The 57,671-nt window shown below is 60.8% G+C and carries 49 protein-coding genes and 3 pseudogenes (1 of these 52 running past the window's edge); 26 read left to right on the plus strand and 26 right to left on the minus strand.

Annotated elements, in window-relative coordinates; translation table 11 throughout:
- The 3 genes and pseudogenes from A6U98_RS37020 to A6U98_RS34115 all read right to left on the minus strand — a co-directional run.
- Positions 1-99, minus strand: a pseudogene (locus A6U98_RS37020) (electron transfer flavoprotein subunit beta/FixA family protein); the annotation flags it as partial.
- 34 nt (positions 100-133) lie between these two features.
- Complete coding sequence (locus A6U98_RS34110; RefSeq protein ID WP_064655636.1) at positions 134-739, minus strand: dimethylsulfoniopropionate lyase; 606 nt, start codon at positions 737-739, stop codon at positions 134-136.
- A gap of 113 nt (positions 740-852) precedes the next feature.
- Positions 853-2,889, minus strand: coding sequence for an NADH:flavin oxidoreductase (locus A6U98_RS34115; RefSeq protein WP_064655637.1), 2,037 nt, complete (start codon positions 2,887-2,889; stop codon positions 853-855).
- 147 nt (positions 2,890-3,036) lie between these two features.
- Here A6U98_RS34115 and A6U98_RS34120 point away from each other — a divergent pair, with 147 nt between their 5' ends.
- The 6 genes from A6U98_RS34120 to A6U98_RS34145 all read left to right on the plus strand — a co-directional run bounded on the left by A6U98_RS34120 (position 3,037) and on the right by A6U98_RS34145 (position 10,028).
- On the plus strand, positions 3,037-3,666 hold the full coding sequence (locus tag A6U98_RS34120; RefSeq protein WP_027686670.1) for a TetR/AcrR family transcriptional regulator: 630 nt from the start codon (positions 3,037-3,039) through the stop codon (positions 3,664-3,666).
- A gap of 11 nt (positions 3,667-3,677) precedes the next feature.
- Positions 3,678-4,472 (plus strand): pyrroline-5-carboxylate reductase dimerization domain-containing protein, encoded by a 795-nt coding sequence (locus A6U98_RS34125; protein WP_064655638.1) that lies wholly within the window; start codon positions 3,678-3,680, stop codon positions 4,470-4,472.
- 67 nt (positions 4,473-4,539) lie between these two features.
- Entirely contained in the window at positions 4,540-5,541 is a 1,002-nt protein-coding gene (locus tag A6U98_RS34130) for an ABC transporter substrate-binding protein (protein WP_064655639.1), read from the plus strand.
- A 182-nt stretch (positions 5,542-5,723) separates the two neighbouring features.
- Positions 5,724-6,611 carry a proline/glycine betaine ABC transporter permease gene (locus tag A6U98_RS34135; protein ID WP_025397051.1) on the plus strand — a complete coding sequence of 296 codons (888 nt, stop codon included), beginning with the start codon at positions 5,724-5,726 and terminating at the stop codon, positions 6,609-6,611.
- Positions 6,604-7,683, plus strand: a complete 1,080-nt coding sequence (locus tag A6U98_RS34140; protein WP_064655640.1) for a glycine betaine/L-proline ABC transporter ATP-binding protein — start codon at positions 6,604-6,606, stop codon at positions 7,681-7,683. Before A6U98_RS34135 ends, A6U98_RS34140 begins: the two co-directional genes overlap by 8 nt.
- A 1,346-nt stretch (positions 7,684-9,029) precedes the next feature.
- Entirely contained in the window at positions 9,030-10,028 is a 999-nt protein-coding gene (locus A6U98_RS34145; RefSeq protein WP_064655641.1) for a helix-turn-helix domain-containing protein, read from the plus strand.
- 52 nt (positions 10,029-10,080) lie between these two features.
- On the opposite strand, the gene A6U98_RS34150 is transcribed toward A6U98_RS34145, so the two are convergent.
- From A6U98_RS34150 to A6U98_RS34175, 5 genes are all read right to left on the minus strand, one after another.
- Positions 10,081-10,356, minus strand: a complete 276-nt coding sequence (locus tag A6U98_RS34150) for a hypothetical protein (protein WP_064655642.1) — start codon at positions 10,354-10,356, stop codon at positions 10,081-10,083.
- On the minus strand, positions 10,353-12,647 hold the full coding sequence (locus A6U98_RS34155) for an FdhF/YdeP family oxidoreductase (protein ID WP_064655643.1): 2,295 nt from the start codon (positions 12,645-12,647) through the stop codon (positions 10,353-10,355). Before A6U98_RS34155 ends, A6U98_RS34150 begins: the two co-directional genes overlap by 4 nt.
- Before the next feature lie 186 nt (positions 12,648-12,833).
- Complete coding sequence (locus tag A6U98_RS34160) at positions 12,834-14,759, minus strand: diguanylate cyclase (RefSeq protein WP_064655644.1); 1,926 nt, start codon at positions 14,757-14,759, stop codon at positions 12,834-12,836.
- 360 nt (positions 14,760-15,119) lie between these two features.
- Positions 15,120-15,596: an NUDIX domain-containing protein gene (locus A6U98_RS34170; protein WP_064655646.1), complete on the minus strand. Its 477-nt coding sequence runs from the start codon at positions 15,594-15,596 to the stop codon at positions 15,120-15,122.
- Between the two features lie 248 nt (positions 15,597-15,844).
- The gene (locus tag A6U98_RS34175) at positions 15,845-16,651 is read right to left on the minus strand and encodes a methyltransferase domain-containing protein (protein ID WP_064655647.1); all 807 of its coding nucleotides are present in this window, start codon (positions 16,649-16,651) and stop codon (positions 15,845-15,847) included.
- A 652-nt stretch (positions 16,652-17,303) separates the two neighbouring features.
- Between A6U98_RS34175 and A6U98_RS34180 the strand changes: the two genes are divergently transcribed.
- Complete coding sequence (locus A6U98_RS34180; RefSeq protein WP_064655648.1) at positions 17,304-18,413, plus strand: sulfite oxidase; 1,110 nt, start codon at positions 17,304-17,306, stop codon at positions 18,411-18,413.
- Positions 18,414-18,630: 217 nt separating this feature from the next.
- Here the strand turns inward: A6U98_RS34180 and A6U98_RS34185 are convergent, their stop codons facing one another.
- The gene (locus A6U98_RS34185; RefSeq protein ID WP_064655649.1) at positions 18,631-19,788 is read right to left on the minus strand and encodes an acyl-CoA dehydrogenase family protein; all 1,158 of its coding nucleotides are present in this window, start codon (positions 19,786-19,788) and stop codon (positions 18,631-18,633) included.
- Positions 19,789-19,939: 151 nt separating this feature from the next.
- On the opposite strand from A6U98_RS34185, the gene A6U98_RS34190 reads away from it, so the two are divergent.
- Together A6U98_RS34190 and A6U98_RS34195 are read left to right on the plus strand one after the other, a co-directional pair.
- On the plus strand, positions 19,940-20,632 hold the full coding sequence (locus A6U98_RS34190) for a helix-turn-helix domain-containing protein (protein WP_064655650.1): 693 nt from the start codon (positions 19,940-19,942) through the stop codon (positions 20,630-20,632).
- Positions 20,633-20,975: 343 nt separating this feature from the next.
- A complete protein-coding gene (locus A6U98_RS34195; protein ID WP_064655651.1) occupies positions 20,976-22,382 on the plus strand; it encodes an adenylate/guanylate cyclase domain-containing protein in 1,407 nt (468 codons plus the stop codon).
- A 441-nt stretch (positions 22,383-22,823) separates the two neighbouring features.
- Here the strand turns inward: A6U98_RS34195 and A6U98_RS34200 are convergent, their stop codons facing one another.
- Positions 22,824-24,530 (minus strand): adenylate/guanylate cyclase domain-containing protein, encoded by a 1,707-nt coding sequence (locus tag A6U98_RS34200; RefSeq protein WP_064655652.1) that lies wholly within the window; start codon positions 24,528-24,530, stop codon positions 22,824-22,826.
- Between the two features lie 239 nt (positions 24,531-24,769).
- Complete coding sequence (locus A6U98_RS34205; protein ID WP_064655653.1) at positions 24,770-25,669, minus strand: AraC family transcriptional regulator; 900 nt, start codon at positions 25,667-25,669, stop codon at positions 24,770-24,772.
- Between the two features lie 217 nt (positions 25,670-25,886).
- Between A6U98_RS34205 and A6U98_RS34210 the strand changes: the two genes are divergently transcribed.
- The 8 genes from A6U98_RS34210 to A6U98_RS34245 all read left to right on the plus strand — a co-directional run bounded on the left by A6U98_RS34210 (position 25,887) and on the right by A6U98_RS34245 (position 34,479).
- Positions 25,887-27,371: an aldehyde dehydrogenase gene (locus A6U98_RS34210; RefSeq protein ID WP_197496476.1), complete on the plus strand. Its 1,485-nt coding sequence runs from the start codon at positions 25,887-25,889 to the stop codon at positions 27,369-27,371.
- A 69-nt stretch (positions 27,372-27,440) separates the two neighbouring features.
- The gene (locus A6U98_RS34215) at positions 27,441-28,760 is read left to right on the plus strand and encodes an ABC transporter substrate-binding protein (protein WP_064655655.1); all 1,320 of its coding nucleotides are present in this window, start codon (positions 27,441-27,443) and stop codon (positions 28,758-28,760) included.
- A 4-nt stretch (positions 28,761-28,764) separates the two neighbouring features.
- Positions 28,765-29,520, plus strand: coding sequence for an ABC transporter ATP-binding protein (locus A6U98_RS34220; protein WP_197496477.1), 756 nt, complete (start codon positions 28,765-28,767; stop codon positions 29,518-29,520).
- Positions 29,517-30,245, plus strand: a complete 729-nt coding sequence (locus tag A6U98_RS34225; protein WP_064655657.1) for an ABC transporter ATP-binding protein — start codon at positions 29,517-29,519, stop codon at positions 30,243-30,245. Before A6U98_RS34220 ends, A6U98_RS34225 begins: the two co-directional genes overlap by 4 nt.
- Positions 30,242-31,150, plus strand: a complete 909-nt coding sequence (locus A6U98_RS34230) for a branched-chain amino acid ABC transporter permease (RefSeq protein ID WP_064655658.1) — start codon at positions 30,242-30,244, stop codon at positions 31,148-31,150. The genes A6U98_RS34225 and A6U98_RS34230 overlap by 4 nt, the downstream gene beginning before the upstream one ends.
- Entirely contained in the window at positions 31,147-32,184 is a 1,038-nt protein-coding gene (locus A6U98_RS34235) for a branched-chain amino acid ABC transporter permease (protein ID WP_064655659.1), read from the plus strand. The genes A6U98_RS34230 and A6U98_RS34235 overlap by 4 nt, the downstream gene beginning before the upstream one ends.
- 40 nt (positions 32,185-32,224) lie before the next feature.
- A complete protein-coding gene (locus tag A6U98_RS34240; protein ID WP_064655660.1) occupies positions 32,225-33,010 on the plus strand; it encodes a coniferyl-alcohol dehydrogenase in 786 nt (261 codons plus the stop codon).
- A 23-nt stretch (positions 33,011-33,033) separates the two neighbouring features.
- Positions 33,034-34,479, plus strand: a complete 1,446-nt coding sequence (locus tag A6U98_RS34245; protein ID WP_064655661.1) for an aldehyde dehydrogenase — start codon at positions 33,034-33,036, stop codon at positions 34,477-34,479.
- A gap of 191 nt (positions 34,480-34,670) precedes the next feature.
- On the opposite strand, the gene A6U98_RS34250 is transcribed toward A6U98_RS34245, so the two are convergent.
- On the minus strand, positions 34,671-34,925 hold the full coding sequence (locus A6U98_RS34250) for a GAD-like domain-containing protein (protein WP_064655662.1): 255 nt from the start codon (positions 34,923-34,925) through the stop codon (positions 34,671-34,673).
- Between the two features lie 75 nt (positions 34,926-35,000).
- Positions 35,001-36,050, minus strand: a complete 1,050-nt coding sequence (locus A6U98_RS34255) for a hypothetical protein (protein WP_156667927.1) — start codon at positions 36,048-36,050, stop codon at positions 35,001-35,003.
- A gap of 104 nt (positions 36,051-36,154) precedes the next feature.
- On the opposite strand from A6U98_RS34255, the gene A6U98_RS34260 reads away from it, so the two are divergent.
- Together A6U98_RS34260 and A6U98_RS34265 are read left to right on the plus strand one after the other, a co-directional pair.
- Positions 36,155-36,613, plus strand: a complete 459-nt coding sequence (locus A6U98_RS34260) for an EF-hand domain-containing protein (protein ID WP_064655664.1) — start codon at positions 36,155-36,157, stop codon at positions 36,611-36,613.
- A 53-nt stretch (positions 36,614-36,666) separates the two neighbouring features.
- Positions 36,667-37,055, plus strand: a pseudogene (locus A6U98_RS34265) (DUF302 domain-containing protein).
- A 132-nt stretch (positions 37,056-37,187) separates the two neighbouring features.
- On the opposite strand, the gene A6U98_RS34270 reads toward A6U98_RS34265, so the two are convergent.
- Positions 37,188-37,883 carry a VIT family protein gene (locus A6U98_RS34270; RefSeq protein ID WP_064655665.1) on the minus strand — a complete coding sequence of 232 codons (696 nt, stop codon included), beginning with the start codon at positions 37,881-37,883 and terminating at the stop codon, positions 37,188-37,190.
- A 45-nt stretch (positions 37,884-37,928) separates the two neighbouring features.
- Positions 37,929-39,176 (minus strand): amino acid permease, encoded by a 1,248-nt coding sequence (locus tag A6U98_RS34275; RefSeq protein WP_245304603.1) that lies wholly within the window; start codon positions 39,174-39,176, stop codon positions 37,929-37,931.
- A gap of 240 nt (positions 39,177-39,416) precedes the next feature.
- Here A6U98_RS34275 and A6U98_RS34280 point away from each other — a divergent pair, with 240 nt between their 5' ends.
- Positions 39,417-40,301, plus strand: a complete 885-nt coding sequence (locus tag A6U98_RS34280; RefSeq protein WP_064655839.1) for a universal stress protein — start codon at positions 39,417-39,419, stop codon at positions 40,299-40,301.
- A gap of 1,066 nt (positions 40,302-41,367) precedes the next feature.
- Here A6U98_RS34280 and A6U98_RS36565 read toward each other — a convergent pair.
- Positions 41,368-42,195, minus strand: a complete 828-nt coding sequence (locus A6U98_RS36565) for a TylF/MycF/NovP-related O-methyltransferase (RefSeq protein WP_082934051.1) — start codon at positions 42,193-42,195, stop codon at positions 41,368-41,370.
- Between the two features lie 519 nt (positions 42,196-42,714).
- Here A6U98_RS36565 and A6U98_RS38175 point away from each other — a divergent pair.
- On the plus strand, positions 42,715-42,849 hold the full coding sequence (locus tag A6U98_RS38175) for a hypothetical protein (RefSeq protein WP_312887430.1): 135 nt from the start codon (positions 42,715-42,717) through the stop codon (positions 42,847-42,849).
- A 625-nt stretch (positions 42,850-43,474) separates the two neighbouring features.
- On the opposite strand, the gene A6U98_RS36575 is transcribed toward A6U98_RS38175, so the two are convergent.
- Entirely contained in the window at positions 43,475-44,140 is a 666-nt protein-coding gene (locus A6U98_RS36575; RefSeq protein WP_064655667.1) for a CBS domain-containing protein, read from the minus strand.
- Between the two features lie 244 nt (positions 44,141-44,384).
- On the opposite strand from A6U98_RS36575, the gene A6U98_RS34305 reads away from it, so the two are divergent.
- Positions 44,385-45,437: a type III polyketide synthase gene (locus A6U98_RS34305; protein ID WP_064655668.1), complete on the plus strand. Its 1,053-nt coding sequence runs from the start codon at positions 44,385-44,387 to the stop codon at positions 45,435-45,437.
- 46 nt (positions 45,438-45,483) lie between these two features.
- On the opposite strand, the pseudogene A6U98_RS38180 reads toward A6U98_RS34305, so the two are convergent.
- The 4 genes and pseudogenes from A6U98_RS38180 to A6U98_RS34320 form a co-directional block, all read right to left on the minus strand.
- A pseudogene (locus A6U98_RS38180) lies at positions 45,484-45,648 on the minus strand (hypothetical protein); the annotation flags it as partial.
- A 9-nt stretch (positions 45,649-45,657) separates the two neighbouring features.
- Positions 45,658-46,830, minus strand: a complete 1,173-nt coding sequence (locus A6U98_RS34310; RefSeq protein ID WP_064655669.1) for an acetate/propionate family kinase — start codon at positions 46,828-46,830, stop codon at positions 45,658-45,660.
- Complete coding sequence (locus A6U98_RS34315; protein WP_018246474.1) at positions 46,823-47,176, minus strand: hypothetical protein; 354 nt, start codon at positions 47,174-47,176, stop codon at positions 46,823-46,825. The genes A6U98_RS34310 and A6U98_RS34315 overlap by 8 nt, the downstream gene beginning before the upstream one ends.
- Positions 47,157-48,791: an MBL fold metallo-hydrolase gene (locus A6U98_RS34320; RefSeq protein WP_064655670.1), complete on the minus strand. Its 1,635-nt coding sequence runs from the start codon at positions 48,789-48,791 to the stop codon at positions 47,157-47,159. Before A6U98_RS34320 ends, A6U98_RS34315 begins: the two co-directional genes overlap by 20 nt.
- Before the next feature lie 214 nt (positions 48,792-49,005).
- Between A6U98_RS34320 and A6U98_RS34325 the strand changes: the two genes are divergently transcribed.
- On the plus strand, positions 49,006-49,653 hold the full coding sequence (locus A6U98_RS34325) for a BON domain-containing protein (protein WP_064655671.1): 648 nt from the start codon (positions 49,006-49,008) through the stop codon (positions 49,651-49,653).
- 78 nt (positions 49,654-49,731) lie between these two features.
- Here A6U98_RS34325 and A6U98_RS34330 read toward each other — a convergent pair whose 3' ends face one another.
- Positions 49,732-50,241 carry an Hsp20/alpha crystallin family protein gene (locus A6U98_RS34330; RefSeq protein ID WP_026188771.1) on the minus strand — a complete coding sequence of 170 codons (510 nt, stop codon included), beginning with the start codon at positions 50,239-50,241 and terminating at the stop codon, positions 49,732-49,734.
- A 206-nt stretch (positions 50,242-50,447) separates the two neighbouring features.
- Between A6U98_RS34330 and A6U98_RS34335 the strand changes: the two genes are divergently transcribed.
- Positions 50,448-50,891: a hypothetical protein gene (locus tag A6U98_RS34335; RefSeq protein WP_018246470.1), complete on the plus strand. Its 444-nt coding sequence runs from the start codon at positions 50,448-50,450 to the stop codon at positions 50,889-50,891.
- Here A6U98_RS34335 and A6U98_RS34340 read toward each other — a convergent pair.
- On the minus strand, positions 50,854-51,597 hold the full coding sequence (locus A6U98_RS34340) for a response regulator transcription factor (RefSeq protein ID WP_018246469.1): 744 nt from the start codon (positions 51,595-51,597) through the stop codon (positions 50,854-50,856). The genes A6U98_RS34335 and A6U98_RS34340 overlap by 38 nt on opposite strands.
- A 172-nt stretch (positions 51,598-51,769) precedes the next feature.
- Between A6U98_RS34340 and A6U98_RS34345 the strand changes: the two genes are divergently transcribed.
- Together A6U98_RS34345 and A6U98_RS34350 are read left to right on the plus strand one after the other, a co-directional pair.
- Complete coding sequence (locus A6U98_RS34345) at positions 51,770-52,453, plus strand: helix-turn-helix domain-containing protein (RefSeq protein ID WP_245304604.1); 684 nt, start codon at positions 51,770-51,772, stop codon at positions 52,451-52,453.
- Positions 52,431-54,350, plus strand: coding sequence for a PAS domain-containing sensor histidine kinase (locus A6U98_RS34350; RefSeq protein ID WP_064655673.1), 1,920 nt, complete (start codon positions 52,431-52,433; stop codon positions 54,348-54,350). The genes A6U98_RS34345 and A6U98_RS34350 overlap by 23 nt, the downstream gene beginning before the upstream one ends.
- Before the next feature lie 339 nt (positions 54,351-54,689).
- Here A6U98_RS34350 and A6U98_RS34355 read toward each other — a convergent pair whose 3' ends face one another.
- From A6U98_RS34355 to A6U98_RS34365, 3 genes are all read right to left on the minus strand, one after another.
- Positions 54,690-55,337: a BON domain-containing protein gene (locus A6U98_RS34355; protein ID WP_064655840.1), complete on the minus strand. Its 648-nt coding sequence runs from the start codon at positions 55,335-55,337 to the stop codon at positions 54,690-54,692.
- A gap of 124 nt (positions 55,338-55,461) precedes the next feature.
- The gene (locus A6U98_RS34360; RefSeq protein WP_064655674.1) at positions 55,462-56,817 is read right to left on the minus strand and encodes a trypsin-like peptidase domain-containing protein; all 1,356 of its coding nucleotides are present in this window, start codon (positions 56,815-56,817) and stop codon (positions 55,462-55,464) included.
- A 108-nt stretch (positions 56,818-56,925) separates the two neighbouring features.
- Positions 56,926-57,671, minus strand: partial view of a zinc-dependent alcohol dehydrogenase family protein gene (locus A6U98_RS34365; protein WP_064655841.1) — the 3' portion only. It continues 238 nt past the right edge of the window; only the last 746 of its 984 coding nucleotides appear in the window; its start codon lies beyond the right edge, outside the window; its stop codon occupies positions 56,926-56,928.

Genomic DNA, 57,671 nt, shown 5'->3' on the forward strand with positions numbered 1-57,671 from the left:
CATCTTCACATTGGCAAGCTCGACACCCGTGCCATCCGGCTTCACCCGGATCTTCACGTTGTAGTCGACAACCCGTTTGACGGGCACGAGAATTTTCATGGGCAACCCCCCTTTATTTCTAGACTGCTGGTGGTCAGTGCGGTCGTTCAGCAAGCAATACCCAGAAGGCAAAGAGCGGCGTGTCGAGCGACCTCATGGCATGTCTGATGCCAGGGACATTGTAGAACGACCCACCGATACCTGGCGAGAACCAGTCTCCCTCCCCTTGCTGGAACTCTCCATCGGAAAGCACCAGATAGACCTCCTCGGGCGCGTGGTCGTGATCCGGATAGCGCACATGAGGCGCCAGCAACGTCACGCCGAACCACAAGTCGCTCCGCTCCTCCAATCCGCCCGGGCCGATGATCATGGCATTGGCATGCCCATCGACAAAATTGTCGCTGGCCGTGTGGTCATACTTGCTGCGTCGACGCCATTCAAGCATTGGCTCGATGTCTTTGAACGCCTCGATCAACCGCGTCAGCGAAGAATAATAGGAGGTATCAACCGCAAGCGCCACATCAAGCTGAGCGCAGACGGGCAACCGGCTTCCCTCGCCCGCCCGCGCGCCCCCCGGCTGCTCCAGCGCCGCGAAAAACTGACGGATCGAGCGCCGGGCCTCCGGGGCCTTCGCGAACTGATCGAAAGCCTGAGACGCAGTATCCACGAAAAGCTGGAGGCTTTCCCCGCGTACACGCATATCATCCCCTTCCTTGGAACAGGATGATTTTAGGCCGTCCGGCCCAAATCTGAATCCCGTTCTTTTCGGCGTCATGCACTAAACGATCGGCCGACGATCGGCCGTTCCTGCGATCATATATCCTTGGCGATCCGCAGGCCGTCATAGATGGCGGCATGCGTATTGCGCGCAGCGACAGCATCGCCGATCCGGAATAGCTGGAACTTGCCATCAGGATTGCGAATGACGGACTGCGGTTCCCCGGAAATAAGCTGGTCGTGCGACATCTCGCCGAGGTTCATCGAATTGGGCTTCAGTTCGAAATAGAGCTCATCGAGCGGAATGGTTCCATGATTGACGACGATCTGGTCGAAGCTGTGTTGCCTGGCAATTCCGCCGTAATCGCTGCCGACATGGGCGACGAGCTGGTTGCCGCTCTTCTCGACGGCCTCCAGGCGATAGGTGACGGTGAAGGTCACGTCATGCTTCTGCAGAGAGCGCATATAGGGCACCAGGTTCATGGCCATGACCTCGGGCGCGAAGGACCGGTCCGGCGTCATGATCTCGACCTTGGCGCCTGCCTTGGCGAGAAATTCGGCTGCCTGAAGGCCGGCATGGTCGCCGGCATCGTCGAAAATCAGCACATTGGTTCCAGGCTTCACGTCGCCGGAGATGATGTCCCATGAAGAAACCACCAGATCGTTGCCGCTGGCGAGAACCTCGGTATGCGGCAGGCCGCCGGTCGCGATGATGACGACATCGGGATTCTCGGCCTCGATGGTATCGGCTTCCGCCCAGGTGTTGAAGTGGAAGGTGACGTCATATTTCTCGCACTGGCTCATGCGCCAGTCGATGATGCTAATCATCTCCCTGCGGCGCTCGCTCTGGGCGGTGAGCCGGATCTGACCGCCGGGATTGTTCGCCGCTTCGAAAACGACGACCTGGTGGCCGCGTTCTCCGGCGACGCGCGCCGCTTCCAGACCGGCCGGGCCGGCGCCGACGATGACGACCTTTTTCTTGGCGTCGGCTCTTTCCACGATATGCGGCATGGTCAGTTCGCGGCCGGTGGCGGCATTGTGGATGCAGAAGGCCGCCCCGCCCTGGTAGATGCGATCGAGACAGTAATTGGCGCCGACGCAGGGACGAATATCGTCTTCCCGCTTTTCGATGATCTTGCGGACGATATGAGGGTCGGTCATGTGGGCGCGGGTCATGCCGATCATGTCGACCTTGCCGGAAGCGATCGCATGGCGCGCGGTGGCGACGTCAGGGATTTTCGCCGCATGGAAGGTCGGGAAATTGGTTGCGGCGCGAATTTCGCCAGCGAAATCGAGATGCGGTGAATTCGCCATGCCCTGGATCGGAATCACGTCGGTCAGACCCGCATCGGTATCGATGTGGCCGCGAATGACGTTCAGGTAATCGATCAGGCCGCTTTCCTTCAGGCGCCTGGAGATTTCGAGGCCTTCGGCCTTGCCGTTACCGCCGGGAAGACATTCGTCGGCGGTATAGCGCACGCCCAGAATGAAGTCGTTCCCCACTCTTTGCCGGATGGCTTTGAAGACGTCGAAACAGAAGCGCAAACGGTTGTCGAGCGAGCCGCCGTAGGGGCCGTCGAGCTCGTTGGTGAGCGGCGACGTGAACTGGTCGATCAGATGGCCGTAGGCCTCCAGCTCGACACCGTCCATGCCGCCCGCCTTCATGCGTTCCGCAGCATCGGCAAAATCCTTGATGATGCGCTCGATGTCCCAATCTTCCACCTTCTTCGGGAAGGCGCGGTGGGACGCCTCGCGCTGATGCGATGGGGCCACCACAGGCAGCCAGTCGCCCTTGTCCCAGCGCGTGCGCCGGCCGAGATGGGTGAGCTGGATCATGATCGCCGCGCCCTCTTCATGCACGGCGTCGGTCATTTCCCTGATCCAAGGCACGATCTCGTCCTTGTAGGCGAGCAGGTTGTTGAAGACCGGCGGACTGTCCCTGGAAACCGCGGCGGAGCCCGCCGTCATCGTCAGGGCCACACCGCCCTTTGCCCGCTCCACCGTATAGGCGCGATACCTCTCCTTCGGCATGCCGTCTTCCGGATAGGCCGGCTCGTGGGAGGTCACGATGATACGGTTGCGCAGCGTCAAATGCTTGAGCTGGTAGGGCTGAAGAAGGGGATCGTTCGACATGGGCCGTGGTTCCGGATTAAAAACGTCAGAGGAGACGCTAAGCACAATGTACACATGTGTCAATGTTGAAAACATAGGGGTCGTTGATTTCGACACTGATGTACATTTTCCTTGTGCGCTGCCGTATAATTTGATAGGAGATAGCCTATGGATCAGGCTCTGAACGACACCGGCTGGCGCGGATCACAGGAGGGATGGCTGGAAGCAGCTTACCAGTCGTTGCTGGATTCCGGCGTGGATTCGGTGAAAATTCTGCCGCTGGCGAAGAGGCTCAATCTCTCGCGCACGAGCTTCTACTGGTTCTTCAAGGATCGGGAGGAGCTGTTGGCCGGGCTCGTGGCGCGGTGGCGCGACAAAAACACCGGCAACATCGTCAAGCAGTCCGAAGCCTATGCGGAATCGCTCGCCGAGGCGATGCTCAACGTCTTCGATTGCTGGCTCAACAATGATCTGTTCGACGCCAGGTTCGAATTCGCCGTGCGCAGCTGGGCGTTGCAGTCCGACGAGATTCTCGCCGAGGTCCGGCAAGCCGATCAGCTCCGGCTTGATGCGCTCAAGCGCATGTTTATCCGCTTCGGGCTACCAGAAGCGACATCAGATGTCCGAGCGCGAACAACTTACCTCGTGCAGATCGGTTATATCTCCATGCAATCCAAGGAGGAACTCGCCGTCCGCATGAAACGGATCCCCGAATATATCGCAATCTACACCGGTGAAGTGCCGCAGCAGAGGGAGCTCGATCGCTTCTTCTCCCGGCATGGCTATCGGCCCGGTTAGGGAAGGGCGAGATGAGTGTTTCCCTGAGGATCGGTATCATTGGTGGCGGCGGTTGGCTTGGCGGAGCAATCGCCGGCTCGATCCTTGATGCCGGCCTGGTCGAACCTCGAAACCTCTCCCTCTCCTATCGCAGTGAGCAGCCGCGCCGCTTTCCGAATTCTTTCCTGACCACCGACAATCAGGCGCTTGCCGACCGCTCGGACGTGATTCTTCTCTCCGTCCGCCCTGATGACTGGCATGCTCTTGAGGTCGATGCCGGCGGCAAGCTCGTCATCTCGGTCATGGCGGGCATCCGCCTGGACGCAGTGTCTGAACGCCACAAGACTGGTCGCATCGTCCGCGCTTTGCCGAATGCCGCCGCCGAAGTGGCAAAGTCCTATACGCCGTGGATTGGCGCGAGCGATGTCACCGAAGACGACCGAGCCCTCGTCCGCGCGATCTTTCAGGCATGCGGATCTGAGGACGAGGTCGCAAGGGAAAGCGACATCGATTACCTCACCGGTCTTTCCGGGTCCGGACCGGCATTCCCGGCGCTGCTCGCCGCCGCCATGATGAGCGACGCCGTCGCAAATGGCCTGCCGGCGGAGATTGCGCGCCGCGCCGTCAACACGGTGATCACAGGCGCCGGTCGCCTGCTGGAGCGCCGCGACGAATGTCCCAATGAGGTCGTTCAAACCTTTGTCGGCTATCGCGGAACCACTGCTGCAGCCATCGAAGGCATGCGCGCGGCCGGGTTCGACGCTTCGGTTGCGGATGGGCTGTCGGCGGCATTCAAGAAATCGGTGAGTATGGGAGACGCTTCCTGACAACCGTTGGAGTGGGTCCTGCGGCGCCCCGCTCGGCAAAACCGGCCGCTAAATAGAGGGAACGAGAATGAAAAAACTACTTGCATCGACATGTCTGACGTTCGGCCTGATCGGCGGGGCATCTTTCGCCAGCGCCGCCGAATGCGGCACAGTGACCATCGCCAGCATGAACTGGCAGAGTGCAGAGGTTCTCTCCAACCTCGACAAGTTCATCCTGAACGAAGGTTATGGCTGCGCAGCGGAAATCACCGTCGGCGATACCGTTCCGACGATCACCTCGATGGCCGAAAAGGGCCAGCCGGACATCGCACCTGAAGCCTGGATCGACCTGCTGCCTGATGTCGTCAAGAAGGGAACGGAAGAAGGCCGGATCGTCCAGGTCGGCTCTCCGCTGCCCGATGGCGGCGTGCAGGGCTGGTGGATTCCCAAATATCTGGCCGACGCCCATCCTGATATCAAGACCATCGGCGACGTGCTGAAGCATCCGGAACTCTTCCCCGATCCTGAGGATGCGAAGAAGGGCGCCATCTACAACGGGCCGCAGGGCTGGGGCGGCACCGTGGTGACCACGCAGCTCTACAAGGCCTTCGAAGCCGAGAAGGCCGGCTTCACCCTCGTCGATACCGGCTCGGCCGCCGGCCTCGATGGTTCGATCTCCAAGGCATACGAACGCAAGGAAGGCTGGGCCGGCTACTACTGGGCGCCGACCGCCCTGCTCGGCAAGTATGAGATGGTCAAGCTCGAGGCCGGCGTGCCGAACGACGCCGCCGAATGGAAGCGCTGCAATACCGTCGCCGATTGCCCCGATCCGAAGCCGAACGCATGGCCGGTCGACAAAATCGTCACCCTCGTTGCAAAGCCTTTCTCGGAAAAGGTCGGGCCTGAAGTCATGGACTACCTGACAAAGCGCTCCTGGAGCAACGACACGGTCAACAAGCTGATGGCATGGATGACCGATAACCAGGCAACCGGCGAGGACGGTGCCAAGCACTTCCTCAAAGAAAACAAGGACCTCTGGACCAAGTGGGTCTCGCCTGAGGCAGCCAAGAAGATCGAAGCTGCTCTCTAGAACAGGATGATTTTAGGCCCGTTTGGCCTAAAATGAGAGCATGATGTCGTCCGAAAGCCGCTCACACTTTTCGGCATCATGCTCTAACACCGACTACTGCGGTGCGCTCAATGCGCACCGCCTCTCGCTGCCGATAAAATCAAAAAGACTGCCACGGCTCTTTGAAGAAAAAGGGGAACCGAATGGAATGGTTTTATAAATTCCCGCATATGGATGACGACGCCCTTCGCAATCTGAAGAAGGCGATCGATGACGGTTTTCGCGCATTTACCCGCACCTATGGCGACGCGATCGAAAGCCTCTTCTCCCCGCTGCAGCATTTCCTGATCGCCGCCGACCGCTTCATGACGCAGACGCCGTGGCCGATCATTACGGCAATCATCCTTGTCATCGCATGGTTTGCGAGCCGCAGCCTGAAGATCGTCTTCGGCTGTCTCGTCACGCTGCTGTTGATCGGCTATTTCGACATGTGGGACGATACGATGCGGACGGTCTCGATGATCTTCGTCTGTACCGTGCTCTCCATCGCCATCGGTATTCCGATGGGGATATTGATGGCGCGTTCCGACCGGCTGCAGCGCGTTATCAATCCGATCCTCGACGTCATGCAGACCATGCCGAGCTTCGTCTACCTGATCCCTGTCGTCATGCTGCTCGGAATCGGCAAGGTGCCGGGACTGATTGCCGTCGTCATCTACGCCATCCCACCGATGATAAGGCTGACCGACCTCGGCATCCGCCTGGTCGACAAGGACGTGCTCGAGGCAGCCGATGCGTTCGGAACGTCGAGCTCGCAGAAGCTGTTCAAGGTTCAGCTGCCGTTGGCGCTTCCCACCATCATGGCCGGTATCAACCAGACCATCATGATGGCGCTCGCCATGGTGGTCGTCGCTTCGATGATTGGCGTCCAGGGCCTTGGCCAGCCGGTTCTGAAGGCCATCGCCAACCAGTACTTCACCCTGGGTATTTTCAACGGCCTTGCCATCGTCGGCATCGCCATCATCTTCGACCGGGTCAGCCAGGCGTATGGCAAGCGGCTCCAGAAGCATCGGGAGATCGTCCATGGCTGATCAACGTTTCGGCGGCATCAAGATCCGCCACCTCTACAAGATCTTCGGTCCCAATCCTGGCGCTCATGTCGATGCCGTCAAAAAGGGATTGTCGAAGACCGAGCTCAACGAAAAGCACGGCCACGTGCTCGGCCTGAAAGATATCAATGTCGAGATACCCTCGGGCCGCATCCAGGTCATCATGGGCCTTTCGGGTTCGGGCAAATCGACGCTCATCCGCCACATCAACCGTCTGATCGATCCAACCGCCGGCGAAGTGCTTGTCGACGGCGTCGATGTGGTGAAAATGAACGAGACCGAATTGCGGACGTTTCGCCGGCACCAGACAGCAATGGTGTTTCAGAAGTTCGCGCTTCTGCCGCACCGGAATGTTCTCGACAATACTATCTTCGGCCGCGAAGTGCAGGGCATGGAGCGCTCGAAAGCCGTCGACGTCGCCATGGGCTGGCTGGAGCGGGTCGGCCTGAAGGGCTTCGAGAGCAAATATCCCAACCAGCTATCGGGCGGCATGCAGCAGCGCGTCGGGCTGGCGCGAGCCCTCTCGAACGATGCGCCGGTTCTGCTGATGGACGAGGCCTATTCGGCGCTCGACCCTCTGATCCGCACCGATATGCAGACGGTCCTTCTCGACATTCAGAAGGAGATCAAGAAAACCATCGTCTTCATCACCCATGACCTCGATGAAGCCCTTCGGCTGGGCGACCAGATTGCGATCCTGCGCGATGGCGAAGTCATCCAGCAGGGCACCAGCCAGGACATCGTTCTGCGTCCGGCCGACGCCTACATCGCCAACTTCGTCAAGGAGGTCAATCGAGGCCGGGTCATCCAGGTCGATGCCATCATGACATCCTTGCATTCCGGTGCGGTGCCGGGCGGATTGACGATCGCATCCGGCACGACCGTCGAAGATGCCGTCCGGATCCTGGCATCGGCGGCCCACGACGATGCCAGGGTGGTTTCACCATCCGGGGAAGCATTGGGTCTTGTCACCTTCCGCCAGCTTGCGGGCGCAATGGTGAACTCGCAGGAGGTGGCTCCCCGACGCGACAACGCCCTCTCGGTCGCACTTTGACACTCCAAATGCGGCCGTCTTTCCGTTTCGCTGGTGACACCGATATCAGGCACGTCGCCATTTCTGGAACTGGAAAGTCGGCCGCCTGACGCCCGGGGGATCACCATGTCAAAACTCTTCCCACGTCTGTTTTCGCCGAGCGAGCCGCATTGGAGCTGTGATGGCCGGGCAGAGGATGAGAAATCCGATAGACGCGCTCCGGCAACTGGCGCTCGAAGCCCTGCCTCGCCCGCGACGGCAGCCCGGCCAGCATCCCCGGAGACAGAGCGATGCCCACGTGCGTCACGGAAACCGCTAGTCATGACGTCGATATAAGCGTGTTGGAAGCGATCCGTCGCTTGTGCCTTCGGTAAGAAAATCATTACTCAGCCCAAAGCCGAATGCATCGCGCTCGGCGGCATCATTCCGAAGTTCCCATCGTTGGTGCGAATTGAGAAACTGAAGATCTCTGTCCACTTTCCGCAGCTCATTGCGCAAGACAGGCGGCTTTCAAGCAAGTGCTTACCTATACATTTTGCGCAAGGTCAGTCCAGACTGCGTCACGAAAAGCCGGTTGGCCGACAATATCGGGACCTGACAATTGCTCCATAGCTAAGGAACAGTAAGATCAATCTCGACCAAGGCCATGATGGTTTGCGGTCCCAAAGCCAAGCCCTTCCAGCCATCACCCCCCAGGATGGAAGGGATCGTACATACGCACTCCATCCCGTGCGTATGCCTGCGTGCCTGTCTGCCTGCCGAAGGCCCTCTTTAAGCGGTCCACTAAGAACCTTCGGCAGGCGACTGCGCGGCTCTCGAATGGGGCATTCTCGACAAACTCCAGATGATGCGCATCGCGGTTAGATCGCCGCGGTCGAACCTGGGGTGTGGCGGATACAGCTGTAAAATCGCGCCTTCAGCGTAATCGTTTTATCAGCGGGTTGTCGTCACAACCGGCGGCGTGAAGTCTTGCCAATGGCTGCGGGTTCTGTCAGTTCCTGGTCTGGATGGGAACTAACGCATTCAACGGGTTGGTCTTTTTGACCTCTACCATGCCCGAATTCGGCCTGCATCAGCTGGCGCACGCCGCTGATCTCGATGCCGGTATCACGCGAAGATCCACCTGCTCCGCTGCAAACTGCTGCACTCTATCCAACAATCGTCTAATATACGTCCAAGGCGCTCATCCATGCCGTCTACAGGCTCTGACGAGCGCCGCGGCACAGGACGACCATCCATGACGACTGGCAATGCTGGGAGAGGGACGTGCACCAATCCGACACTCTCGCCGGCGGCGCGTCGCGCTGGCACGTGCGAGCGGTGGAGAAGGGTATGTCGAAACAACCACATCGAACAATGGGAGCCGGATGACAGAAAATAGCACTGCGCCATTCTCATTTCGATTTAGCGGTTCGTCCTTCGACAACATGGTCGAAACGCTGGGCGGAGCTTTTGGCGCATTTGATGCCGAGCCTGTCGGACGCAGTCAGGACTTCCATTGGGGATTGGATTTCTCGGTATGTGACAAGGCCGTCCTGCTCACCGGTTATCATGAGGCGGAGTTTCAGTTCAATATCGAGCCGACCGTCGATACGGCGGAGTATCTGTCGATCGTCGTGCCACGCAGCGGCGGCATGGGGGTAACCTACGGGTCCCGCGTCGCCGAGGCCGGGCAAGGAAAATTGCTTCTCTATAATAATTTCGAACCCAACAGCGTCATCATGCATGGGCGATCGAACGTCATCGACGAGTTGCTGATCAACTGGCCTGTCATCCTGCAGACGATCGGCCAGACGTTCGAGATGCCGTTCAACGGCTCCCTTGACCTGCTGCCCGAACTGGATCTGTCCAAGCCGGAAGGCCGGTTGATCGGCAATCTCACGGAAACGATCATTTCAGGCATGCGCGACGATGGCCCCCTGCTACAGTCGCCGATCGCCATGGCGCATATGACACAGGCGCTCGCCGATCTGGTCGTGCGCCTGGTGCCGCACCGGCTGTCGCAATTCCTGGAGAATGGCCCTGCCCTGATCGCCCCCCGGCATGTCCGCCGCGCGATCGAATTCATGCACGCCAATATCGATCAGCCGATCACCATGCCGAAAGTGGCCGAAGCGGCCGGCGTATCCAGCCGGGCGCTCGAAACCGGTTTTCGCGCGTTCAGGGGAACTTCTCCCGCCGCCTATCTGCTGACGCTTCGTCTGCGTGCCGCGCGCCAGGATCTGCTCGCTCCCGAGAGCAAGGAGACCATGAAGGCCATCTGCCTCAAATGGGGCTTCTTTCACTTCGGCCGGTTTTCCGCAGTCTATAAAGCCACATACGGAGAATACCCCTCCGACACCAGGAAGCGCGTGATGGGTCGATAACGGCCTCAGCTTGCGGCGTGTGAGCAGGTGGCCGGCGTTGACACTGTGATGTTTACGCCTCGTCCCTCGGCGGCAATGTGTAATGCACTCTCATCGTCCTTAGATCCCGCTTCACGATCTGCAACACCTCTTCGCGTTCCGCCAGGACGTTGAGCTCCCTGAGCACGAGAGAATGTGCGATCCCCAGCAGGCGCGCAAAGGCGCGGCTGTCACTGGCAATTCCCAATTCCGCGGCGACAAGGAGACCGGCCTGTATTGATGTCAGCCTGTTATCCCTGCCTTGCGCCGCAGCGACGAGGGCGAGAAAGCGAGACGCTTCTTCGCTCACGCCGCGTTTCGCCGGCGGAAGGACACCATGATCGATTTCGAGGTGGGCGTATCGCTTTCCCTGCCTGCGCTGCCAAGCGGCACGAGCACGTTCAGTTCGGGATAATAACCCGCGATACTTCCCCTCGGAATGTCATAGGGCACAAAGCGGAAATTCTCAGCGATGCGCTCGATACCGTCATCATGCTCGCCGACCACGTCGACCCGGTCACCGGCCTTGGCATTTATCGCCGTCAGGTCGGCTGGATGAATGAAGATGACCTGCCGCTCCCCGTAGACGCCGCGGTATCGGTCATCGAGACCGTAGACCGTCGTATTGTATTGATCGTGCGACCGGAACGTCTGCAGCGCGAAACGCCCCTCGCCCTTTTGCGCCCGCTGATGCACCGTCTCCTCCGGAAGCGCTTCCGAAGAGAACGATGCCTTGCCTGCCGGCGTCTGCCACTCCCGATGGGCGGCCGTGTTGCGCAGGTGGAAACCGCGCGGCTTGCGCAGGCGCGTATTGTAATTTTCGAAGCCTGGAATGGTCGCCTCGATATGATCGCGGATGCGGTCGTGGTCGTCGGCGAGCTCTGACCAGTCGACCACGGCGGAGCCGAGCGTCGCCTGTGCAATGCCGGCAATGATGGCGACTTCCGAGAGGAGATGCGGCGAAGCCGGACGATTGATGCCGGCGGAACCATGCACCATGCTCATCGAATCCTCGACGCTTATGAGCTGTGAGTTGCCTGCCGTATTCAGATCCATCTCGGTGCGCCCGAGGCACGGCAGGATGAAGGCCGTCTCGCCGGGCATGAGATGCGAATGGTTGGGTTTGGTTGCGATGTGCACCGTCAGCTTCAGCCGTCGCAGCGCCTTTTCAACGAGTGCGCTGTCGGGCGTGGCGCGGGCGAAATTGCCGCCAAGCCCTATGAAGGCATCAGCCGAGCCATCGAGCATCGCACCGATCGCGGCAAGGACATTGTGGCCATGTTCGCGAGGAACACTGAAGCGGAAGTGCTTTTCCAGCGCATCGAGGAAATCCTCCGATGGCTTTTCGTTGATGCCGACGGTGCGGTCGCCCTGCACGTTGGAATGGCCGCGAACCGGGCAAAGGCCGGCACCCGGCCGGCCGATATTGCCGCGCAGGAACATGAAGTTGGCGATCTCGCGGATCGTCGCAACCGAATGCAGATGCTGGGTTACGCCCATCGCCCAGGTGCAGATGACCCGCTCGGCGTTGATATAGACATCGGCCGCCCGTTCGATCTCCTGCCGGCTCAGTCCCGATTGGTCCTCGATGTCAGCCCAACTCGTCGCCTCGACCGCTGCCCGGTACTCTGCGAAACCCGCGCAGTGTTCGGCGAGAAATGCATGGTCGAGAACAGAGGGCAGGCCGGCGGCGACGGCTGCATCTTCCGCAGCCAGCACGGCCTTCGCCATCCCGCGCACCGCGGCCATATCGCCGCCGAGTTGCGGCTGGAGATAAAGGCTGGCGATGTCGGTCGAACCGCCGCGCAGCATCTCGATCTTGTCCTGCGGGTCGGAGAAGCGCTCCAGGCCGCGTTCGCGGATGGGATTGAAGACGACGACGCGCGCACCGCGGATCGCCGCCCGGCGCAAGTCGCCGAGCATCCTCGGATGGTTGGTGCCCGGGTTCTGCCCGATCACGAAGATCGCGTCCGCCTCTTCGAAGTCCTCCAGCAGCACGGTGCCCTTGCCCACACCGACCGCCTGACGCATGGCGATGCCGCTTGCCTCGTGGCACATATTGGAGCAATCGGGAAAATTGTTGGTGCCGTAGACGCGCACGAACAGCTGGTACAGGAAGGCGGCCTCGTTGCTCGCCCGGCCCGACGTGTAGAATTCCGCCCGGTTGGGGCTATCGAACCCCCTCAGAATGCCGCCGATCTCGGCAAAGGCATCCTCCCATGCGACCGGCAGGTAACGGTCGCTCGCCGCATCGTAGCGCATCGGATGCGTAAGGCGCCCGTGGAGTTCCAGTTCATAATCCGTCAGCCGGCGAAGCTGCGATACCGTATTGTCAGCGAAGAAGGCGGGCGTTGCCCGCTTCTCCGTCGCCTCCCAGGCGACGGCCTTCACGCCGTTCTCGCAAAACTCGAACGACGATCCGTGCTGCGGATCACCCCAGGCGCAGCCCGGGCAATCGAAGCCGTCCGGCTGGTTCGCCTTCAGCATCGTCCGCGCCCCTGAAATGGGCATGCCGCTTTGAAGCAAACGCTTGCCGCAGCTCTTCAAAGCGCCCCAGCCGCCGGCTGCTGCCGATTTCTTACCAATGAATTTTGTGTCCATGTGCCCTGTATTGTCGAAGCGGGGAAAACATCAAGGGCGCACGAGCGATGGCTCGATAGGAAAAACCTATCAAGGATTCGATCTAGAGCATGTCGCGCAAAAGTGTGCAGCGGTTTTGCGATCACGACATGCGTAGAAACAAAGAGCTAAAGCGCGAAGAGCGAATCTGAAAGATTGCGACGCGCTTTAGCCGGCCTTGATGGCGTGCCGCTCCTCGGGCGAATGTGCCAGGATGCGATTGCGGCCTTGAGTCTTGGCGTCGTAGAGCGCGGCATCGGCCTCGCTCAGGAGGCGGTTCGGGTTGATCCTCAAGGTGGCTCCCGTCGCACAGGATATGCCGATGCTGGCGGTCACCCGGCCGAATTCGCTGCCGGAATGAACGATATTCTCCTGGCTTAGGAGACGTGCGAATTGCTCGGCAACGATCATCGCCCCTTTCGCACTGGTTGCAGGCAGCAGAACCACGAATTCCTCTCCGCCGTAGCGTGCGACGATGTCGGCCGGGCGGCTTACGGACTGGCGCAGACACCTGCTGACGACACGCAGGCATTGGTCTCCGGCGGGATGACCGTAGGTGTCGTTATAGGCCTTGAAGCGGTCGATATCGACCATCAGAAGGCTGAACGGCGTGTTTTTCCTGGCGCTGCCTGCGGTCTCACGGGCGAAAGCCTCGTCGAAGGCCCGGCGATTGACCATGCCGGTGAGCCCATCGGTCTCGGCAAGGGACTTCAGCTGCTCCGCCGACAACCTCAGCGCGATTTCCGCTTGCTTCGTCGCGGTGATGTCGGAGACAACGGCCATCGCCGTGCCGTCTTCCGCAAGCCTTGTCCGGATGCTGCGCCAGTCGCCGTTGTGAAGCTGAACCTCTTCGTCCTTGTTGCTGTGCAACGTGGCGCTGGTGGCCTTGATCCACTCTTCGCGGTCATTGTCCGGGATGCCGGTGCGCTCGCCGGTTTCGGCAACGCGGCGAAGGATATCGCTGATATGCGCGCCCACCACGCGGGCGTCCCCGGATAGCGGAAAGGCAGTGCGATACTGGTCGTTGCAAAAAACGAGAAAGCCCTTGCTGTCGTACATGGCGATGCCATCGGACATGCCGGCCATCGCATGCGACAGCAGGTTCTTGCTCTTGCGCAATTCCCGCTCCAGGGCAGTCCGCTCTGTCACGTCACGCGTGACACCGGCAAGGCCGATCACCCGCCCGTGCCTATCCTTCAGCGGCACCTTGGAGGCGAGCAGGTATCTGTCTTCGATACGCTCGACGGAGTCGATCAGGGGCACCCCGGTGTCCATGACCTGCTGTTCGAGATAATAAAATTCTTCGGCGCGCGGCCGCGATATAAGATTGAAATCCGACAATCCGGTCATCTCCGCCGTGGTTCTGAAACGAAAAAGGCGGCTCATATTTTCATTGACGGTGATGAAGCGGCTGTTTCTGTCCTTCACGTAGAGATAGTCGGGCGACTGCGAAAACGCGGTCACCAAGATGCTCCGCTCCAGCTCCCATTGCTGCGTCTTCAACAGAACGAAACCACACAGCGCCGTCGCCAGGCAGTTTAACACCGTCATCGGCAGACCGATGATCGCCAGCACGCGGGCGTGCACCAGGGTGGGAAGCACCGCCATCAAAACAATAAGTGCGCCGCCGAGCGCGAGGCTCAGCAGCGCAACGTCCATGAGCTCGGCAGATCTCTTCCGGATGCAGACATTGGCAGCCAGGCCAATCCCGGTTGCGACAGCAATTGCGATCAGGCCATCGATCATTGCCGTGCCGCCGACACAGAAGCGGAAGACCATTGCCAGCGACGCCGCGAAGGCCGCCGCGATCGGTCCGCCGAACATGCCCGCCAAAGCAAGAGGCGAGAAGCGCATGTCGATATAGATGCCGGGATTGACTTCGACGGCCAGCAATATGGATCCGATGGAGGCGCCGCCGGCTATGATTCCGAAGACGATTTTTTCCTGTGTGACCGAACGACGCTGAAATTGGATCGAGAAATGCGCCCAGAGCGAAATCGCCAGGCACACGAATGACAGGTTGCCACCGAATTGCGTCCAGATGCCATTCACTGCGTTGGATCCACCTTCCAATACATGTACCGAACCAATCATAGGGCAACACTGGTTTGAGCTTCGTTAAATCAAAGACCTATCAGGCTATATTCGTTCGCGGATGCGTCTCCAGGCCGCTCGGCAGCAATGCGGCGACAGGAAGCGGCGACTGCCGCGACGATGAGGTATGGGCAGGGAGGCCCGCTGCCAGATTGAAGACATCAGAAATACGCGAAACCGGAATTGAAAAGTCACGCTCCAGGATGGCAGGAGACATCATGTCCGCAACGCCCTGCGGTTCAACGGCTAGCACCTGATGCTCGTTTTGGCTTTTCGGCGTGTCTGGGTTCAGGACCCGCCTGCCACAGAGAAGCATCATGACCGCTCCCGGCCCAAACCGGTCATGGGCTTCCAAAAAACCTAAATTTTCCGCGACATCTCATGAATGAGAAGATGGCCAATGGGCTCCCGATTCACGAATTCCGCCTCGACGTGTTTTAGAACATGGCGCTGCCCAGCGAACGGCACCATCTCCATGGCCTCTGCGAACGATACCCACTGAAATTCGCTGTGTTCATCGTTGATAGAAACTGTCTGCTCGGCGTCCACAACGCCGACGAAGACGGGCAGCATGCTGATGGCATTGCGATCAGCCTCATAAAATTGCTCGCAGATATCTGCGGAATAGAGAAAGTCGCAGATCAGGCCTGTCTCTTCACGGACCTCTCGCAACGCTGTTTCCCAGGCCTTCTCGCCGTCCTCGATCCCGCCGGCCACTTGGCACCACTCGCCAACCAACGTGTGATTTCGGCGTAAAAGCAGCACCTCATATCCAGCCGTTCTTTTGCGGATGACGACGACCGATACAGCAAAACAACGGATTGGAATTTCGGCCACTCGCCCTCTCCTCCAAAATGATCCTTTGCGTCGTCGGTTGGTATAACAGGAAGTTCCGCAACGCGCACAACGTCCGCTTCCGGCGCGAACCGGAAGCACGGATGCACAATGAAAGCCTGCTCCGGGGCCGGGAGCGGCCTGGCAGCTTTTTGGCTGCCTAGGAACGACAGCTGATAATCAACCCGCGGGTTAAGGTCTGAGGATGGCCCACACCGGGCCCTCGCAGGCCCATTGCATGCTCTCCAGAATCAGGCTGGGACCAAGCCACGCACCACACGGAACATCATGGGAAATGACCGGGGTCCATCGGGCAAGCCAACCAGATACCCGGCACGAACATGCTGTTCGATCGAACCGCGGGCGTCGTCCGAAAGTGCCATCAATATGCTTGTGGTGCTGCCTGGGCCGTCGGTGAAGGTAGCCCAATAATCCGCGAAGGACGCATACTCGCAATCCACGACAACGGGAGCCTCCGTCACGTCGACGAGGCCGATCTTCCGCCACAACGTCGCCTGACCATTAGGCCAGAAGAGCTGGCGCCCCGCCCGCATGGATCTCAGCCTGGCGAAGTCGACCTCAAGCACGGCGCCGGTGTTAATGACGAGATCGAAGGCGGGCATGCCGCCCAAGAACTGAGTAACGGCGGACGCGACCACGCCGCCTGGACGGGTGACGCGCACCATCTCGGCAACGACCTGTTCAATTTCCGGGATAACGTCCAGGGCCAGCGTGGAAACAGCCGCATCGAAAAAGTTAGTGTCGAACCGCAGGTGCCGGACATCGCCGTGTTCATAGGCGATATTGGAGTGGGATCGTCGACGGCGGGCTCCTTCCAGGTATCCCTCCGATGCGTCGACACCGATCACATGCGCTCCCGCCTCGGCCAGTGCTTTCGACAACACACCTGTCCCACATGCTACATCGAGCACGCGACTGCCCGGAGCAATATTAGCACGGGTGAGAAATGGGCTTGCCAGATGTTCGCTCCAGCGCCCTATGAATGTCTCGTAGACGTCGGGATCGGCCCAATTATATCGCAGTTCTGCGGCTTCCATGGCTTGCCATCCTCTCTCGATCAGGAATGGACTGTAACACGGCCATTCGGGTCGCGCGTATCGCCGTCACACCGGGCAATCCAGCGAAACCTTTTTAACGCCTCTCAAGAAAATATGACACAGCGGGAGCCCCTGAAATCACACTGGCCTTTCCGTCGGGGGGAGCTCCGAGGTGCCGCTTGGTTGGTTTGACTAAAGCATGTCGCGCAAAAGTGTGCAGCGGTTTTGCGGCAACGACATACGTAAAACAAAGAGCTAAAGCGCAAGGAGCGAATCTTAAAGATCGCTAGGCGCTTTAGTGTGATCCGCTTAGGTCGCCCGGTGGGAGTCCGCTTCGCCCACTAACTGCAATCCTTCAGCGCGGCCGTGGCCAACAGGAGCAATTGCCAGCCAGGAGCTGCGGAACGCTGGACACCGTCCGCTGTTAGCACGAGAACCCCGATGCTGAATGACTGCTAAGGGGCCCAAAGCGGTCAAGACCGCCGTCGGTCCCTTTGCTGCCGTTCGAGGTCGATCCGAGGAACGTGCGATATGTGCTAGGATGCGGCCCGAAGGCGGAATGCGACAAACGCACTGCGAGGGGCGGTGTGATCGCACCGGAATTCGCACGACCGAGAGCCGACGTGTGCTCTTGAAAGGGGAGACAAGGACGATGCCGACACCACAGCAACCCAGCCTAATAGTTCGACAGAAATCCCCACAGAATATCGAGTTTCCGTTTTCGTCGCTCTCCGATTGGCTGATCCCAACCGAGCAGTTCTTCGTGCGAAACCATTTCCCGTCGCCGGACCTCGATGCGCGAGACTGGAGATTGCGCGTTGGCGGGGCGGTGGAGCGGCCGATCGAACTTGACCTCGACAGCATCAAGGCGATGCGGAGCACGACTTTCACCGCCGTCGTCGAGTGTGCAGGGAACGGCCGCGTCTATTATGAGCCGCCGAAGGAGGGGTTGCAGTGGCAGAACGGAGCCGTCGGCAATGCCGCGTGGACAGGTGTTCTTCTGCGCGAGATTTTGGAAATGGCGGGCGTTAAGCGAACCGCATGTGAGGTTCTGCTCGCAGGCGCCGACAGCGGCGTCGTCGACGCGAACAAGAAAACAGCTTCTCCCGGCCCCATCGCTTTTGCGCGCAGTTTACCGCTTGAGAAGGCCATCGCTGACAGCACGATCCTTGCCTATTCGATGAACGAGGAGCCGTTGACGCGCGATCACGGCTACCCGCTACGCGCGGTAGTGGGTGGCTGGTTCGGCATGGCTTGGGTCAAGTGGATCACTGATATCACGGTCGTGGAACAACCGTTCCTGGGGTACTGGCAGGCGCGCGACTATTTCCGTTGGGAGCGCAGCCTCGGGGAACCCAGGCTGGTCCCCCTCGCGGAGATGGAGGTCAAAGCGCAGATCGCGCGTCCAGCGCAGGGGGCGCGTCTCATCGCCGGCCAACCGTACCGGATTTTCGGAGCCGCCTGGAGCGGAGAGGCTGCTATCCGGCAGGTGCAGGTCTGCACCGGAGATGGCAGGGGCTGGCGCGAGGCAAGGCTCCTCGAAACAGAACATCCCTTTGCATGGCGCTTGTGGGAGTACATGTGGACCCCTGAAGAAGTGGGGCGATACATACTGCGATGTCGCGCGATGGATGGGGCGGGGTGCGTGCAGCCCGACCTCCAGCGTTCCGACTGCGAGAGCTACGCGGCCAATTGGATCGTTCCGGTGGAGGTTACTGTCGTTCCCGCGCCACAGACGTATGAGGAGGAATTCGTGATCTAATCACCCGCATGGGGCGGAATGGCGGCTTTTGGCGCAACTGCGACCCGCGTTGTCACTGCGCCATGTCCCTTTGCAGCAACAGCGACGGGCATATCGGCCCAAAGCTGACAAGAGGTCGCTCTGTCGTCCCTGCTGGCAGGGCTCGTCCATTCGAATTCTGGACGTCAAACTACCCACATAGCCTATGACTCCTCCGAGTTCGTCATTGCGCCAGGCGCTAGAAAATCTTCTCGGTGGGAAGTCCGAGCGCGAATGAACCCGCATATTGCGCCTGGGCTCCGGGCTGCATCGGATGATAGCGAGCGCCCTGTATGTCACGGAAGCAGCGTTCCAGGCCGTTCTCTCGATAGAATGCCGCGCCGCCTGCGACCTCCATTGCAAGCTCCGTCACCTCGATAGCGTGCCGTGCGACCAAGGAACGGCCGATCATAACCTCGTTGACGGTTTCCGCGGACGGTTCGTTTCGTGCAACGACCTCTAGCATCCAGCGATGGGCGATCTGTGCGGCCCTCAGAGACGTTTCCATGCGCCCGACCAACCCGATCACGTGATCGCTGTTGGCCTTGCTACGGACCATCTTGACTGCAATGTCGCGGGCGCTCTCGGCGATGCCAAGATAGACCGCGTAGATCAGAGGAAACGCGATCGTGCCGATGACTTGAAATACTGGATGCCATTGCCCCGCGCTTCTGGAAAATGCGACACTGGCATCCGGCACGAAGAGGTTTTCGATAATGACATCGTTTGACCCGGTTCCCCTCATTCCAAGTGTTCGCCACGTATCCTCAATTGATACCTCTGGGGATGCCATCGGAACGCCGAAATGGATGACGGAGCGCGCGCCATCCGGTTCTTCATAAACAGCACCGGTCATCAGGATGTTTCCCGCCGCCGCGCCGGAAGTGAAGCGTTTACGTGCGGTGATCCGGTATCCGCCATCAACTTTCAGGGCCTTGCCCGATCCGCCGATCCAGTCCGATCCGCCGCTCGAGAGCAATATGATTTGCTCCGATGCAACACGTCTCAGGAGCGGCTCCACCGCGGCCACCTTTTGATGCCGCCAGCGCCAGGCGGGGATGGCGACTTGATGGGTATGCATGGAAAAGGCAAGCGCGGTGGACCCACATGCACGAGCAATGGATTTGAGCATCTCAGAAAGTTCCGGCACCTCCGCGCCCATCCCGCCCAATTCGATTGGAACGCCTGCCCGCACGAGTCCAGATTCCTTTAGAAGCGCGTAATTCTCGCCGACGAAGGTGTCGCTCTCGTCGATCGATGCGGCGCGTTGCGCGATGGTGGGCAGGACCGAAGTGGTTAGTTCGACAATGGTCCGACCGCCGGCAAGGTTCTGTTTTGGTTCTGCAGGCCCGAGCATATCAATGCCTCCTATCTCGTGAGGATTGAGACTCTGCGCTCGTTTCACAATTGCGGCTAGTACACGAACTGTACTGAACGCCGCCGCCGTAGCATTTGGCGGACCGGTTGTTTTGCAATATTGTGCCTGATCCAGACCGTTGGAGGTCCTTATGGTAGAGCGTGACGGCTACGGGCAATTCTGTCCAGTATCAATGGCGTCGGAAATCCTCTGCTCGCGGTGGACGACCTTGGTCGTCCGCGAACTCCTTTGCGGATCGACGCGCTTTAATGAGTTGCGTCGCGGTCTACCAAAAATGTCTCCGGCACTCTTATCAAAACGACTGAAAGAACTGGAACAAACGGGCGTGATCACGGTGACAAGGAGTGCGAACGGCACGACCCATTACCAACTCACGGCATCGGGTGAAGAATTGAGACCTCTGATCATGGGTCTCGGAAATTGGGCTCAACGGTGGATGGAATCGCGACTTTCCTTGAAGAATCTCGACCCTTCACTGCTCATGTGGGACATGCGGCGGAGCCTCGATACAAGAAGACTTCCGACCCGCCGTTGTACGATACAGTTTCTGTACCCGGAACTTTCGGCCGCGCAAAAGAGCTGGTGGCTTGTGGTCGAAAACGGAAAAGTCGATCTCTGCAACTTCGATCCGGGCTATGATGTAGACCTTCTCGTTGAAGGGCCGCTCCGTTCGATGACCGCAATTTGGATGGGCCTCACGACCATACGTCAGGAAACCGATGCAGAAACGCTGAAACTTGAAGGGGACAGGGTGCTCGCGCGCGACATGCAGGAATGGCTCGGTCTGAGTGTGTTTGCCAAAATCCCCCGGATGAGGGCTTGAACCATCGAAGGCGAGTGGTCCTGACGGATACAGCCCAACAAGGAAGACCCGTCACCCAGCCGGAAAATTGGCACGCACGCCTGCAGAAGCCGATGCCCGCTCTGGAGCGCAAACCGGAAGCACTGATGCCGTCATTGGTTCGAAGCATTCATGGATTTGTCATTGACCACGTTGCTCCGAAGCGGTCGGGGATCGTCGGCTGCGGCGCTCTACAAATGAACAGTCCAAGTCGCTTGGGCAGCAGACAGCGTCCAAGCCTATAGATTTCTATTGGGACGTTCCCGTGTTATGATCCCGGCCCTGGCGTCGTCCGCCGTGGGTTCTGCACACGGAGACTTGTCTGATGAGCGAAGTGGACGTCCTTTTTGCCTCCCTGCGACAGGCGGCTGACGCGCAGACGGTTGAGTGCATCGAGAAGGTCGTCATGCATGGCTCGGATCGCGAGCTCAATCGCATCAATGCGCTCGCTTTCGCGGATAAACACCATCTCGATCAAGAAAAAACCATCGCCGCCTTTCTCCATGCAGCCCGCATAGGCGCGTTCGAGATGACCTGGAACGTCCTTTGCCCAGGATGTGGCGGCGTCCTCGATAGCGGTGCAACCCTCAAAACCGTCGTCCACGAGACGTACCACTGCGCGCTCTGCGCGGCCGGATACGAGCCTACCCTCGACGAAATGGTCGAGGTCACGTTCACGGTCAGTCCGCGCGTGCGCAGGATTGCCGCTCACGACCCCGATCGGTTGCCGCCGCTCGAGTACTATCGCCAGATCTTCTTCAGCTCCGGGGTGGACCTGCCTGACGATCTCGAAGCGCGGTTTTCGCGCATCCAGCTGGAGATGATCGAGTTGGCCCCGGGGGAGAAGGCTTTCGTCTCCCTGCAACTGCCAGCGCAGTTCGTCATCATCTTCGATGCGGTCACCCACTCGGCGCAGTTCATCGACGTGCAGGGCGAGCCAACCGACGAACGTCAAACCCTCTCGATGATCATCAGTCGGACGCATGCGCTGAACGAAACCCTGACCCTGCGTCCCGGCTCACTGCGGCTCACCCTCGAGAACCACACCGATCGCAGAGTGGTGCCGAACGTCTGCATCGCAGGCGACGAGCTGCACGACCTCCTGGGCCGCAGGCGGGCTTTCCTGACAGCCAAGCGTCTGCTGACGAACCAGAGCTTCCGCGACATCTATCGGACCGACACGCTCGACGTCGACCAACGCCTCAAGATCACCAGCCTGACCTTCCTCTTCACCGACTTGAGGGGCTCGACCGCGCTTTACGAGCGCGTCGGAGATCTTGCCGCTTTCGATCTGGTGCGCGCGCATTTCCGGGTTCTTCACGAGATCGTCGCGACCGAAGCCGGAGCGGTCGTCAAGACCATAGGCGATGCGGTGATGGCGACCTTCCCGAGCCCGGACCGTGCGGTGGCGGCAGCACTCAGGATGCGGGAGGCGATGCTTCGGTTAAATGCCGAACACGGCAGCGACGATCTTCTTCTGAAGATCGGCATTCATGAGGGACCATGCCTCGCAGTCAACCTGAACGACCGGCAGGACTACTTCGGCCAGACCGTCAATATCGCCTCCCGCGTCCAGGGTCTTGCCGATCCCAATGTGATCATGACGACGGAGGCGATCGTCGACGATGCCCAAGTTTCAGAGATCCTCCGTCACAGCGGCATCACATCGGCCTCCCGGATGGCGGAGCTTCAGGGCATCGGGCGGGAGGTGAGGATTTTTGCGCTGTCTTGAGTTTGGTCTTCTTGGTCACATTAACTTCAGCAGTTTGCGGTAACGGTCGGCCGCAAGCGGACTTTTTCGTTGTCGAAGGACATGGCTGCTTTGCGCCTAATTTTGCCGTTGAAACAGACCTTGCACCTGCCGGAAAGCAGCCATTGTCTAGTTTCAAGGTAACGGCATCTTTGCGCCGCCGGAAGCAGGCGTCGTGGCCTTCATGTCTCGGCGAAGCTGCTTAGATGTTTGCAAAGCATCCTGTCTTCATTCTGGGCTACGGGCTCATCGCCACCATGATGCAAGGCGGTCCAGCGGAAAAGTCATGCGAGACTTGGGCTGGTTGACGTGTTTTGTGAAGCGTCTGAAGAAGCTTGGCCCTGCGATTGAGACCGCCGTTCTCGCACAGCGCATATCCGTTGATCAAGTCCTCGAACGCGTCGGGATTGTCCCCACCCGCTGTCACATCTCTGGCAGGCCGGCCTTTCGGAAGCCGTCAACAAAGTGGTCTCGTACAGATGCATCGCGCAGCGGCTGAGAGCTGAGCCAATGGCCAATCGTGAAATGAGGGTGGGCGATCAGGAACAATTCTGCTTCTCGCCGCGCCTCCTCACGATGGCCCAGCTGTGCAAGCGTAGCAGCCAGGAATTTGCGTGAGTTGGTACGATACGTGTCTTTCCTGCGGAGCGTAGCGGCTGCCGCCTCATAGTCACGCGCGGCGTATTGCGCTTGCCCAAGATGACAAAGATACCAGCACGCTGGATAGGGATTGAGCCGCAGAGCTTTTTCGATCTGCGCCAGTCCGTCTGCAACCCTGCCGTCCAGCACGGACATGTCCGACATGGCGGCCCAGGTGTCGGCGTGGTTGGGGTCCAGCTCCAGGGCCTTGGCGAAGGCGGCCTCCGATTCCTCCCATCGCCGCTCATAAGCCAAAATGGTCCCCAGAACGTAACGGCAGCCGGCATCGTTGGGATCCAGGTCGACCGCCTTCTGCGCGGACGTTACCGCCATCCGACGGTTGGGATCTTCGGGCTCGCCAAAATGAGTCCAGGCAAGCCAACGATTATAGGCGAGCAGACCGAGCGCCTCGGCATATGATGGATCGAGCTCAACCGCGCGTTGGAGTAGCATATAGGCCTCACGCTCAGTTTGCGGCGACTCTTCCGTCAGAAGGCGCGCGCGCACACACAGGTCGTACGCCTCAAAGTTCTTCGGCCGATTGCGCGGCGTCGGGATGGTCAGCCGGCCGACGAGGGCTTCAACAATCTTGGCATTAACTTCATCCTGTAATTCGAAAACATCTTCCACCGTCCTGTCAAACCTCTCGGCCCACAAGTGCTGGCCGGCAAGCGTGTCGACCAATTGGGCATTGATGCGGACACGGCCCATTGCGCGTCTGGCGCTCCCCTCGAGGACATAGCGGACGCCGAGTTCCTGGGCGACCAGCCGTACGTTGACCGGCTTGCCCTTGTAGCCGTACACGGAATTGCGCGCGATGACGAACAGGCCAGCCGTTCGCGAAAGGTCGGTGATCAGGTCTTCGGTCAAGCCGTCGACGAAAGGCGCGTCCGCTTCATCCCCACTCATATTCGTGAACGGCAATACAGCGATCGAGGGACATTCGGGCAGCGGCAATATGCTCTGCAGCGCATCCGGCCAATGCCACACGTGGACCGGTCGAGTGAGGTTCTTCAGGTAGCGTTCGCCTGCATCAAAGAACCGGTCGCTAATCTTGCCGACGATCTCGCCGTGAACATTGGCTGAAATGCAGATACCTCCCGGAGCGGCCTGCGTCTGGAGGCGCGCCGCGACATTGACGTCGTCGCCGAGGACGTCTGAACCGTCGTCAATGACATCTCCCAGATTGACGCCTACACGCAAAAGCAGGCGCTGGTCTCCGGAAGCCTCAACGGCAGTGGTGGCCCGCTGCATTTCCAACGCTGCTGCGACCGCGTCCACCGCGCTACCGAATTCGATCAGGAAGCCGTCGCCCATGACCTTGAAGATGCGACCGTTGTGGCGCATCACAGCCGGCTCGACAATGCCGGAACGGAGTTCCCTCAGGTTCGCCAGCGTTGCGGCTTCGTCAGCCTCCATCAGGCGTGAATATCCCACCACATCGGCAACGACGATGGCAGCAAGGCGACGCTGAAGAGATTGATCCGTCATGTGAGGACAAGCCTAACGACCTAATTAGAAAGTTATTGTTCAACCGCGGGTGAGTCAACAAGTGGTAAGAGGTAATATCCAGGCGATTCCACCTTCCGGCCCCAAAATCCGTCATTCCTTCACGCCGGTCCAACGACCGCTTCTTGGCGCATTGCAGGCCTACTCCGGCTTGGAGTTCCGCATCAGCGTGACTCCGATCCACGACTGGCGAATTAAAGCTTTGACCAATGGGCCCGAGCCTAAGGCCAATCGGCGTAACCCGAGGACAGCATGCTGTTTTCCGAGCCGGCGGAAGCGCGGGCGATCTCGCGGTAGCCGGCGGGCGAAAGGCCGGTCTTGCGTTTGAAGAAATGGCTGAAATAGGTCGGGTCGCGAAAGCCGAGGCCGTCGGAGATTTCCTGGATATTGCGGGCCGATCTTTCCAATCTCAGCTTTGCCTCCTGCACCACACGCTCATGCAGGAGCTGGATCGGCGAGCGGCCGAGCGCCCTTTGGCAGATGGAATGTAGCCGGTCGGCCGTGACGCCCAGCTCCGCGGCATAATCGCTGATCGGCCGGTGCTGGCGGAAGCCGGCCTCGACCAGTTGCCGATATCTCTGCAGGATCGATCCGGTTTCGCCCTGCCCGCGCTGCTCGCTTCTCTCGCCATCGGAACCGCGCCACAGCGCCATCAGAATGAGCCTGATATAGGCGGAGGCGACCATCCAGGAGGAGCGGGTGGGATCACCGAGTTCCCGCACGAAGCCTGATATCAGCGGGCTGATTTCGGCCACAGCTGAGGGATCCAATGCCTCGACCAGCTTGCGCTGTTCGGTGAAGATGCGCAGCGAATAGGATTCCACCTTGTCGCCGATCGCATCGACCATGACCTGCGGCGAAGCGCCGACCAGATGAGCCGCGGTTCCGGCTGATATCGACAGGTCGCATCGCGCCTGCGGCGGCAGGAAGGCAAGCAGCGGTCCGTGCAGCGGCCGATGTTCGCCATTGTCGAAATGAAGCTCTCCACTCCCCTCGCCAAGCAGAAGGAAATGGTGGAAATCGGCATACAGCCCTTTTTGGAAACGGATGCGCCGGTGCGACAGCGACGGCCCGTGCCACTCGCCCCTGGCATAGTGATGAATTCCTCCGTCGGTCGCCAACGCGTCCACTCCATTCCCCAAGTCACACAATGCTGATATCACCGGATAATTACAATATTAACCCAATAAATCGCATTCCATCCAAACCAGATCGGCGTAACCTTTTCCCATCAGCCTTTGGGAGGAGGCTCTTCAACAGATGCAGGAACGCTCAGGCCGCCCTCGTGGCGCCGCGTCCGCGCGTTTTCTCCCATGGCAATAACGCAGGCGCCGGCACATGGCGCCAACACGTGGCGAATTGGGTGGAACAGTGTTTTCGGCAAAGCTGATGATCAACAACGAGGCGATGGATGCTTCCGAAGGGGCCACCTTCGAACGCATCGATCCGTTGACCGGTGATGTCGCAACGATCGCCTCGGCAGGATCCGTTGCCGACATGACAAGGGCAGCCAATGCGGCCGCGGCCGCTTTTCCGGACTGGTCGCAAACCGGTCCGGGCGAACGGCGCAGGCTCCTGAATGCCGCGGCCGATATCCTGGACGCGCGCACGCCCGAACTGATCGCCGCCATGACCGGAGAAACCGGCGCCACCGCGCAATGGGCGGGGATCAATTGCGGGCTCGGCGCGGATATTCTCCGCGAAGCTGCGGCGATGACCACGCAAATCTCAGGCGAGCTCATTCCGTCAGGTATTCCGGGAAGCCTTGCCATGGCGGTCCGCCAGCCGGCAGGCGTCTGCGTCGGCATTGCCCCCTGGAACGCGCCCATCATCCTCGGCACACGCGCCGTTGCCATGCCGCTTGCCTGCGGCAATACGGTCATCCTCAAGGCCTCCGAACTCTGCCCGAAAACCCATGGCCTGATCGGCGACATCCTGCGTGACGCCGGTTTCCCGCGCGGCGTCGTCAATGTCGTTTCCAATGCGCCGAGCGATGCCGCCGCCGTCGTCGACGCATTGATCGCCCATCCGGCCGTCCGCCGCATCAACTTCACCGGCTCCACCCGTGTCGGCAGGATCATCGCCGAATCCGCGGCAAGGCATCTCAAGCGCTGCCTGCTCGAACTCGGCGGCAAGGCGCCGTTCATCGTCCTTGCCGACGCCGATATCGACGAGGCCGTGCGTGCCGCCGCCTTCGGCGCCTTCATGAATCAGGGCCAGATCTGCATGTCGACCGAACGGATCATCCTCATGGACGAGATTGCCGACGGCTTCGTCGGCAAATTCCGGACGAAGGCCGCAACCCTCGTCGCCGGCAATCCCAAAGACGGCAACACGCCGCTCGGTACGCTGATCAACACTGAGGCCACCAGGCGCGTCCGCTCGCTCGTCGACGACGCCCTGCAGAAGGGCGCGGTCCTCGTCTGCGGCGGCCAGGCCAACGGCACGCTGATGGACGCAACCGTCATCGATCACGTGACGCCTGCCATGCGCATCTACCGCGAGGAGAGCTTTGGACCGGTCGCGGCGATCATCCGGGTCGGCAGCATCGACGAGGCTGTGACGGTTGCCAACGACAACGAATATGGGCTGTCGGCGGCCGTTTTCAGCGCCGACGTCAATGCCGCACTTGCCGTTGCCATGCGGCTCGAATCCGGCATCTGCCACATCAACGAAGCCACAGTTTCCGACGAGCCGCAAATGCCGTTCGGCGGCGTCAAATCGAGCGGCTACGGCCGCTTCGGCGGCAAGGCCGCGATCGATGAATTCACCGAGCTCAGATGGATCACCATGGCCTCGGGAAAACGGCACTACCCGATCTGAATTGAGATCGGTCGGGATGAACACTGGGAACGGGCTGGGAGGCCCGCATCAAGAGGGAGGAATGAATTCATGAACGGCATTTTCCGCAACGGAAAATTCAATGCGGCATCGCTGAGCCGCCGCTCTTTCATCGCATCGACCGTGGCGGGCGGGGCGGCGCTGGCGCTTTCCGGCCGCACGGCCTTTGCTCAAAGCAGCGACACGCTGAAGGTCGGCTTCATCAGCCCGCGAACCGGCCCTCTCGGCGGCTTTGGCGAGACGGACGGCTATGTGCTGGAACTGGCGCGCAAGGCGCTGGCGAACGGCCTGCAGGCGGGCGGCAAGACCTGGAAGGTTGAGATCCTCGACCAGGACACCCAGTCCGATCCCTCGCGCGCCGGCCAGCTGGCGAAGGACCTGATCAACAACCAGGCGATCGACCTGATGCTCGCCGTCTCGACACCCGAAACCATCAATCCGGTGGCCGATGCCTGCGAAGCATCAGGCATTCCCTGCCTCTCGACGGTCATGCCCTGGGAAGCCTGGTATTTCGGCCGCGGCGCCAAGCCGGGCGCGCCGTCGCCCTTCAAGTGGACCTATCATTTCGGCTTCGGCGTCGAAGAGTTCCACAAGGCCTATGTTTCGCAGTGGAACCTGATCGAGACCAACAAGAAGGTCGGCGTCATGTATCCCAACGACGCCGACGGCAATGCGATCCGCACCCATCTGGCGCCGGCGCTTGCCAAGGCAGGCTTCACCATCGTCGATCCCGGAGCCTATGAAACCGGAACCACCGACTTTACCGCGCAGATCGCTCTCTTCAGGCAGGAAGGCGTGGAGATCTTCAATTCGTTCCCGATACCGCCTGACTTCGCCGCCTTCTGGCGTCAGGCCGCACAGCAGGGCCTTACCCAGCAAATCAAGATCTGCCAGATCGCCAAGACGGGCTTGTTTCCCTCCGACATCGAGGCGCTCGGCGACCTCGGCCTGAACATCGGCAGCGCCGCCTACTGGCATAAGGCTTTCCCTTACAAGTCGACGCTGACGGGTGTCTCCGGCACCGAACTCGCCGACGGCTATGAAACGGCCAGTGGCAAGCAGTGGACGCAGCAGCTCGGCGCCAGTCTTGCGCTTCTCGACGCCGGCTTCGATGCACTGAAGGCGAGCACGGACGTCAAGAGCAAGGAGGCCGTCGCCAAGGCGATCAGCACGCTGAAGACCACCACGATCGCCGGCAAGGTCGATTTCACCAGCGGTCCCGTCGCCAACGTCTCGCCCGGGCCGATCATCGGCACGCAATGGGTGAAGGCGCCGGAGGGCTCGAAATTCGCGCTCGACTACGTCGTCACCGAAAACGCCACCGACCCCAATGTCCCGGTCGGCTCCAAGCTCACCGCTTACAATGGATAACCAGGTGCAGCGACAGGAAGCACAAAGGCGGCCGGGGGGAGCCTTTCTCTCGGCCAAGGGGATCCACAAGCGGTTCGGCGCGCTCGTGGTGCTGGAGAACCTGGATTTTTCGATGGGTGATGGCGAGGCGGTCGGCATCGTCGGGCCGAACGGCGCGGGAAAGACGACCCTGCTCAGCGTGCTCGCCGGCGCCTTCCCGCCAAGTGAGGGAAGCATTACCTTCGACGGCGCCGACGTGACGAACCGGACGGCGGCGGAACGCTGCCGCTCCGGGCTCGTCCGGACCCATCAGATTCCCAAGCCTTTCAGCGGCATGACGACCTTCGAAAATGTCTTCGTCGCCGCATCGCACGGCAGTGCCGCAAGCCGCGACGAGGCCTATGAGCGTGTGGTGGATTCACTTTCCCTTTGCGGCATGCTCGGGGTGGCCAACCGCCCTGCCGACACGCTCGGCCTGCTCGATCGAAAACGCCTGGAGCTTGCCCGTGCGCTCGCCACGCAGCCGAGGCTATTGCTGCTCGACGAGATCGGCGGCGGCCTGACCGATGGCGAGGCGAGCGAGCTCGTCGAAACCATCCTCGAATTGCGCCGCCGCGGCATCGGCATCGTCTGGATCGAACATATCGTTCACATCCTCCTGCAGGTGGCGGAGCGACTGATCTGCATGGATGCCGGCAGGATCATCGCCGACGGCGAACCGAAGATGGTCATGAGCAATGCGGAGGTGGTCAAGGCCTATCTCGGAGGGACACCCGCATGAGCCTTCTCTCCATCCGCGACCTCGACGTTCGCCACGGCCTGCTCCAGGCGGTGCGCGGCGTCAGCTTCGATCTTGCCAAGGGCGAGGTGCTGGCGCTGGTCGGCGCAAACGGCGCGGGCAAGACGACGCTGCTCAGATCGATCGCCGGCGCCCACCTTCCATCCTCCGGCCGCGTTTTTCTTAACGACGAAGATCTGGCCGCCGTCCCGTCCCATAAGCGGATCGCTAAGGGCATCGCTCTGGTGCCGGAAGGCCGGCGCCTGTTTTCACAGATGACGGTGGAAGAGAACCTGCTTCTCGGAAAGACCTCCGGACGCAAGGGCGATTGGGACATCGATCGCGTCCTCGACGCCTTTCCGAACCTGAAACCCCGCCGTCACGCCAGAACAGGTCACCTCTCGGGCGGGGAACAGCAGGCGACCGCCATCGGCCGGGCGCTGATGAGCAATCCCGATATTCTTCTCCTGGACGAGGTCTCGCTCGGGCTTTCGCCTCTGGTCGTCGATCGCGTCTATGCCCAGTTGCAGGCGCTGCTCACGTCGGGAACGACCATCGCGCTCGTCGAGCAGGACCTCGGCCGCGCCATGAGCGTCGCAAGCCGGGTCATCTGCATGCTGGAAGGACGCATCGTCCTCGACAGGCCGGCGGCGGCCGTCACGCGCGAGCACGTCACCCAGGCCTATTTCGGATTACACCGGGCAGCCGGCGAAAGGAGCGCATCGTGATCAACACCCTGCTCCAGGGCATTCTGCTCGGCGGCTACTACGCCGTTATCGCGTGCGGCCTGTCGTTCATGTTCTCGGTCATGCGGATCATCAATCTCGCGCATGGCAGCCTGGCGGTCGCAGCCGCTTATGGACTGTGGGTGCTCGCCGCCAAATTCGGCATTTCGCCATTTGTCGGCCTGCTGATCGTGCTGCCAGTCATGGCCGCCGTCGGCTGGCTGCTGCAGCGCTTCATTCTGGAACGCAGCGCCCGCGGCGGCACGCTGCTGCCGATCCTGACGACCTTCGGCCTGTCGATCGTCATCGATAACCTGCTGTTCGAGCAGTTCGGCGCCGACACCCGCTCGCTTGCGCCGTTCATCGGCAACCTGTCCTATGCATCATGGCAACTGCCGGGCCACATCTTCGTCGGCAAGCTTGCCGTCCTGATGATGGTGACGGCAGTCCTCATTCTCGGCTCCCTGCAGTTCTTCCTGAGCCGCTTTGCGCTTGGGCGCGCGATCCGCGCCACGGCGGAAGATCCCGATACGGCCGGGCTGGTCGGCATCGACGCCCGCAGGGTCAACGCCGTCGCCACCGCGATCACCATGGTCACGGTCGGCATCGCCGGTGCCTTTCTCGGGATGCGGGCGACCTTCAGCCCCTATGCCGGCGGCCCACAGCTTCTCTTCGCCTTCGAGGCGGCCGTCATTGGAGGAGCGGGATCACTATGGGGGACGCTTGCCGGCGGCATCGTTCTCGGTCTTGCCCAATCGCTCGGCGCGCAATTGCATCCGCAAGGCTTCCTGATCGGCGGCCATGCCGTGTTCCTGCTGGTGCTTTTCGTCAGGCTGTCCCGGTTCGGCATGCCGGCTCTCGACAAAATTGGCGCCTCCCTGCGCACTCGTCTCCGGAGCCCGACATGAGCCCCAACGCGACCCTTGCCTCGACCGGAATATCGATAGAGCGCTGGACGAAATCGTCGCGGGTAGCGCTTGGCTGCATGGCCGCGGTGCTCGCCCTGCTGATGTTTGCCCCTACTGTTCTCGGCGCCGGGGCGATCGACCGGCTGACGGCCCTGTTCATCTACGTGATCCTTGCCGCCATGTGGAATGCGCTTGCTGGTTTCGGTGGGCTGGTTTCGGTCGGTCAGCAGGTGTTCTTCGGCCTCGGCGCTTATTTCACCATCCGGCTTGCGGATGCGGGGCTCAATCCCTTCGTCGCGCTGTTTGCCGCGGCGATCGTGACCGGCGCGCTGTCGATCCCGCTTTCGCTATTCATGCTGCGCCTGAAGGGTGGCGAATTCGCGATCGGCATGTGGGTCGTCGCCACACTCGCCCATCTGCTCGTCAACCTCGACGGGCTGATCCAGGGGGAAACGGGAACCTCGCTGATCTCACTCAACGTCTATGACGGCGGCACGCGGAGGGCAGTGATCTACTGGCTGGCCTTGATAACCATGACCGCCCTGCTCGGCGCTCTCTTCATCCTGATGCGCAGCCGCGCCGGGGCGGCCATGCAGGCGATCCGCGACAATGAGGAGGCGGCAACCTCGCTCGGCGTGCGCGTAATCGCCACCAAGAGGCTGCTCTTCGTGCTCGCCGCCTTCGGCATCGCGGTCGCCGGAGGCCTGTGGCTGGCGACCGCCACGACCTTCCAGCCGAAGACCTATTTCAGCGTCCAATGGACGGCCTACATGATCTTCATGGTGCTGGTCGGCGGGATCGGCAAGTTCGAAGGCGCGATCCTCGGCGCCATCCTGTTCTTCGTGATCGAGACCTTCTTCGGCGCAGCCGGCGTCTGGTACCTGATCGGCCTCGGCGCCACCGCCGTGATCTTCTCGCTCTACCTGCCGCGCGGCCTTTGGGGCGAAATCGAGCGCCGCTTCGATTTTCAACTTCTGCCCGTCGGCTATCGGCTGAAATTGCCCGGTCCGCATAAAATCAAATGGGAAGAATGAGCCGGCTTAATTCCGGACCCTCCTGTGAAAGGTGACGTTCATGCTTTTTGGTAAAACAATTTTGGTGACCGGCGTCGCTTCCGGCATCGGCGCCCGCACGGCGGAACTGGCCGGCCAGATGGGCGCCGAGGTCATCGGCGTCGATGTGCGCGAGCCTGCCAATGGAGGTGCCGCCTTCATCAAGGGTGATCTGTCCACCGCATCAGGCGTTGCCGACATCGTCGCGCAGCTTCCGGTGCGCCTCGACGCGCTCGCCAATGTCGCCGGCCTTTCCGGCAGCACCGGCGTCGTCTCGACGCTCGCCGTCAATTTCTACGGCCTTCGCGCCCTATCCGAAGCCGTGGCGCCCCGCCTGCGCGAAGGCGGTGCCATCGTCAACGTCGCCTCGATCGCCGGCTACGGCTGGCGCTCCAATCTCGATCGGGCAAAATCCTTGACCGCCATCGAGGGCTTTCCCGAGGTAGCGGCGGTCGTCGCCGAACACGGCCTCAAGGACGAGGAAAGCTACCCGCTCTCGAAGGAACTGCTGCTGCTTTGGACCATGCGGGCCGCCCATCAGCCGCTGTTCAAAAACCGTGGCATCCGCGTCAATGCCGTCAGCCCCGGGCCGGTGGAAACGCCGATCCTCAAGCAGTTCCGCGCCGTGCTCGGCGACGCCAGGGTCGATAGCGACATCACCCGCGTCGGCCGCGCCGGCACCTCCGCCGATATCGCCCCCGCCGTGCTCTTCCTCTGCTGGGATGGCGCACGCTGGATCAACGGCGCCAATCTTGCCGTCGACGGCGGCCTCGAAGCTTCCATCAACGCCGAAGTCCTCGGCTTCTAGTTCTTGTCCCAAGGAGACCTCCGATGAATATTTCCCTGCTCATCAACGGCGCCGACCGCGCGGCCTCCGGCGGCCGCACCTACGATCGCATCGATCCCTTCACCGAAAAGCTCGCAAGCCGCGCCGCCGCCGCAAGCCTTGACGACGTTGCCGCGGCCGTCGATGCCGCCAGCGCAGCCTTCGGCGCCTGGTCGAAGAGCGGCCCCGGCCAGCGCCGCGCGATCCTGATGAAGGCTGCCGATATCATGGATTCCAAAGTCGACGAGTTTACCCGGCTGATGATCGAGGAGACCGGCGCAACCGCGCCCTGGGCCGGCTTCAATGTCATGCTCGCCGCCAACATCCTGCGCGAGGCCGGCGCCATGACGACGCAGATATCAGGCGAAATCATCCCTTCCGACAAACCCGGCACGCTCGCCATGGGCGTTCGCCAGGCCGCCGGCGTCTGCCTGGCAATTGCCCCCTGGAACGCGCCCGTCATCCTCGCCACCCGCGCCATCGCCATGCCGATTGCCTGCGGCAACACCGTCGTCCTCAAGGCCTCGGAACAATGCCCCGGCACGCATAGGCTGATCGCCACCGCGCTGACCGAAGCCGGCCTACCCGCTGGTGTCGTCAATGTCATCACCAACGCGCCGGAGGATGCGCCTGAGATCGTTGCGGCGCTGATTGCCCATCCGGCCGTCAAGCGCGTGAACTTCACCGGGTCGACCAAGGTCGGCAAGATCATCGCCGAGACCTGCGGCAAACATCTGAAGCCCGCCCTTCTTGAGCTCGGCGGCAAGGCACCGCTGGTCATCCTCGACGACGCCGATATCGACGGTGCCGTCAATGCCGCCATTTTCGGCGCCTTCATGAACCAGGGCCAGATCTGCATGTCGACGGAACGCATCATCGTCGACGAGACGATCGCCGATCAGTTCGTCGCCAAACTGGCCGCCCGCGCCAGCCAGCTGCCGGCCGGCGATCCGCGTGGCCACGTCGTTCTCGGCTCGCTGATCAGCCTCGACGCAGCGAAGAAAATGGAAGAGCTGATTGCCGATGCGACGGCCAAGGGGGCAAAGCTCGTGGCCGGTGGCAAGCGCTCGGGAACCGTAGTCGAGGCGACGCTGCTCGATCACGTCACGCCCGGGATGCGCGTCTATGCGGAAGAATCCTTCGGCCCGGTCAAGCCGATCATTCGCGTCTCCGGCGAGGAAGAAGCCATCCGCATCGCCAACGACAGCGAATACGGCCTGTCATCCGCCGTCTTCAGCCGGAATGTCCAGCGGGCAATGGCGGTTGCGGCACAAATCGAATCCGGCATCTGCCACATCAATGGCCCGACCGTGCACGATGAGGCGCAAATGCCCTTCGGCGGCGTCAAGGGCAGCGGCTATGGCCGCTTCGGCGGCAAGGCGGCAATCGCCGAATTCACCGACCTGCGCTGGCTCACGGTCGAGGATTCCGCCCAGCACTATCCCTTCTGAGCGGCGGGCAAATTCCGCTACGGATGGCAATCAGCTCCCGAGGCTTCATCGCGCCATGACGGCTTCACGTTTGTGGCGCGATCAGACTTAGACCGGCGACATGCGCCGATGCCCCGCGTCGACCTTTCAGATCGAGAAACCGTCCAGGGCGTCAGCAAGCTTCAGCCAAAGATCATGGGGAGGCGAGGGAATTAATATCCGAAGGCGGCGAGGTCATCGGCATTCAATTCCGGCACATTGGTCAGCATCTGGCGGAGGAAGCCCTCGAAGAGAGCCGGGGTGCACAGCCAGTAGTTCCTGTTTGCATAGCACCCCACGCCATATTGCATCCAGAACTCTCGCAAGCTCTCCGGAACGCGCCCAACGGCACTTTCCGCTTCAGCCTCGGAAATCCGTCTTGCCTCATTGGGTTTGCCTCGCGCTTCAAGAAACGCTGCTGCGGTCATTGGTATTTCCTTAGATCGCGATCTTTCGGACGCTCGAGTCGCTCTTTAAGCTCCCACCAAAGACGTAATCCCCTTCTAAAGCCTGGGATGCTCAATCCGCTCCCATTCGCTTCCATCGAACCGAAAAATATCCTTCTGGCCAACAACCCACAGAACATCACCGACGGCACCGGCATAGAAGATGTATTCACCGCGCAGCTTGGGGAGAGCGGGAGAGAAGCGTCGAAGATCGGAAGTGCCAGGATCGAATTCGAACAGACCGCCGGAACGAACGCTCGAAGGCAACACAAGTTTGCCTCGATAGGGCGTGATCATGTGAAAAAGATTGAGCTGTTGACGCAGATTGACCGGCGTGAACCCGCGTGCGTAGCTGCCGTGCAGCAGCACGCCTTCGCGCCCGCAGATCCAGACGCTATCCGCATGCTCGATGAGGATGCCCGTCAGCGCAGCTTCTTCAAGATGAACCTTGAGTTCATGAAGCGCCGAGCCGTCCCAGAAGCACAAGACAGGTTTGGTACCTTCCACGCCGCAGAGATAGATAGCATCATGGCCTAGCCCATTGATGTCGTGGAAGGATATATTCCGAGGCCTCTTCGATCTGGACTCCATAAGCCATTGCAAAAATCGCGGGTCATCTGTCGGGGGCGCCGTTTTGCTGAGTCGAGCGTGAGCGTCAGGATCGAACAACAGATCATTGGTCAATATGCGCCATTGGTTCGGCTGGCTTCGCACATATATCTGCCCCCCATTGCCGGACGAATAGAGCGTATCTTCGATCCTTGCCAAGGCGAGCATGCGACCATGGCCTTTGGCACCGTCAATCCAAGTACCGGCTCCGGTCATCCTTTCGATTGCTCCACTAGAAAATACATCAAAAATCACCTCTCCTTCCGAAGACATCACGACATAGTCATGGCTATCCGCCGAAGAAATGATTCTCTCGACATGCGCAGCAACCTTTCGATCCTCCCATTGCGATACACCACCCGACCGGTCGTATTTCCATACGACGGAGTCTGGCTCGTAGAGGTCAGAGCTTTCCACCACCGACGATACCAGCAGCGACTGCTCGCTCGCAGCACATGCCCGCGTCAGTTCAGACTTTTCAATAAGAGCTTCCGTCATTTTTTATACTTACCGTTCGATAGGATTTTCGTGGCGCGGCGCGAAGGCGATCGGTCCGTCCTCGACGACTCGAACCGTACAAGTGGTTTGATCCAGCGCAATGTCTGAAACCAGTAGGCATCCTAATCTCAAAGGCTGCTCCAACTCGTGGAGGACAACACTTAAATAGGAGATTCAGGATGTCCATGTTCAGACTGCCAACGATCGCTATGCTGGCCTTGCTCGGTGCCGTCGGCGCCATGGGCAGCGCCTCCGCCCAGACGAAAAGTCCAGACCCGGCCCCGTCTGAGGCAAAACCCGAGGCCAACGGATCGGAAATGATGCCCGGCATGATGGGCCGCAACATGATGCCATCGGACATGAATGAAGGAATGCGCATGATGGGGCCAATGCGCGGTCATATGATGAAGATCATGTTCGTCATCGCCGATACTGATGGGGACGGCGCAATTTCTTTCGCAGAGTTGACCGCAATCCACAAACGCGTCTTCGACGCGGTCGACGCGAACAATGACGGCAAAGTCACACCTGAAGAAATGCAGGCGTTCATGCAAGACATGTGATCGGACGCCGGGCATTTGCCGGCCGTTGCATGGGAGCCCAAAGGAGACTTCTCATGACCTACACGCTCGATAGAACCTCTGGGCGACCAGTTTCGACGATGCGGTCGGCAGGGCCGAATCCGCTCTCATCAAGCACGGTTTCGGTGTTCTGACGGAGATTGATGTCAAGGCAACCATGAAAAAGAAGATCGACGCCGACATCGACGAATACCTCATCCTCGGAGCCTGCAATCCGCGCATGGCGTTCGAGGCGATGAAACTGGAACCAAAGGTGGGGGCCATGCTGCCGTGCAATGTCATCCTGCGCGGGGTCGATGGCGGCAATGTCATGGTGAGCGCCATCGATCCGGTCGCATCCATGCAGGCGATCGACAACGAAGTGCTGAACAGTCTGGCAAGCAAGGTCCGCTGGATGCTCGCCGAGGTGGTGGCCGAGATCTGACGATTATGAGTTCCGGCCCCCGAGCCTTGAGGAGTCGAACTTGCGTCCGCTCCTCTTTCGTTGCGACCAGAACATCCTAGAACTCACCGCGTCCTCAAGCTGGGCGTGCAGGAAGGGGCGGAAAGTTACTCGTCAGACTGCGGTGCCAACCAACGCACCGATCCCCGCCGTCAATGCCATAGCGAAAGCGCCCCAGAAAGTGACGCGGGTGGTGGCCCTCCAGACGTTGGCGCCGCCGGCTTTTGCACCGATAGCGCCCAGCAGCGCGAGGAAGGCCAAAGATGCGGTTGCAACGGTATAGATCAGCACCGAGCCGGGCGAAAGTACGACCATGAGCAGGGGCAATGCGGCCCCCACCGCAAACGTGACGGCCGACGTCAAAGCCGCCTCAACCGGCCGGGCCGCCATGTGTTCGACGATACCGAGTTCGTCGTGCGAATGCGCGTCGAGAGCATCATTTGCGGTCAGTTGGATCGCGACTTGCCTGGCCAGCTCGTCGGTGAGACCGCGTTTGACGTAGATCTCAGTCAGCTCCTCGTACTCAGCTTCGGGTTGCGCCTCCAACTCGATCCGTTCTCGCGCGAGATCGGCTTCCTCGGTGTCCGCTTGGGAGCTTACCGACACGTATTCGCCGGCCGCCATGGACATCGCGCCCGCGACCAGACCAGCGACGCCTGCTACCAGGATCTGCGAGGGTCCGGCGGACGCGGTAGCGACGCCCATGATCAAGCTCGCCGTCGAGACGATTCCATCGTTTGCGCCGAGGACGGCAGCCCGTAGCCAGCCGATGCGGGAGACCAGGTGATGTTCCGAATGCAGTCTGCTCATGCGCGTCTCCAGGACAAAGTCGATTTTGACGTAGTGAGTGCGAGATTAACCGATGAGGGCAATGTCGATCACGAGCAACGCGGCACTCGCGATCACACCTGCGACGGGCACCCAGAACGGGCAAATGAACACACCCGGAGGCAGCGCTATGGTCTCGGTCATCTTTATGCGGATCAGCGCCATGTTTACCAAAGTGAACAGCCCCAAAGTGCACTGCGATGTCAGCTTGGCGAGACCTTCGAGCGGTACGAAGATAGCAAACACCAGGATCGCCGTAGCCCCGATCAAAGTGGCGACGATCGGCGTTCCAGTGTGAGGGTTCAGGCGTCCGAGCACCTGGGGGAGGTTTCCCTGTTGGACCAGGCCGTAGATCACCCGAGAGATCATAATCATGTGCACGATGATGCCGTTTAACGTCGCGATGATCGCGATCGCACTCATGGTCACGAGCGGCATGCCCGTCAGGCGTTCAAAGACGAGTGCGAGCGGCGCGGGCGACCTTGCCAGTTCGTCCGGAGGAACAGTGACCACAGCGACCCATGTGACGCCGGCATAGATGACGGCAGTCAGCCCCAACGTCACGAAGAGCGCGCGAGGCAGAGTCTTCGACGGCGTCTTCATCTCTTCGGCAATGTTGACCAGGTGTTCGAAGCCGATGAAGGAGAACACCGCAATCATGGCGGTACCGAACACGCCGACCCAGGCCGTGGGATTGCCGCCGGGCCATGCCTCCGGCAGGCGCTCGATCAGGCCAACACCTTCGGAGAACCCCGCTCCGACGATGAGGAGGAGACCACCGACCTCAATGAGCGTCATAACACCTGCGAAAGTGATCGAGCTGGCTGTCGCCAGGCATGAAATAGCACCCATTGTCAGCACGACACCGGCGATGATGGAGGATCCAGGAAGCGGAAGGAGGACACCTACATATCCAGCACTACCAGCGCTGATCGTCGCTGCCGAGATGATCGCCGTCACGATGACCAGCAACCCGGTCACGATCGTGAACCATCGCAGCCTAAAAGCCCTATCGACATAGGCGGCTTCACTTGCGCTGACGGGCATTCGCGTGCCGAGTTCTGCAAACGAGGCCGCGCTCAAGCCCATGACTGCGGCGGCACCCAGGAACGCAAGCGGTGCATGCATGCCCGCCCGTCCGGCGGCGACACTGACGAGCACGTAAATACCCGCGCCTATGGTGACGCCGAGACCGTACAGGACGGCGTGCGACAGGGTTAGAATGCGTGCTAGTCTCGGCCGCATCCCGGCGGTTTCGGCGGTCGTTGAATTCACTTCGCGCTCCCATTGTCGCAAGCACGTCCTCCTGAATTCAATACCGGATCTCGGCCATCAAGGATTTGACCACGATCAACTTACGCAGACTTCCAGTTGGAAAGGCACCTGTGTGAACTTCCGGTTATCCTGGCGCTCTTCGAAGGAGAGGCGGAGTTCTCGCACGCGGCGCCGTGCCGTGCCGTGGCAGAGAAGCCGGAGCGTCGGCAATTGCGTTACATCAATGCCGGGTCGAGACGAATGGAGATAGATGATTGCAATCGTGGCGGTCCGCGAGAGATGGAGCAAGACATGACGGCACAATATTTTCTCCCGCTGGCAACATATCCCGATTCAAGTTCCGGATTGATCATTTCGAACGCCGTAACGTTTGCTGGGCACTACGGTGCACATCTTCACGCGTGCGCGCTAACAGTCGCGATTCCGCACATCCCCAACGCATGGTCGTCGTTGCTGCTCGATACTCCGAAGATGATCGAGCATGCCGAGACTGTGAGCCGCGATCGAGCCGCAACGCTGGTTTCATCGGCAACGAACCTCGCAGCGAGCGCCGAGGTTGAATTATCTTGTCGAACAGTCAAAACCAGCTTGCCCCTATTGCACGACACGGCAGTCACGGAGGCACGTTTTTTCGATCTGGCTATTCTCGAATGTATCGCGGACGTTCCGGATACCCGTATTGTCGCCGAAGCGGTCATATTCGGGTCCGGCCGGCCAGCCATCATCTTTCCCAACAAGACCCTCGCGGGCCCGATCGATCACCTGGTCATCGCCTGGGACGGAAGCAGAGCCGCCGCTCGAGCCGTCAACGATGCAAGGCCATTCATTTGCAAGGCCCGGCGGGTCTCGGTGCTATCTTTGACGGGCGAAAAGCCGCTGCCGGCGACGACCGGAACCCACCTCGCTGAGACCCTGGTTTCGAGCGGCGTCAATGCAATCGCAACGACCGCTCGGTTTACTTCGTCATCCATCGGTTTGAGCATTCAGCAAACGGCACTGGAAGTGGGCGCCGATATGCTGGTCATGGGAGGATTTGGACATTCGAGATTACGCGATTTTGTCCTTGGAGGAGCAACCGATGCCGTGTTGCACGAGCCTCTTTTGCCCGTCCTGATGTCACATTGACGAACTGTCCCCGCCGTGGCTTACAAAGGTTTCGACTGCTATCTAGTGGCGTGACGTGGCCGGGTTCGAACGGCGTGGATGTTGGTATCGGTCAAGCCAGGCACCTCCTACGCGAGCCACGAAGCTTCACAAGCATCAATGATGTCCTCCCGGCTGAGACGATAATTGACGAAATCACAACGGAGTTCGCCATGGATATCCCCGTTCTTCCTTATCCTCCTCCTTCGACAGCTTTAGAGGTCGCGCCTTCTGGATACTGGGCGAGTTCGCCCTCGAACCTGCAGGACGGGCTGACGTCCGGCGAAGCGGAGGAACGCGTGTGACGGTTCGGGCCGAACTCTCTTTCTGAGGAAAGCGGCGGAGGGATGTTCGCAGATTGAAGGTGAACGTAATCGCGCACTCCAACACTGCCACCGCAAAATTGAGGGATACGAACAGTGCGACCAATGTGATGCTTGCTGGGTCGCCTCGTTGACGATCCGGCGCGGGAGTTCGAGATGCGCCGCATCAATAACAAGCAGGACCAGCGACAGCCCGGCGACGTAGGCCGAATGACGCCTTCCCGCCAGCCATATTAAACCGAACAGGTCGAAGGGCATTGCATTTACCGCGCTTCCGGTCATTTGTGAGAAGCGGTCCGACAATTTCATTGGAGGATGTTTACCGTGCACTCACGGGTCAGAGAGAGCGCTCGACACGCCTGCTTCGAGAGCCGTCGGATGGTTTCACCAGCAGGACGCCACGACCGTCCCGACCATGAGGACCAGGATGACGAGGAGAAGCCTCGACATGACGGCGTCTGCAATGACAAACATGAAAGAAACTCTGTAACCGGTGTTCCACTCCCACGTTGTCTTCCCCACCTTGATCTGTGGTCAACGCGGCTTCCCAAACTGCCCCGCTCTGGGCGGGGTTCCTTTTTGAGGCACGCCCACTACGGACGCATGTCATCTTGAGGCTTTCAATGCGCGGTCACGCAAGCTGTCGAAATAGCTGGCGCCAACCGGGTGACAAACCGGCGCACGCCCTCTTGGACACCAGAAATGTCTTCTTGGACGGAGAAGGTTCAGTGCGTTCGGGTCACAAGCATGTGTCCAGCCGAGATGTCAAAGTCCAGTCCCTCCCGTCCTGCGCGAGAGAAGTAATCGTCTGCCGCCTTTCGGCACCCAGACCAATCCGAATAGGCGCGAAGTGCGACAGCGCCGCCGACGATGAGGCGAGGCATAACCCGCTCTAGACAGGCGCTGACAGGCTCGTACCAATCAACATCGATATTGGCCAAAGCGACCGGCTCGGCGACTGTAAGCGTGTCTTGCACCTTACCCTTTATCAGTTGGACGTTGTTGGACTCGACGGGATAACCAAACCTAGCGAAGTTGTTCGTCACCGTCGCCATCAGGTCATCATCATAGAGATAGTATTGCCCGCCTCCAAGGCCGACGGCTTCGCCGGCATTGATTTCAGCGTACCGAGCTTTCATGTCGTCGCCATCGTGCTCCGAAGGCGGAGGGAGCATCTCGAACAGGTCGTACACGCGCATACGGCGCTGACGCGACCTGGCGGAACACCTGAGACTTGCTGAACCGCCGCGCCCGCAACCTGCCTCAATGATCAACGCTCCGCTCGGGGCGGTACGACGCACTACCTCAAGCAATTGATGAAGTTGACGATCAGTCGTGTAAGAAAGGTGTTCGGCGCGCACCCTTGACCAAGCCTGTCGAACGGTCCTTGGGTGGGCGGTCCGACGGGCGCGTTCCAAAAGCGCGTTGAGGCGCCAACGCGCCCCACGTGCAACTCTATCTACTGCTTCCATAACGCCCCCATCTCCCCAAAACAGCGTCCGCCTCGGCGAAGCCTTACCTACGACGGGGAAAACGTGTCTTGCCCTTCTCATCGACGAACTCGTCGTTGGCAAAGCTGATCTGTTTTCATGATACGATCATTTCTGGTCCTCACTCGCATACCTTCAAAGCGTTGACGGATAACTCAGCGGTTCATCAGGACAAAGTAAGCCAAGAGGAGGGGGGTGCGGTCTTACATCCATTTCGGAAAAAGATTGACCGTCATCTGCTGCGCGCGGCGTTTCGGGAGCCTATAATTTCAGAGCCTCCCGATCACAGTACGAAACCGGCGTTCTGCAACGACCTATCGAGAAGCTTTATAGACCCTTAGTAGGTTTCCCTCAACGGCCAATTGGCCCGGCTTAGACCGCCTTTCGGCTACGTATCGGGGGGCTATCACTGCCCGTTTGATTGCATCGGCGCGGCCATTCATCCTCCAATTGGGGGTCTGTTGATTCGCTCTTCCTGTGAATTGCCCCCATTTCGACCAGACAGTCGGCATAAGCAGAAAGGCTGGGGAACCGGCGCAATCAACTTTGCTGTGGGCTCGATTGAACTCAATGATAGTTGGATTGATTATCTGCGCGTCTCTGACCGTCGTCGACGGCGACGCGGTGAAATGCAACGGCCAGAACATGCGGCTGCTGGGGGAAGGTGTTCCGTTCGTCTCGGGCATCGACACGCCGGAGATCGGGATCGCACGCTAAGTGCATGAAAGAACGGAAGCTGGCGCTGATCGCCAAGGGCAGGCTGAAAAGGGATCGCGTGTCGTATTGAGCGGCGCAATCGACAAGACGCCGTCGCACCGGCCGCTCCTCGACATCTATCGAACGAACGGGGAAGAGATCGGCAAGAAGCTGCTTCAGGAGAGTTTCGCGCGCACCTGGAGCCCGAAGCAGCGGAATGATTGGTGCAGCGGTTATGGGGACAAGCCACTTCCCGGACGCCGATTTGTCGTAAGCGGCGTGCCGCCCGGCACCGCTGCGAACTCCACCGCATCCTCAGGTGCGGGTAGGACCAACTTGCCCTGCCGCGCCATTGTCCGCCAAGTTGACAGGTGGTTCGGCTTCAACCTATGCCGCTCTGCGACCTCACTCACCATTGGGCCGGGCCGAAGGCTCTCCGAAACCATGCGCCTTGACGTCATCCGGCCAGTGCCGGTGAACCTCACGTCCAGACTTCCTAGCCGTGAGAACCTCCAAATGTAGTCTCCATCGAGAAACTCCCCTTGCTCGTCCATAGAAAGCCGAGCACAGATCAGGAAGGCGAGATCAACGTGGGGCCGGAACATCGGTTACGAAACTCCGGGGACGACTTCATCATTGGAGGGGCTCACCATGCAGAGGCCAGGGTGATCTTGTTCAACACGCCGCCGACGCCGCGGACGCTTTCCGCCGCCACCCTGGCCGCCGCGCGTTCCAGCTCCGTCTCGACCTCTCCCCTCAGGGTGACGATCCCATTCGAGACGGTCGCTTTGACCATTGGGGCGGTTATTTCGAGCTCGGATTCCAGGCGGCTACGAACGGCGGTCCCGAGGGCCTCGTCGCCGGAAGCGGTGCACTGCCGTGGAACCTCGAGGAGCGCTCGCATCAAGTCGCGACGGCTGATCATTCCGGCGAGCCTGCCGTCCTCGACGACCGGCAGGTGCTTGATATCGTGGGCCTGCAGGAGTTCGGCAAGCTGGCTGGCCGTGGCGGTCGGGGCGGCGCTGATGACGGGCGTCGACATCACGTCCTTGACGCGCCAGCTTCGGGCCTTCACATAGTCCGCCAGTGCATCTTCGCGGTCGCGCGTATGCGGTACCGCCCGTCTCGCCCAAGACGACGCCACCCGGCGCAGCAGGTCTCCCTCGGTGACGATGCCCGTGAGCCGCCCTTCGCCATCGACGACGGGCACCGCGCCGATCTTGCTGGCGTTGACGATCTCGACGGCTTCCCTGACGTTGTGTCCCTCGTCGAGCGTCGTCACGGGGGTCGTCATGATGTCTCTAGCAAGCATCGCGCTGTCTCCTTGTTGATGGGACAATTACGGAGCCAACACACGTTGAGCGCATTGACGTGGATCAAGCCTGACCCGAAGCCGCGGGAGGCCTTCTTCGCGCGTCGTCGTCTCCGGAGACTGCCGACGAAGTGCGGCATCAGGCTCGCCGGCATTGCAACCTTTTGCAGGATCAACACGTTATGGTCCGGTCTCGTCCTCGCGCGGCACACCAAGGTCTTTCCGCGCCGTCGCAAGGAGTCTTATGCAGCATTCCGTCAAGCTGGTATCCGTCGGTACCGCAGTTCCGCCACATGTCATCGATCAGCGTGACGCGGCGCGAGCGTCGCACACCGCGTTCTCATCGCGATTTGGCGATTTCGAAAAGCTGGCAAGGGTGTTTGAAACCTCGGGGATTCGACGACGCTACGGCGTCCGGCCGATCGAGTGGTATCTCGAGACGTCGGGATGGCCCGAAAGAAACATCGCTCATATCGAGGGCGCGGGTGCGATGTTCGTGTCCGCCGCCAGTAAAGCGCTTGCGTCGGCTGGCCTAGCCGCAGGCGACGTCGACACGATCGTGACGGTCTCCTCGACTGGTATTGCGACGCCCAGTCTGGAAGCGAGGGTAAGCAGAGAGCTGGGTTTCCGGGACGACGTCGAACGGGTGCCAGTGTTCGGCCTCGGCTGTGCCGGCGGAGTCTCCGGGCTTTCAATCGCGTCACGGCTGGCGGCATCCCGGCCAGGCTCGGTCGTGCTGGTGGTCGCGGTCGAGACCTGCACATTGGCATTTCGCATGGACAAGCTTACCAAGGCGAACATCGTGGCGACCGCCCTCTTCGGCGACGGGGCCGCCGCCTGCGTAGTCCGTGCCAGCGAGGCCGGTCTGGCCGAGGTCGAATTTGCAGGCCAGCATACGTGGCCCGACACGCTGGACATCATGGGGTGGAGCGTCGATCCGGAAGGTCTGGGCGTGATCTTCGACCGTGCGATACCACCGTTCGCCGAAACTCACGTGCTGAAGGGCGTAACATCCATACTCGCCCGATCAGATCTCACTCCTGCCGACGTTGACCGGTTTGCGTGCCACCCCGGTGGATCCAAGGTCATCACCGCCTTGGAATCGGCACTTAAACTGAGCCAGGGAACCCTCGACAAGGAGCGTGAGGTTCTCTCGGATTATGGGAACATGTCGTCGCCAACCGCGCTGTTCGTACTCGATAAGCTTCTGGCGCACGGACTACCCAGGAGAACTGTCCTGACGGCGATGGGACCGGGCTTCACGCTCAGCTGCCTCTCGTTGAGGGCTGTAGCATGATCCCCTCGATCATTCTTCTCGCCACGGTCACGCTAGCGCGGGGGGTGACACGGTTGAGATCGGCGTAGACGAAGTTGAGGCCGGGCGTCGTTCCCCAATGTCCGAGAAGGCGGGGCTTGATTTGTTCCGGCCGAAGCGGCTCGGGCAGAAATTAGCGGTTGATGAGTTCGAGCTCGCGCTCGGTGAGCTGAAGGCTGCTATGCTCAGACATTTTCGATCCTTAAAGCCTGTGCCGGCTGATGACTTCGATCGCCTCTTCGGCGATGACCTGTTCCTCGTCGGTCGGAATGACAAGGGCGACGATTTCGCTTTCCCTCGCGCTGATCACGGTCGCGTTCATCTTGTTCGCGGGCTCGCTCAACGAGAGACCCAGCCAGCCCAGATGGTGGGCCACGCCATTGCGTATCTCCGGTTGATGCTCGCCTATGCCGGCGGTAAAGACGATGGCGTCCACTCCGCCCAGAGAGACGGCGAGCCTTCCTATCTCGCCGGCGATCCTGAAGCAGAAGAGGTCGATGGCTTCTCTTGACGCCGGATGGAAGTCCTCCAGCAGGACCCGGACGTCGCCGCTTTTCCCGGAGACGCCGAGCAGGCCGCACTGGTGGTAGAGGAAATCCTCGAGGCTGTCTGCGTCGCGGAAATTGTTGCGCAAAAGGTGGACGACAGCGCCCGGATCGAGCGAGCCCGGCCGGGTCGACATGGGAATTCCGTCCAGCGGGGAGAAGCCCATGCTGGCGTCCATGCTCACGCCATCGACCATTCCGCAGAGGCTCGCTCCGCTTCCAAGGTGCGCACAGATGATACGGCCAGCGGCCAGGTCCGGATCGTGTTTCCTGAGTTCGCCGGAGACGTACTTATAGGAAAGACCGTGGAAGCCGTATCTGCGGATCCCGGCGTCGTGCAGCTCTCTTGGAACGGCGAGCCTTGCGGCAAGACTGCTCTGCGACGAATGGAATGCGGTATCGAAGGACGCCGTCTGCGGTATCTCCGGATATGCGCTGTTGACTGCGCGGACGATCGCAAGCGCCGGAGGGAGGTGCACCGGCGCGAGATGCGTCAGATCTTCCATTCTGAGGACGACCTCGGGCTCAAGCAGAACGGGGCCATCGAAGACCTGTCCGCCGTGGACGATGCGATGGCCGGCCACCACGGGGTCGAATCCTCTGCGGGCGATGCAATCGACGAGCTGCGAAACCAGCCGCGCATCGATCGCTGTCCCGGACGGAAGATCGACAGCCTCATCCCCGTCAGAAAATCGGAAGGTGAACCTTGGCTGGTCCCCGAGCGTGGCAATACCGCCTGCCAGCCGGAGTGCCCGACCGTCCTTCAGCCTGAAGACGCCGACCTTGAGGCTGGAGGACCCGGCGTTGAAAGTGACGGCAACCCTATCCATGGCCCGAAGCCCTGGAGCGTGCCGTCCCAGCAGACTTCGCAGCCACCTTCGTTGCAGCCTGCCTGGCTGCCTCCTTGCTTGCCTCTTCGAAGAACTCGCATGCGTACTCGAGGACGGACGTCTCGTCTTCCGACGACAGACCGAATGGCGCGCACTGCTCCTTCATGGCCCGCAGGACCTTCTTCTTTAACGCAGCGACCGCAAAGGCATTCTTCGAAGCGAGAACCTCCCTCAGGCAGGTTATAGCGACGACCTCCAGGACGGTAAGCTTGCCTTGCACCTCACCCTGGGTCGGTATCGCGAAGCGTTCTCCGCCGCGCTTGCAGTCACGATCCATGATTAACATTGCCGTCTCTCCTCCCTTCGACCGCCGAAACATCTTCCGGGTCCAGTACACGTCGAAGCCTGCGCAGCACGACCGCGCGGCCCTTCTCGTCGGCGACGGATTTCAGACGGTCGGACAGGTCCAGAACGAACCGCTGATAGTCGTTGTTCCAGTCGGACCTGCCGGGTACGACCGGCTTGATACGTGCGGGCGTCCTGTCTTCGATGAGGCGTGCACCCGCCGGTGAAAGCTCGTAGGCATCATCCAGCGACGGGCAGACGACCTTCGCGGAAACTTGCTTCGGGAGCCGGACGGACATCGCTTGCCGAGCGCTGTCCTCTCCATGGACAAGGAAGATCGCCTTCCGGATCGGTTCCCGACCGGCAACCCACGCATCCAGTTCGCTTGCATCTGCATGTCCGCTGTAGGCGTCGAGCGTGGCCATCCTGGCGCAGACGTGAATCTCCTCGCCCTGGATGCGGACGTCGGTCGCGCCTTCCTGCAGGATGCGGCCCAGTGTCCCCGCCGCTTGGAATCCGACAAACAGCACGGTGCACTCCGGCCGCCAGAGCCAGTTCTTCAGGCGGTGGCGGATCCGGCCCGCCTCGCACATTCCACTTGCCGCGATGATGATGTGAAAGCCCCGGACGAGATCGAGGGCCTTCGACTGCTCGGCCGTCTCGGTGAAGCGGACGTTCGGCGCGTTGAGCGCACGAAGGAACGCCTTGCCGTGACCGAGGTCGGCCGCATGCTTCTTGAAGGCCTCGGTCGCTCGCGATGCGAGCGGCGAGTCAATCATGATAGGGCACCGCGGCACCTCTCCTTCGTCCATGAGGGCGACGAGATCGGTCAGCACTTCCTGCGTCCTCTCAACGGCGAAGGAGGGAGTCAGAAGGACCCCGCCTGGGCTATTCGAACTCGCCACCACTTCGCGCAGCCGGTCCCGTCGATCCTTCAGGGCGTACTCTTCCCGTTCCCTGTCCCCATATGTGCTTTCGCAGATGAGGTAATCGACCCCGGAAGGCGCCAAAGGGAGATTTTCGAACAGCTTGTTGCTCGCGCCGACGTCGCCGGAGAACAAAATTCTTGTCGCCCCGTCGGCGCCGGGCGTCTCGACTTCGATCGATGCGGAACCCATCAGGTGTCCGGCATTCCAGTAACGGAACCTGACGCCGCCAACAGTCTCCCGCCGCTCGCCATACTCGACAGCGATGAACTGCGGCAGCATGCTGCGGGCGTCGTCGGCGGTATAGATGGGCTCCACCGTCTCTCGCGCCCTTCGACGATTCCTTCGGTTGAGCTGTCGGACCTCCGACTCCTGGATGTGACCCGAATCCTGCAGCATGATCGTGCAAAGGTCGATCGTTGCTGCCGTTGCAAAGATTGGCCCGCCGTATCCCGCCTTCGCAAGCTTCGGAAGCAGCCCCGAGTGGTCGATGTGCGCATGTGTGAGCAGCACTGCGTCGACCTTTTCGGGATCGAATGGGAGCGGCTTGTAGTTCAGTTCCTTTTCCGATTTGGATCCTTGAAACATCCCGCAATCAACGAGAATGCGCCCCCCGGCCGTCTCCAGCAGGAAGCACGATCCGGTCACCGAGCCCGCGGCGCCGTGGAAGTGAAGGATCGGATTGGTCATGACAACTCCTATGTGTTGTCGGGCACTTTAAGGCACCCCGGACGACCGCACGTTGACGAAGGTCAAAGATGTATTCGCGGCTCGCCTGACGGGCAATTTTGGGGAGATGCAGGCCGTCGCCAGGTTGAATTGACCCAGCGCAACGGCAGAAATTTTGGACGGCGCATCATACCCCGCGGGGCCAACAGGCTTCGGACCCCAACAGGAGGTAGAAATGACGGACCTAAGAATCCAACAGGACATACTCGACGAGCTGGCGTTCGAACCCAGCATCGACGCCGCCCATATCGGCGTCTCGGTGGAAGACGGCATTGCGACCCTCTCCGGTCATGTGTCGACCTATGCCGAAAAGCTGACGGCGGAGGACGTTGCCGCGCGGGTGAAGGGCGTCCGGGCGGTGGCTGTGGACATCGATGTGCGGTGCGTAGGTCACAAGCAGCATGCAGACGACCAGATCGCGTCGCGGGCGATCGACATCATCGCCTGGACCACGGCGCTCCCGGAGGGACCGGTTCATGTAAAGGTCGAGGACGGCTGGGTGACGTTGTCGGGCGAAGTGCGCTGGCAGTTCCAGAAAGCTGCCGCCGAACGTGCAGTCAGGAAGCTCGGTGGCGTGGTCGGCGTCCTCAATCTGCTGACGATACGGTCGTGCCCAACGGTGCCGGACGTCCGCCGTCGGATCGAGGACGCGCTGAAACGGAGTGCCGAAGTCGACGCCGGCGGCATCTCGGTGAAGGTTCAGGACGACAAGGTCGTCCTCGAAGGCGGCGTGCGCGCCTGGCACGAGCGCGGCGTCGCCGAACGGACTGCCTGGTCTGTTCCAGGCGTTGCCACCGTCGAGAACCACATCCGCATCAACTGAAAAAGAGGGAGGGGTCGCGCCCCTCCCTCTCTCCGCGCCCACCGTACGCCACCCCTCGGCGCAGCGGAGGGTTGACCGTCAGGCCGCCTTGACCGTGATCTTCTTGTCGTTCTTCTGCCGCTCGGGCGTCTTCGGCAGCGTTACCTTGAGAACGCCGTTGGAGAACTTCGCCTCGATCTTCTCGCTGTCCACGCCGCGCGGCAATTCCAGGCTCCGGTGGAATGATCCGTAGCGCCGTTCGGAAAGGTAATAGTCGTTTTCCTTTTCCTCCTTGGCCTCGTTCTTCTCGCCCTTGATGGTGAGAACCCCGTCGGCGAGCGTGACGTCAAGATCCTTGGCGTCGACGCCTGGAAGCTCGGCCGACAGCTCGAAGGCTTTGTCGGATTCAACGAGATCGACGGCGAGCATGCCGCGCGAGAACGCAGCCGGCATCCTGCTGAAGGCCCGGTCGAAGATCGACGGACTGCCGAAGTCGCTGAACACGCGGTCGATCTCGGACCGCAGGCTGTCGAGGGGCCACCAGCGGTCGACTGGCGCCGCCGGCCTTGCTTCGGTCTTAACGGAAAGTTTCGTTGCAGAGTCTGCCATTGTCATTCTCCTTCTCTCAAGAATGCCGTCGTTCACAGGCGGCGACGCGCACATAGAACAGTCCATCGCGTTCTCAGTCTTTGATCACCGTCAAATCACCCTGGCTTTTGTCATTCGAGTTTCCCCGGACTGGCGATTGACTTGGGACAAGGCCCCAACTGCCGGACCATGCGAACATTTCCTCTCTATCGAGGAGGAAAGCCGTCATGACATCGGGATATTGCGTCCGCCTGCTCCACTTGGACGATGCGCTGATCGCCTACAGCCTAATTCAGGTGGCGGCTCCGTGCTTTTCTGCCGACGATTGGGCGCAAGTGGTGGCGAACGCCGATCGGTGGACGCTCGTCTCGTTAAAGGATCCGGCAGGCTATGTGCGTGGGCTGGCCGCCTACCGGATCGGCGCGCATCCGATCGCCGGACGATTGATGGACGTTCCGATCTTCGCGGTGGCGAGCGTCATTGACGACATGACCATCACGGACCTCCTGTTCACCTCGCTTCGAAGGCGATCGGCGGGATGCGACTACATGCGGTTCTGGGCGCAGTTTCCAGGTGATTTCTCAGAGATGGAAAGTGAAGACCGATTTCGTCGGTGGGATCATGGCCTGATGTTCAGGATCGACCGGAAGCCGTCTCCGGCCTTGCTGTGAAGAGATATCCGACGCCACGAACAGACTTGATCAGGCTTGGATTTGCCGCATCCGTCTCTATCTTGCGCCGCAGCCTGACGATCAGTGCGTCGATGGTGCGGTCGAAGCCGTCGCGGCCACGCTTGTGCGTCAAGTCCATCAGCATGTCACGCGTCATGACACGCCCTGCATGGGTGGCGAATACATGCAGCATGTCGAACTCCCCCGTAGACATCGCCACTTCGTCCCCGGCCGGGTTCGTCACCGCTCTCCGTTCCACGTCAAGCCGCCATCCAGCGAAAAAGAGCACGCCTGCTTCCGGGGGTGCGGCTTCGTTGGAAACTGTGCGTCTCCGCAGGACCGTCCTCACGCGGGCGAGCACCTCCCGGAGATGGAATGGCTTGCCAATGTAGTCGTCCGCGCCGACCTCCAGACCGACGACGCGGTCCATGACATCGTCGCGGCCGGACAGCATGATGATGGGAACGTCCGACCCTGAACGGATTTCCCTTGCGAGCTGGAGCCCGTCGCAGTCTCCCGGCATGACGAGGTCAAGCAGAACGGCGTCGAATTTCGCCCCCGCCATTCTGGCGCGCATCTGCGAGCTGCTGCCTGCCACGTCGACGTCGAATCCCTCCTCGCCGAGATATTGCGCGAGCATTCTTTGGATCCGGACATCGTCGTCCACGACAAGTATGCGGGTCCGTCTGACAATTCCGCTCGTCATTCAGCATTCTTCGCTTGTTACGGATTGTTACACAATCGCACCAAGTCTTACGCTTCTCGCATTCCGGTGTCATCAGCGTTCGGTCAAATCCAGGCCACGCAACGGCAGATGGAGCCACGACATGCAAGCGGTATCAAACATCCATTCACTCGAACGGCCACTGTCGCATGGAATGATCGACTTCGCCCCGCTGTTCATGCGCCAGACCGTCGAGACTGCCCAGTCGGGAACCACGATCTTCTTTGAGGGCGACGCCGCCCGGCACGTGTTTCGCATCGTGCGCGGGAACGTCCGCATATGCCGGTTCCTTCCCGACGGCCGCCGCCTCATCATCGGTTTTCTTGGTGCAGGCGACCTGGTCGGACTATCATTTCGCAACCGCTACATGTTTGCAGGCGAAGCCATCGATGAGGTGGCCTTCACCCGGATGAACAAGCGGACGCTGGAAGAGGAACTGCAACTCGTGCCCGATTTCCGGCTTCAGCTCCTGTCGCAACTTCGCGACGAAATCTCCGCAGCGCAGGACCACATGCTCCTGCTGTCGCACAAGAACGCCGAGCAACGCGTCTGCACCTTCCTGCTGCATCGGCTGGAACGGAGCGAGGGACGGGACGGCCGGACGATCAGTCTGCCGATGGTCCGCGCCGATATCGCCGACCATCTCGGCCTGACGATCGAGACCGTGTCGAGGACGCTTACCAAGCTGGTCGCCAAAGGCATACTATTGCCTGCGGACAAGCATCAGTTCAAAGTTGCGAGCCGGTTGGCACTGGCCCGCACCGCCGACGAAGACCCGGACGACCTGTTCGAGGACGTAGACGCAGGAGCACGCTGTGGTGGAACACGCTACCAGTGAGACAGACCTGGACCGGATCGTGCGCATGTTCGACGGCTCCAATCTGATCGTCCACGGCTTCGATGGCGTCATCCAGCGCTGGACCTCGGGCTGCGAGCAGCTCTACGGGTGGTCCGCGTCGGAGGCCGTGGGAAAGGTGGTTCACGATCTTCTGGACACGCAATTCCCGGCGGACGTGGAGGAGCTTCGGACCGAAGTGCGTAACAACGGGTCCTGGACCGGACAGGTGGGGCACCGGCGAAAGGACGGTGCCAGACTCACGATCGTGACGCGGTGGACCGTTCTCGAACTTGGGGATCCGGACACGCTCATCGTCCAGTCCAACAACGACGTGACCCTCAAGCAGCAGGTCGAGGACGAGCTGCGGGAGCGGCAGGCACACCTCCAGTCCATCCTGGCCACGGTCCCCGACGCAATGATCGTGATAGACGACAAGGGTTGCATCGCCTCGTTCAGCACCGCGGCGGAAAAGCTGTTTGGATACTCCGCGCACGAGGCCATCGGGCAGAACGTCTCGATGCTGATGCCGTCTCCGGACAGGGAGGCGCACGACGGATATCTGGATTCATACATTCAGACCGGACGCCGCCGGATCATCGGCTACGGGCGCGTGGTTGTCGGCCTCAGGAAGAACGGGACCACCTTTCCGATGGAGCTCTCGGTCGGCGAGGCGGTTGCCAGCGGCAAGCGGACGTTCACGGGCTTCGTCAGGGATCTGACGAGCCGCCACCGCATCGAAGCCGAGCTGCGGCAGTCACAAAAAATGGAGGCGGTCGGACAGTTGACCGGAGGGCTCGCGCACGATTTCAACAATCTGCTCGCCGTCATCAGCGGCAATCTCGAAATGCTGGAGGCCCGTCTTGCCGAACCGGGGCACTTGTCCCTGTTGCGGGAGGCGCAGTCCGCGGCCGACGACGGCGCCAGACTGACCTCGCAGCTTCTGGCATTCGGAAGGCGGCAGGCCCTCGCACCAAAAGAGCTGGACGTCGGCGCCCTGCTTGGAGAGTTTTCAGACCTCGTCCAGCGAACGCTCGGCGATTCCGTCGAGCTCCGGACGATCATTCCTGGACGGCGGCTGAGCGCAATGGCAGACAAGGCGCAGCTTCAAAGCGCGCTTCTCAACCTTTCGATCAACGCCAGGGACGCGATGCCTGCCGGGGGCCGTCTGACGATCGAGATATCCGGCGTCGAGATCGACGCCGACTACGTCGGGATGTACCCGGCGATCCGCCCCGGCAGATACGTCCTCATTTCGGTCACCGATACGGGCACCGGAATGACATCCGAGGTGATGGAGAGAGCTTTCGAACCGTTCTTCACCACGAAACCGACGGGCTCGGGAACGGGGCTTGGGCTTAGCATGGTCTACGGTTTCGCAAAGCAATCCGCAGGGCACCTGCAGCTCTACAGCGAACCTGGCGAGGGGACGACTGTGCGCCTCTTCCTTCCTCGCGCCGATGGTGGAAGGGATTCCCATCCGGACGAGCAGCAGGTCAAGGACGCCCCCTCTCCTGGCACCGAAACCATCCTGGTGGTCGAAGACGACGCGAGAGTTCGCCGAGTGACGATCAGCCGTCTGCAGACGCTTGGCTACTCGGTGATCGAAGCCACGAACGGGATCGACGCGTTGAAGGAGCTGGAGGCGCGGCACGACGTTGCATTGCTGTTTTCAGACGTCGCCATGCCCGGCATGAACGGCGACGAACTGGCCCGCAAGGTTCGCGAGCGCTGGCCGAGGGTAAAAATCCTTCTCACGTCCGGCTTTTCGGAACCCCATGCTGCGGAGAAGGAGATCGAAGCAGGCGCCGGCTGGCTAAAGAAGCCGTACACGGCGTCGGAGATGTCGACCCGCCTCAGGCTGTTGCTTGACGCGAGGCATGATGGCCATTCTGCTTGACGGCGGGATTCCAATTCGGCGAAACGGGTCTCATTCGCGCTGTCGCTGTTGGTATACGCAACGTCGACCACGGTATCCGTCCTGGCGACAGATCCAGCTAACATCCCCGATCGGCCTTTCTGGACAACAAGCTTTTCCTGACGCTCGCGACGGAGGCTCAGCATCGGCAAGTGCAGAATTTCGTTTCGAAGACGAGAGTGACGCGGCAGTCGGGTAAAGCCGAATAGACCGTCTGATCTTCAATCACGGGATTGGTAGCGTATGCGAGGGCGCTCGCAACGGCGCCCTCGCCGCTGAGCGGGCGGAGCGGCTAACGTCCAGCCGCTCCCAATAATTCGATCACCCGACCGTCAGCCGGTCGTCGAGAGTGCTGATCCCCGGAGCAGACCATGCAGCGCGCTCCGCTGCCTGCCGTTCTGACCAGGTCTTCACCTTGCCGGAGAGTGTGACCTTCCTGCCTTGGACGTCGATTCTGATTGCACCGGCCTCCAGAGCGGCGTCGCGCTGGAAAGCATCCTCGATGCGTTTCTTGACGTCCACCGCCGTAATATGCGGCTTCAGCTCCACTAGGTTGGACACCCCTACCACGCCAGCGAGATCGCGCACGGCGTCGTAGGCTGCGTTCTTTTGATATTGCCACTCGACCTCGCCCCGCAGGGTGATCCACCCCTTGAGAACCCGCACCTGGACCGAATCCTTTGGCACGGAGACGTTCCAGTCGAGCATCTTGACAGCCCGACGGGCGATGTCGTCGTCGTCCGTTTCCTTCGGGCCGAAAATCTGGACCTCGATGTCGGCGGCTATTCCGCGCACGCCCTTGACGCGACTGGCCACCCGCTCGGCGGCTTCCTTCTCCGCGTAGGTACGCACGTGACCGGTCAGGGTTACAATCCCGCTGTGAACCGCGACGCCGATGCCAGCCGCGTCGATGCTGGGCTCGAATTCCATTTCGTCGAGAATACTCTGTCTGAGATGAATGTCGTTCATGACAACCTCCTTCAGGTTTGCGACGTGCCGATGGTGCCAGCGCCGCAGAATTTCGTCGTTGATCTTCATCAACCACGAGAGCGACCTTGCGATCTCATCGGACCGAACACCGTCTGCGAGGTCGCTACTGGGTCTGGACGTCGGCGGCCACGAACAGGCGGTGGCCGTTCCTCACGACCGTGACGAGCGCGCGGGCATGCTCCTTCAAGAGTATTGCGAGCAGTTGCCCGACGTCGGTCACCGGCTGCTGGTCGACAGCGACGATAACGTCGTCTGGCTGCAGGCCGGCCTGTGCCGCGACCGAACCCTCGGCGACGACGACGACGCGCGCGCCGAGACCGTCGGGGGAGTTCGCCATCTCGACGTCGGCGAGAGGGCCACGGGAGATATGGATGGTACGAGGAGCGGCCGGTTCGGCAACCGGTGCGGCGGATACCTCAGGAAAGGCCTCTATCCTTCGGCTGGCGCGATCAATCTGGAAGGACGGCTTGGACTCCAATGGTAGCGATCCCACAAGCCTGCGTACGTCGGACGCGCCGCGCACCGTCCTTCCGTCGACCATTCGGACGACGTCGCCCGGCTGAATTCCTACATTGGCCGCCGGCGAACCGGGCCGGACTTCGCTGACGAGCGCCCCCGGCCCTTCATCGACGCCGAACGCTTTTGCAAGACCGGGCGTCAGGTCCTGCGTGACCAGTCCCACCTCGCCGCGTACCAGCTTGCCGGTCAGGATGAGCTGCCGCATCACGATACCGACAGTCTCGGCGGGCACAGCAAAACCAATGCCGATGCTTCCGCCGGCCGGCCCGATGATCGCGCTGTTGATCCCGACGACGACACCGTTCTCGCTTACAAGCGCGCCGCCCGAGTTGCCGGGATTGGTCGACGCGTCCGTCTGAATGAATCCTTCGTACCCCTCCGATCCCACGGCGCGGCGTCCCAGCGCGCTGACGATGCCCATCGTGGCGGTCTGGCCCAGCCCGAAGGGATTCCCGATCGCGACCACGACGTCGCCGACATGGAGCGAGGACGCGCTTCCAAAATCGGCCTGAACAAGATGATCGGGTGGAATTTGAACGACGGCGACATCCGTTTCGGGATCGGCGCCGACGAGTTTCGCTTTGAAGCGTCGGCCATCGGAGAGCGCCACCTCGATTTTTGAGGCGCTTGCGATGACATGCTGATTGGTGACGATGTAGCCGTGGACCTCGTCGATGACGACACCCGAGCCGGCCGATTGGAAGCCGTGCTCTGCCGGCGCGGCGTCGTCAGGTAGTCCGAAGAATTTTCTGTAGAAGGGATCGGCGAGCGTCGCATCCGCGTCGTCGAGTTCCTTGCCCTGCACCGAGATGCTGACGACGCTCGGCACGACACGCTGGAGCATCGGCGCGAGCGACAGGCTGTCTGCAACGGCTGGAGCCGACAACAGGCTCTCACCTGCGATGAAGAGCGCCCCCAGGGCTAGCAACGAACGCGACATCTCTGATCTCCTCGCGGAAGCGCCGCCGGTTGTCGACGGACGTCTTGACGAAGAAGCTTCCGTTTTGCCCGATCGATCCGCATTGATCCTCGTCAACGAGGATGGCGGCTATGGCACGATGATGGCTGCGCCGTTGATGCGGCCTGCCCGCAGGTCGTCGAGAGCCTCGTTTGCATGTTCAAGCGCGTAGACGATGGTGACGCATCTGACCTCGGCCGCCTTCGCGATCGAGAAGAATTCCGCCCCGTCGCTCCGCGTCAGGTTCGCCACCGAGACGACCCGCCGCTCTCCCCAGAGCAGACGGTAGGGCATGCTCGGGATGTCTGACATGTGGATGCCGCCGCAGACCACCGTTCCGCCCTTCCGCACTACGTCGAGCGCCATCGGCACGAGCTCGCCGGCCGGCGCGAAGATGATGGCGGCGTCGAGCGGCACCGGCGGCGGTTCACCGGAGAACCCGGCCCAGACGGCGCCAAGATCAAGCGCGAACTTCCGCCCAGCCTCGTCTCCTGGACGCACGAACGCATAGACGCTCTGGCCCCGATGCTTGCACACCTGCACGAGGATGTGGGCGGCCGCGCCGAACCCATAGATGCCGATCGTCCTCCCCTCGCCCGCCATCTTCAAGGATCGCCACCCGATGAGGCCAGCGCAGAGAAGAGGCGCGGTCGCCACCGGGTCCGTATCGTCAGGCAGTTCGAACGCGTAGCCCGCCTCGACGACCGCGTGCGTCGCGAAGCCGCCGTCGATCGTGTAGCCGGTGAAGCCGGGAGCGTCGCAAAGATTCTCGCGACCCTCTCGGCAATATGCGCAGTGGCCGCAGGTGTGGCCCAGCCAGGGTACCCCGACTTTTC

The organism is Rhizobium sp. WYCCWR10014, from assembly GCF_001657485.1.
Lineage (GTDB): Bacteria > Pseudomonadota > Alphaproteobacteria > Rhizobiales > Rhizobiaceae > Rhizobium.

What these genes read in the sequence shown, in the direction of transcription:
- A6U98_RS34175 (WP_064655647.1), bottom strand. Translation starts at nt 16,651, where the DNA reads ATGGAAGCCGCAGAACTGCGATATAATTGGGCCGATCCCGACGTCTAC.
- A6U98_RS36565 (WP_082934051.1), bottom strand. Translation starts at nt 42,195, where the DNA reads ATGAGAAGGGCAAGACACGTTTTCCCCGTCGTAGGTAAGGCTTCGCCG.
- A6U98_RS34315 (WP_018246474.1), bottom strand. Translation starts at nt 47,176, where the DNA reads ATGTTAATCATGGATCGTGACTGCAAGCGCGGCGGAGAACGCTTCGCG.
- A6U98_RS34235 (WP_064655659.1), top strand. Translation starts at nt 31,147, where the DNA reads ATGAGCCCCAACGCGACCCTTGCCTCGACCGGAATATCGATAGAGCGC.
- A6U98_RS34195 (WP_064655651.1), top strand. Translation starts at nt 20,976, where the DNA reads ATGAGCGAAGTGGACGTCCTTTTTGCCTCCCTGCGACAGGCGGCTGAC.
- A6U98_RS34250 (WP_064655662.1), bottom strand. Translation starts at nt 34,925, where the DNA reads ATGACCGCAGCAGCGTTTCTTGAAGCGCGAGGCAAACCCAATGAGGCA.
- A6U98_RS34345 (WP_245304604.1), top strand. Translation starts at nt 51,770, where the DNA reads ATGATCGACTTCGCCCCGCTGTTCATGCGCCAGACCGTCGAGACTGCC.
- A6U98_RS34185 (WP_064655649.1), bottom strand. Translation starts at nt 19,788, where the DNA reads ATGCTCGGGCCTGCAGAACCAAAACAGAACCTTGCCGGCGGTCGGACC.
- A6U98_RS36575 (WP_064655667.1), bottom strand. Translation starts at nt 44,140, where the DNA reads ATGCTTGCTAGAGACATCATGACGACCCCCGTGACGACGCTCGACGAG.
- A6U98_RS34335 (WP_018246470.1), top strand. Translation starts at nt 50,448, where the DNA reads ATGACATCGGGATATTGCGTCCGCCTGCTCCACTTGGACGATGCGCTG.
- A6U98_RS34135 (WP_025397051.1), top strand. Translation starts at nt 5,724, where the DNA reads ATGGAATGGTTTTATAAATTCCCGCATATGGATGACGACGCCCTTCGC.
- A6U98_RS34310 (WP_064655669.1), bottom strand. Translation starts at nt 46,830, where the DNA reads ATGGATAGGGTTGCCGTCACTTTCAACGCCGGGTCCTCCAGCCTCAAG.
- A6U98_RS34215 (WP_064655655.1), top strand. Translation starts at nt 27,441, where the DNA reads ATGAACGGCATTTTCCGCAACGGAAAATTCAATGCGGCATCGCTGAGC.
- A6U98_RS34130 (WP_064655639.1), top strand. Translation starts at nt 4,540, where the DNA reads ATGAAAAAACTACTTGCATCGACATGTCTGACGTTCGGCCTGATCGGC.
- A6U98_RS34210 (WP_197496476.1), top strand. Translation starts at nt 25,887, where the DNA reads ATGGCGCCAACACGTGGCGAATTGGGTGGAACAGTGTTTTCGGCAAAG.
- A6U98_RS34305 (WP_064655668.1), top strand. Translation starts at nt 44,385, where the DNA reads ATGCAGCATTCCGTCAAGCTGGTATCCGTCGGTACCGCAGTTCCGCCA.
- A6U98_RS34360 (WP_064655674.1), bottom strand. Translation starts at nt 56,817, where the DNA reads ATGTCGCGTTCGTTGCTAGCCCTGGGGGCGCTCTTCATCGCAGGTGAG.
- A6U98_RS34240 (WP_064655660.1), top strand. Translation starts at nt 32,225, where the DNA reads ATGCTTTTTGGTAAAACAATTTTGGTGACCGGCGTCGCTTCCGGCATC.
- A6U98_RS34120 (WP_027686670.1), top strand. Translation starts at nt 3,037, where the DNA reads ATGGATCAGGCTCTGAACGACACCGGCTGGCGCGGATCACAGGAGGGA.
- A6U98_RS34330 (WP_026188771.1), bottom strand. Translation starts at nt 50,241, where the DNA reads ATGGCAGACTCTGCAACGAAACTTTCCGTTAAGACCGAAGCAAGGCCG.
- A6U98_RS34180 (WP_064655648.1), top strand. Translation starts at nt 17,304, where the DNA reads ATGCCGACACCACAGCAACCCAGCCTAATAGTTCGACAGAAATCCCCA.
- A6U98_RS34245 (WP_064655661.1), top strand. Translation starts at nt 33,034, where the DNA reads ATGAATATTTCCCTGCTCATCAACGGCGCCGACCGCGCGGCCTCCGGC.
- A6U98_RS34255 (WP_156667927.1), bottom strand. Translation starts at nt 36,050, where the DNA reads ATGACGGAAGCTCTTATTGAAAAGTCTGAACTGACGCGGGCATGTGCT.
- A6U98_RS34280 (WP_064655839.1), top strand. Translation starts at nt 39,417, where the DNA reads ATGGAGATAGATGATTGCAATCGTGGCGGTCCGCGAGAGATGGAGCAA.
- A6U98_RS34340 (WP_018246469.1), bottom strand. Translation starts at nt 51,597, where the DNA reads ATGACGAGCGGAATTGTCAGACGGACCCGCATACTTGTCGTGGACGAC.
- A6U98_RS34155 (WP_064655643.1), bottom strand. Translation starts at nt 12,647, where the DNA reads ATGGACACAAAATTCATTGGTAAGAAATCGGCAGCAGCCGGCGGCTGG.
- A6U98_RS34145 (WP_064655641.1), top strand. Translation starts at nt 9,030, where the DNA reads ATGACAGAAAATAGCACTGCGCCATTCTCATTTCGATTTAGCGGTTCG.
- A6U98_RS34355 (WP_064655840.1), bottom strand. Translation starts at nt 55,337, where the DNA reads ATGAACGACATTCATCTCAGACAGAGTATTCTCGACGAAATGGAATTC.
- A6U98_RS34325 (WP_064655671.1), top strand. Translation starts at nt 49,006, where the DNA reads ATGACGGACCTAAGAATCCAACAGGACATACTCGACGAGCTGGCGTTC.
- A6U98_RS34190 (WP_064655650.1), top strand. Translation starts at nt 19,940, where the DNA reads ATGGTAGAGCGTGACGGCTACGGGCAATTCTGTCCAGTATCAATGGCG.
- A6U98_RS34110 (WP_064655636.1), bottom strand. Translation starts at nt 739, where the DNA reads ATGCGTGTACGCGGGGAAAGCCTCCAGCTTTTCGTGGATACTGCGTCT.
- A6U98_RS34270 (WP_064655665.1), bottom strand. Translation starts at nt 37,883, where the DNA reads ATGAGCAGACTGCATTCGGAACATCACCTGGTCTCCCGCATCGGCTGG.
- A6U98_RS34225 (WP_064655657.1), top strand. Translation starts at nt 29,517, where the DNA reads ATGAGCCTTCTCTCCATCCGCGACCTCGACGTTCGCCACGGCCTGCTC.
- A6U98_RS34160 (WP_064655644.1), bottom strand. Translation starts at nt 14,759, where the DNA reads ATGATTGGTTCGGTACATGTATTGGAAGGTGGATCCAACGCAGTGAAT.
- A6U98_RS34320 (WP_064655670.1), bottom strand. Translation starts at nt 48,791, where the DNA reads ATGACCAATCCGATCCTTCACTTCCACGGCGCCGCGGGCTCGGTGACC.
- A6U98_RS34115 (WP_064655637.1), bottom strand. Translation starts at nt 2,889, where the DNA reads ATGTCGAACGATCCCCTTCTTCAGCCCTACCAGCTCAAGCATTTGACG.
- A6U98_RS34140 (WP_064655640.1), top strand. Translation starts at nt 6,604, where the DNA reads ATGGCTGATCAACGTTTCGGCGGCATCAAGATCCGCCACCTCTACAAG.
- A6U98_RS34125 (WP_064655638.1), top strand. Translation starts at nt 3,678, where the DNA reads ATGAGTGTTTCCCTGAGGATCGGTATCATTGGTGGCGGCGGTTGGCTT.
- A6U98_RS34200 (WP_064655652.1), bottom strand. Translation starts at nt 24,530, where the DNA reads ATGACGGATCAATCTCTTCAGCGTCGCCTTGCTGCCATCGTCGTTGCC.